At 46.8% G+C, this 57,671-nt stretch carries 46 protein-coding genes, 2 tRNA genes and 3 rRNA genes (2 of these 51 running past the window's edge); 37 read left to right on the top strand and 14 right to left on the bottom strand.

Annotation, left to right across the window (positions count from 1 at the left end):
• The 4 genes in view from rpsK to rplQ are tightly spaced (at most 42 nt apart) and all read left to right on the top strand, a layout consistent with a single transcriptional unit that may run on beyond the window.
• Position 1: a 1-nt sliver of a 30S ribosomal protein S11 gene (rpsK, locus tag AC0VYG_RS22690; RefSeq protein WP_012071913.1), read on the top strand. It extends 392 nt beyond the left edge of the window; a 1-nt sliver of its 393-nt coding sequence is all that appears in the window; its start codon lies beyond the left edge, outside the window; the stop codon is cut by the window's left edge — 1 of its three bases falls inside, at position 1.
• A gap of 16 nt (positions 2 to 17) precedes the next feature.
• Positions 18 to 638: a 30S ribosomal protein S4 gene (gene rpsD / locus AC0VYG_RS22685; RefSeq protein WP_475430124.1), complete on the top strand. Its 621-nt coding sequence runs from the start codon at positions 18 to 20 to the stop codon at positions 636 to 638.
• A gap of 33 nt (positions 639 to 671) precedes the next feature.
• Entirely contained in the window at positions 672 to 1,676 is a 1,005-nt protein-coding gene (locus AC0VYG_RS22680) for a DNA-directed RNA polymerase subunit alpha (RefSeq protein WP_067020084.1), read from the top strand.
• 42 nt (positions 1,677 to 1,718) lie between these two features.
• Positions 1,719 to 2,096 carry a 50S ribosomal protein L17 gene (rplQ, locus tag AC0VYG_RS22675; RefSeq protein WP_067020081.1) on the top strand — a complete coding sequence of 126 codons (378 nt, stop codon included), beginning with the start codon at positions 1,719 to 1,721 and terminating at the stop codon, positions 2,094 to 2,096.
• A gap of 134 nt (positions 2,097 to 2,230) precedes the next feature.
• Here rplQ and uvrA read toward each other — a convergent pair whose 3' ends face one another.
• Positions 2,231 to 5,053, bottom strand: a complete 2,823-nt coding sequence (uvrA, locus tag AC0VYG_RS22670; RefSeq protein ID WP_475430123.1) for an excinuclease ABC subunit UvrA — start codon at positions 5,051 to 5,053, stop codon at positions 2,231 to 2,233.
• 158 nt (positions 5,054 to 5,211) lie between these two features.
• Between uvrA and AC0VYG_RS22665 the strand changes: the two genes are divergently transcribed.
• The 4 genes from AC0VYG_RS22665 (at position 5,212) to pyrB (ending at position 9,798) form a co-directional block, all read left to right on the top strand.
• Positions 5,212 to 6,570, top strand: a complete 1,359-nt coding sequence (locus tag AC0VYG_RS22665; protein WP_475430122.1) for an MFS transporter — start codon at positions 5,212 to 5,214, stop codon at positions 6,568 to 6,570.
• Between the two features lie 31 nt (positions 6,571 to 6,601).
• Positions 6,602 to 7,354 (top strand): single-stranded DNA-binding protein, encoded by a 753-nt coding sequence (gene ssb / locus AC0VYG_RS22660; protein ID WP_067020071.1) that lies wholly within the window; start codon positions 6,602 to 6,604, stop codon positions 7,352 to 7,354.
• A gap of 235 nt (positions 7,355 to 7,589) precedes the next feature.
• Positions 7,590 to 8,381 (top strand): hypothetical protein, encoded by a 792-nt coding sequence (locus AC0VYG_RS22655; RefSeq protein WP_475430121.1) that lies wholly within the window; start codon positions 7,590 to 7,592, stop codon positions 8,379 to 8,381.
• A gap of 364 nt (positions 8,382 to 8,745) precedes the next feature.
• Positions 8,746 to 9,798, top strand: a complete 1,053-nt coding sequence (gene pyrB / locus AC0VYG_RS22650) for an aspartate carbamoyltransferase (protein WP_475430120.1) — start codon at positions 8,746 to 8,748, stop codon at positions 9,796 to 9,798.
• 23 nt (positions 9,799 to 9,821) lie between these two features.
• On the opposite strand, the gene argE is transcribed toward pyrB, so the two are convergent.
• The 5 genes from argE to AC0VYG_RS22625 form a co-directional block, all read right to left on the bottom strand.
• Positions 9,822 to 10,991 (bottom strand): acetylornithine deacetylase, encoded by a 1,170-nt coding sequence (argE, locus tag AC0VYG_RS22645; RefSeq protein ID WP_475430118.1) that lies wholly within the window; start codon positions 10,989 to 10,991, stop codon positions 9,822 to 9,824.
• Complete coding sequence (locus AC0VYG_RS22640) at positions 10,984 to 11,658, bottom strand: DUF1028 domain-containing protein (protein ID WP_475430117.1); 675 nt, start codon at positions 11,656 to 11,658, stop codon at positions 10,984 to 10,986. Before AC0VYG_RS22640 ends, argE begins: the two co-directional genes overlap by 8 nt.
• A gap of 13 nt (positions 11,659 to 11,671) precedes the next feature.
• Entirely contained in the window at positions 11,672 to 12,088 is a 417-nt protein-coding gene (locus tag AC0VYG_RS22635) for a RidA family protein (RefSeq protein ID WP_067342213.1), read from the bottom strand.
• Positions 12,089 to 12,099: 11 nt separating this feature from the next.
• Positions 12,100 to 13,359 carry a flavin-containing monooxygenase gene (locus AC0VYG_RS22630; RefSeq protein ID WP_475430116.1) on the bottom strand — a complete coding sequence of 420 codons (1,260 nt, stop codon included), beginning with the start codon at positions 13,357 to 13,359 and terminating at the stop codon, positions 12,100 to 12,102.
• 170 nt (positions 13,360 to 13,529) lie between these two features.
• Positions 13,530 to 14,444 carry a LysR family transcriptional regulator gene (locus AC0VYG_RS22625; RefSeq protein ID WP_475430115.1) on the bottom strand — a complete coding sequence of 305 codons (915 nt, stop codon included), beginning with the start codon at positions 14,442 to 14,444 and terminating at the stop codon, positions 13,530 to 13,532.
• 396 nt (positions 14,445 to 14,840) lie between these two features.
• On the opposite strand from AC0VYG_RS22625, the gene AC0VYG_RS22620 reads away from it, so the two are divergent.
• The 7 genes from AC0VYG_RS22620 (at position 14,841) to AC0VYG_RS22590 (ending at position 24,284) form a co-directional block, all read left to right on the top strand.
• Complete coding sequence (locus AC0VYG_RS22620) at positions 14,841 to 16,361, top strand: amino acid ABC transporter permease/ATP-binding protein (RefSeq protein ID WP_475430114.1); 1,521 nt, start codon at positions 14,841 to 14,843, stop codon at positions 16,359 to 16,361.
• Between the two features lie 25 nt (positions 16,362 to 16,386).
• Complete coding sequence (locus AC0VYG_RS22615; RefSeq protein WP_475432562.1) at positions 16,387 to 17,256, top strand: phytanoyl-CoA dioxygenase family protein; 870 nt, start codon at positions 16,387 to 16,389, stop codon at positions 17,254 to 17,256.
• A gap of 27 nt (positions 17,257 to 17,283) precedes the next feature.
• Complete coding sequence (locus AC0VYG_RS22610; RefSeq protein ID WP_475430113.1) at positions 17,284 to 18,135, top strand: ABC transporter substrate-binding protein; 852 nt, start codon at positions 17,284 to 17,286, stop codon at positions 18,133 to 18,135.
• 370 nt (positions 18,136 to 18,505) lie between these two features.
• Positions 18,506 to 19,087: a DNA endonuclease SmrA gene (gene smrA / locus AC0VYG_RS22605; RefSeq protein ID WP_475430112.1), complete on the top strand. Its 582-nt coding sequence runs from the start codon at positions 18,506 to 18,508 to the stop codon at positions 19,085 to 19,087.
• 173 nt (positions 19,088 to 19,260) lie between these two features.
• On the top strand, positions 19,261 to 22,182 hold the full coding sequence (locus AC0VYG_RS22600; protein ID WP_475430111.1) for an insulinase family protein: 2,922 nt from the start codon (positions 19,261 to 19,263) through the stop codon (positions 22,180 to 22,182).
• Between the two features lie 233 nt (positions 22,183 to 22,415).
• Complete coding sequence (locus AC0VYG_RS22595) at positions 22,416 to 23,525, top strand: 1-acyl-sn-glycerol-3-phosphate acyltransferase (protein WP_475430110.1); 1,110 nt, start codon at positions 22,416 to 22,418, stop codon at positions 23,523 to 23,525.
• 18 nt (positions 23,526 to 23,543) lie between these two features.
• Complete coding sequence (locus AC0VYG_RS22590; protein ID WP_475430109.1) at positions 23,544 to 24,284, top strand: lysophospholipid acyltransferase family protein; 741 nt, start codon at positions 23,544 to 23,546, stop codon at positions 24,282 to 24,284.
• 115 nt (positions 24,285 to 24,399) lie between these two features.
• Here AC0VYG_RS22590 and fabB read toward each other — a convergent pair whose 3' ends face one another.
• Together fabB and fabA are read right to left on the bottom strand one after the other, a co-directional pair.
• Positions 24,400 to 25,611, bottom strand: coding sequence for a beta-ketoacyl-ACP synthase I (fabB, locus tag AC0VYG_RS22585; protein ID WP_475430108.1), 1,212 nt, complete (start codon positions 25,609 to 25,611; stop codon positions 24,400 to 24,402).
• A 26-nt stretch (positions 25,612 to 25,637) separates the two neighbouring features.
• A complete protein-coding gene (fabA, locus tag AC0VYG_RS22580) occupies positions 25,638 to 26,153 on the bottom strand; it encodes a bifunctional 3-hydroxydecanoyl-ACP dehydratase/trans-2-decenoyl-ACP isomerase (RefSeq protein ID WP_475430107.1) in 516 nt (171 codons plus the stop codon).
• Positions 26,154 to 26,452: 299 nt separating this feature from the next.
• Between fabA and AC0VYG_RS22575 the strand changes: the two genes are divergently transcribed.
• Positions 26,453 to 27,370, top strand: coding sequence for an alpha/beta fold hydrolase (locus AC0VYG_RS22575; protein WP_475430106.1), 918 nt, complete (start codon positions 26,453 to 26,455; stop codon positions 27,368 to 27,370).
• An 86-nt stretch (positions 27,371 to 27,456) separates the two neighbouring features.
• Here AC0VYG_RS22575 and ispB read toward each other — a convergent pair whose 3' ends face one another.
• Positions 27,457 to 28,437 (bottom strand): octaprenyl diphosphate synthase, encoded by a 981-nt coding sequence (gene ispB / locus AC0VYG_RS22570; RefSeq protein ID WP_475430105.1) that lies wholly within the window; start codon positions 28,435 to 28,437, stop codon positions 27,457 to 27,459.
• Positions 28,438 to 28,718: 281 nt separating this feature from the next.
• On the opposite strand from ispB, the gene rplU reads away from it, so the two are divergent.
• The 5 genes from rplU to AC0VYG_RS22545 all read left to right on the top strand — a co-directional run bounded on the left by rplU (position 28,719) and on the right by AC0VYG_RS22545 (position 32,165).
• Positions 28,719 to 29,027 carry a 50S ribosomal protein L21 gene (gene rplU, locus AC0VYG_RS22565; protein WP_067020013.1) on the top strand — a complete coding sequence of 103 codons (309 nt, stop codon included), beginning with the start codon at positions 28,719 to 28,721 and terminating at the stop codon, positions 29,025 to 29,027.
• A gap of 35 nt (positions 29,028 to 29,062) precedes the next feature.
• Positions 29,063 to 29,320 (top strand): 50S ribosomal protein L27, encoded by a 258-nt coding sequence (rpmA, locus tag AC0VYG_RS22560; RefSeq protein ID WP_012071897.1) that lies wholly within the window; start codon positions 29,063 to 29,065, stop codon positions 29,318 to 29,320.
• 107 nt (positions 29,321 to 29,427) lie between these two features.
• The gene (cgtA, locus tag AC0VYG_RS22555) at positions 29,428 to 30,615 is read left to right on the top strand and encodes an Obg family GTPase CgtA (protein ID WP_475430104.1); all 1,188 of its coding nucleotides are present in this window, start codon (positions 29,428 to 29,430) and stop codon (positions 30,613 to 30,615) included.
• 35 nt (positions 30,616 to 30,650) lie between these two features.
• The gene (proB, locus tag AC0VYG_RS22550) at positions 30,651 to 31,775 is read left to right on the top strand and encodes a glutamate 5-kinase (protein ID WP_475430103.1); all 1,125 of its coding nucleotides are present in this window, start codon (positions 30,651 to 30,653) and stop codon (positions 31,773 to 31,775) included.
• A 27-nt stretch (positions 31,776 to 31,802) separates the two neighbouring features.
• Complete coding sequence (locus tag AC0VYG_RS22545; RefSeq protein ID WP_475430102.1) at positions 31,803 to 32,165, top strand: diacylglycerol kinase; 363 nt, start codon at positions 31,803 to 31,805, stop codon at positions 32,163 to 32,165.
• Between the two features lie 73 nt (positions 32,166 to 32,238).
• Here the strand turns inward: AC0VYG_RS22545 and rpsT are convergent, their stop codons facing one another.
• Entirely contained in the window at positions 32,239 to 32,502 is a 264-nt protein-coding gene (rpsT, locus tag AC0VYG_RS22540) for a 30S ribosomal protein S20 (RefSeq protein ID WP_199478026.1), read from the bottom strand.
• A gap of 228 nt (positions 32,503 to 32,730) precedes the next feature.
• On the opposite strand from rpsT, the gene murJ reads away from it, so the two are divergent.
• The 11 genes from murJ (at position 32,731) to rrf (ending at position 45,856) form a co-directional block, all read left to right on the top strand.
• The gene (gene murJ / locus AC0VYG_RS22535) at positions 32,731 to 34,314 is read left to right on the top strand and encodes a murein biosynthesis integral membrane protein MurJ (protein ID WP_475430101.1); all 1,584 of its coding nucleotides are present in this window, start codon (positions 32,731 to 32,733) and stop codon (positions 34,312 to 34,314) included.
• A 131-nt stretch (positions 34,315 to 34,445) separates the two neighbouring features.
• Positions 34,446 to 35,375 carry a bifunctional riboflavin kinase/FAD synthetase gene (gene ribF / locus AC0VYG_RS22530; protein WP_475430100.1) on the top strand — a complete coding sequence of 310 codons (930 nt, stop codon included), beginning with the start codon at positions 34,446 to 34,448 and terminating at the stop codon, positions 35,373 to 35,375.
• 32 nt (positions 35,376 to 35,407) lie between these two features.
• Complete coding sequence (ileS, locus tag AC0VYG_RS22525) at positions 35,408 to 38,230, top strand: isoleucine--tRNA ligase (protein WP_475430099.1); 2,823 nt, start codon at positions 35,408 to 35,410, stop codon at positions 38,228 to 38,230.
• The gene (lspA, locus tag AC0VYG_RS22520) at positions 38,230 to 38,736 is read left to right on the top strand and encodes a signal peptidase II (RefSeq protein WP_475430098.1); all 507 of its coding nucleotides are present in this window, start codon (positions 38,230 to 38,232) and stop codon (positions 38,734 to 38,736) included. Before ileS ends, lspA begins: the two co-directional genes overlap by 1 nt.
• Entirely contained in the window at positions 38,733 to 39,164 is a 432-nt protein-coding gene (locus AC0VYG_RS22515; protein ID WP_475430097.1) for an FKBP-type peptidyl-prolyl cis-trans isomerase, read from the top strand. The genes lspA and AC0VYG_RS22515 overlap by 4 nt, the downstream gene beginning before the upstream one ends.
• Positions 39,161 to 40,111: a 4-hydroxy-3-methylbut-2-enyl diphosphate reductase gene (gene ispH, locus AC0VYG_RS22510; protein WP_475430096.1), complete on the top strand. Its 951-nt coding sequence runs from the start codon at positions 39,161 to 39,163 to the stop codon at positions 40,109 to 40,111. The genes AC0VYG_RS22515 and ispH overlap by 4 nt, the downstream gene beginning before the upstream one ends.
• A 380-nt stretch (positions 40,112 to 40,491) precedes the next feature.
• A 16S ribosomal RNA gene (locus tag AC0VYG_RS22505) occupies positions 40,492 to 42,028 on the top strand.
• A gap of 73 nt (positions 42,029 to 42,101) precedes the next feature.
• Positions 42,102 to 42,178 (top strand) — tRNA-Ile (locus AC0VYG_RS22500).
• 137 nt (positions 42,179 to 42,315) lie between these two features.
• Positions 42,316 to 42,391: transfer RNA gene (locus AC0VYG_RS22495), tRNA-Ala, on the top strand.
• A 311-nt stretch (positions 42,392 to 42,702) separates the two neighbouring features.
• Positions 42,703 to 45,587: ribosomal RNA gene (locus AC0VYG_RS22490) — 23S ribosomal RNA — on the top strand.
• A gap of 154 nt (positions 45,588 to 45,741) precedes the next feature.
• Positions 45,742 to 45,856: ribosomal RNA gene (rrf, locus tag AC0VYG_RS22485) — 5S ribosomal RNA — on the top strand.
• Together the 16S, 23S and 5S rRNA genes with 2 tRNA genes alongside form the textbook arrangement of a ribosomal RNA operon.
• Positions 45,857 to 46,749: 893 nt before the next feature.
• Here the strand turns inward: rrf and AC0VYG_RS22480 are convergent.
• Positions 46,750 to 47,262 (bottom strand): MarR family winged helix-turn-helix transcriptional regulator, encoded by a 513-nt coding sequence (locus tag AC0VYG_RS22480; protein WP_475430095.1) that lies wholly within the window; start codon positions 47,260 to 47,262, stop codon positions 46,750 to 46,752.
• A gap of 267 nt (positions 47,263 to 47,529) precedes the next feature.
• Between AC0VYG_RS22480 and AC0VYG_RS22475 the strand changes: the two genes are divergently transcribed.
• From AC0VYG_RS22475 to AC0VYG_RS22460, 4 genes are all read left to right on the top strand, one after another.
• Positions 47,530 to 48,321 carry a crotonase/enoyl-CoA hydratase family protein gene (locus AC0VYG_RS22475; protein WP_475430093.1) on the top strand — a complete coding sequence of 264 codons (792 nt, stop codon included), beginning with the start codon at positions 47,530 to 47,532 and terminating at the stop codon, positions 48,319 to 48,321.
• Between the two features lie 62 nt (positions 48,322 to 48,383).
• Complete coding sequence (locus tag AC0VYG_RS22470) at positions 48,384 to 50,549, top strand: acetate--CoA ligase family protein (RefSeq protein ID WP_475430092.1); 2,166 nt, start codon at positions 48,384 to 48,386, stop codon at positions 50,547 to 50,549.
• Positions 50,550 to 50,651: 102 nt separating this feature from the next.
• Positions 50,652 to 51,839, top strand: coding sequence for a thiolase domain-containing protein (locus tag AC0VYG_RS22465; RefSeq protein ID WP_475430091.1), 1,188 nt, complete (start codon positions 50,652 to 50,654; stop codon positions 51,837 to 51,839).
• Between the two features lie 2 nt (positions 51,840 to 51,841).
• Positions 51,842 to 52,234: a Zn-ribbon domain-containing OB-fold protein gene (locus tag AC0VYG_RS22460; protein ID WP_475430090.1), complete on the top strand. Its 393-nt coding sequence runs from the start codon at positions 51,842 to 51,844 to the stop codon at positions 52,232 to 52,234.
• A 106-nt stretch (positions 52,235 to 52,340) separates the two neighbouring features.
• Here AC0VYG_RS22460 and AC0VYG_RS22455 read toward each other — a convergent pair whose 3' ends face one another.
• From AC0VYG_RS22455 to AC0VYG_RS22445, 3 genes are all read right to left on the bottom strand, one after another.
• The gene (locus AC0VYG_RS22455) at positions 52,341 to 53,864 is read right to left on the bottom strand and encodes an AAA family ATPase (RefSeq protein ID WP_475430089.1); all 1,524 of its coding nucleotides are present in this window, start codon (positions 53,862 to 53,864) and stop codon (positions 52,341 to 52,343) included.
• Between the two features lie 332 nt (positions 53,865 to 54,196).
• A complete protein-coding gene (gene hrpB, locus AC0VYG_RS22450; protein ID WP_475430088.1) occupies positions 54,197 to 56,728 on the bottom strand; it encodes an ATP-dependent helicase HrpB in 2,532 nt (843 codons plus the stop codon).
• 43 nt (positions 56,729 to 56,771) lie between these two features.
• A complete protein-coding gene (locus AC0VYG_RS22445; protein ID WP_475449882.1) occupies positions 56,772 to 57,074 on the bottom strand; it encodes a 2Fe-2S iron-sulfur cluster-binding protein in 303 nt (100 codons plus the stop codon).
• A gap of 141 nt (positions 57,075 to 57,215) precedes the next feature.
• On the opposite strand from AC0VYG_RS22445, the gene AC0VYG_RS22440 reads away from it, so the two are divergent.
• Positions 57,216 to 57,671: the 5' portion of a response regulator gene (locus AC0VYG_RS22440; protein ID WP_475430086.1), read on the top strand. 282 nt of this gene lie beyond the right edge of the window; only the first 456 of its 738 coding nucleotides appear in the window; it begins with the start codon at positions 57,216 to 57,218; its stop codon lies beyond the right edge, outside the window.

Genomic DNA, 57,671 nt, shown 5'->3' with positions numbered 1-57,671 from the left:
ATTGAGGAGACAGATACATGGCTCGTTATATAGGTCCAACTTGTAAGTTGTCTCGTCGTGAAGGTACCGACTTGCAATTGAAGAGCGGTTCACGCGCTCTTGAGTCTAAATGTAAAGCAGAAACCGTTCCTGGTGTACATGGTGCACGTCGCGGACGCCTTTCTGACTACGGCTTGCAATTACGTGAGAAACAAAAAGTTCGCCGTATGTACGGCATTCTTGAAAAACAATTCCGTAACTACTACAAATCTGCCGCTCGTATTAAAGGTGCAACAGGTGAAAACCTTCTGCAACTTTTGGAATCACGTTTAGATAACGTTGTATACCGCGCAGGTTTTGGTTCTACTCGTGCGGAAGCCCGTCAGCTAGTTGGCCATAAAGGCATTCTAGTTAATGGTGCATCGGTTAACATTCCGTCTTACCAAGTAAAAGCTGGTGACGTTGTGTCTCTCCGTGAAAAAGCGAAAAAGCAATTGCGTGTTCAAAGCGCATTAGAGCTATCTAAAAATCGTGCACCGATCCACTGGATCGAAGTGGATTCCACTAAATTGGAAGCAACTTACAAAGCTGCTCCAGAGCGTGCCGATTTATCAGCTGAAATTAATGAGAACCTAATCGTCGAACTTTACTCTAAGTAAGTCGGTGATTGGGATTAAGAAATAGGTGGATCTATGCAGCGTTCAGTGAGCGAATTGTTAACCCCACGCAACATTGAAGTTCAGGAATTAGGCAAAACGCGCGCTAAAGTAACGCTTCAACCACTTGAACGTGGTTTTGGTCATACTTTAGGTAACGCGTTGCGCCGCATCCTTTTGTCTTCAATGCCTGGTTGTGCAATTGTTGAAGTTGAAATCGACGGCGTATTGCATGAATACAGCGCAATCGAAGGGGTTAAAGAAGATGTCATAGAAATTCTTCTTAACCTGAAAGGAGTTGCGATCGCTCTACACGGGCAAGATGAAGCAACTCTTACTTTAAGTAAAACAGGTCCTGGTGTCGTAACGGCTGGAGATATCCAGTTGGTTGCTGATGCAGAGATCGCTAACCCTGATCATGTTATTGCTAACTTGGATGACACTGCAGTACTTAATATGCAGATCAAAGTAGCACGTGGTCGTGGTTATGAGCCTGCTGATGCCCGTATTGCAAGCGACGATGAGACTCGTCCTATCGGCCGTTTGCAGCTGGATGCTTCGTTCAGTCCTGTTCGCCGTGTGGCCTACAGTGTTGATAGTGCTCGTGTAGAGCAACGTACCGACTTAGATAAGTTAGTATTAGATATCGAATCTAATGGTACGATTGACCCTGAAGAAGCCATTCGTCGTGCTGCGACCATTCTTCAGCAGCAGATTGCTGTCTTCGTCGCTCTTGAAAGCGAAAGCGAAGCGCCTGTTGTGGAAGAAGAGGATGAGATTGATCCAATTTTGCTACGCCCGGTTGATGATCTTGAGTTGACCGTTCGCAGTGCTAACTGTTTAAAAGCAGAGAACATTTATTACATCGGTGATTTGATTCAACGTACTGAGGTTGAGCTTCTTAAGACGCCAAACTTGGGTAAGAAGTCGTTAACTGAAATCAAAGATGTTTTAGCACAGCGTGGTTTGTCTTTGGGAATGCGTCTAGAAAACTGGCCACCAGCTAGCTTAAAAGACGATAGCAAAGTTCTAGCTCGCTAGGTCATTGTTCCCTGACCACCGTAGTTTGGTAAGGAATGTAAAATGCGTCATCGTAAGAGTGGACGTCACTTAAACCGTACTAGCTCTCATCGTAAAGCGATGTTCAAAAATATGGCTGCTTCTTTATTCGAGCACGAAGTTATTAAAACTACGTTGCCGAAAGCCAAAGAACTTCGTCGCGTTGCTGAGCCTTTGATCACATTGGCGAAAGAAGATTCTGTAGCGAATCGTCGCCTTGCCTTTGCTCGTACTCGTAGCAAAGACGCAGTAGGTAAATTGTTCTCTGAACTTGGTCCTCGTTACCAAGCTCGTCCTGGCGGTTATGTTCGCATTTTGAAATGTGGCTTCCGTGCAGGTGACAACGCGCCTATGGCTTATGTTGAATTGGTTGATCGACCAGTTGCTGAAGCCGCTGAGTAATATCAGTTTGTAATAAAAAAACCGGACCTTGTGTCCGGTTTTTTTTATCTGATATTTACAATGAAGCGGGCTGTATTTTAGATATAAAAAAGTCCAAGCACGTGTCTTGGACTTTTGTTAATTACCCAGCCTATTTATTTCAGCATGGGTTTTAAGAAGCGCCCGGTATGGGATGTCTCATTGTGAGCAATGTCCTCTGGCGTCCCTTCTGCAATGATGTAACCGCCGCCACTGCCGCCTTCAGGGCCAAGATCGACAATCCAGTCCGCTGTTTTGATGACATCAAGATTGTGCTCAATAACAACAACGGTATTGCCGTGATCTCGTAGACGATGTAACACTTTCAGTAGTTGCTCGATGTCTGCAAAATGCAAACCAGTGGTTGGCTCGTCCAGAATATAGAGGGTTTTTCCGGTATCCCGTTTAGACAGCTCTTTGGCAAGCTTCACGCGCTGTGCTTCCCCTCCAGAGAGTGTTGTAGCGGCTTGTCCTAAACGAATATAACCAAGCCCCACATCAATCAGCGTCTGTAGTTTTCTCGCAATCGCAGGGACTGGATCGAAGAACTCTCGGGCATCCTCAATGGTCATTTCTAGGCATTCATGAATGTTCTTCCCTTTATAATGTATTTCAAGGGTTTCACGATTATAGCGCTTGCCTTTACAGACATCACAGGGCACATAGACATCGGGTAAGAAGTGCATCTCTACTTTGATGACACCGTCGCCTTGGCAGGCTTCGCAGCGTCCGCCCTTTACGTTAAAGCTAAAGCGGCCAGGCTTATAACCGCGAGAACGAGCTTCTTGTGTGGCGGCAAACAATTCACGCATGGGCGTAAAGATGCCCGTGTAGGTTGCCGGATTAGAGCGAGGTGTACGGCCGATGGGGCTTTGGTCAATGTCGACGCATTTATCGAATAACTCTAATCCTTCGATTTTTTCGTGGGGAGCTGCTTTTAACGTTGTCGCGCCATTTAATGCGGTGGCGGCTAATGGAAAGAGCGTACCGTTGATCAAGGTAGACTTACCTGACCCAGAGACTCCTGTAATACATGTCATCACGCCAAACGGAATGCTTAAGTCGACTTTGTTTAAGTTATTGCCCGTTGCCCCAATCAATTTTAGTGCTTGATTGTTGATTGCTTCATGGCGTTTGGCTGGTATGTCGATCTTGCGTTGCCCATTTAAGAACTGTCCAGTGACAGACTGAGGGCAATTCATAATGTCTTGTGGTGTACCGCTGACGATAATTTCTCCACCATGAACCCCAGCGCCAGGACCAATATCCACCACAAAGTCCGCGACACGAATCGCATCTTCATCGTGCTCCACAACGATGACCGTGTTGCCGAGATCCCGTAATCGCGTCAATGTGGAGATAAGCCGCTCGTTATCACGCTGATGCAAGCCAATAGAAGGCTCATCAAGGATATACATAACACCCACTAATCCGGCGCCAATTTGGCTCGCGAGTCGAATTCGTTGCGCTTCCCCGCCTGATAATGAGTCGGCTTTACGATCTAATGTCAGGTACTCAAGGCCAACATTGACAAGAAACGTCAGACGGTCGCGAATTTCTTTAAGAATCTTCGAGGCGATCTCTCCCCGAGCACCTGTTAAGGTGAGGTTTTCAAAGTAGGTTAGGCATTCTGCAATCGGGAATTTCACAATCTCAGGGAGCGTTTCTTCATTGATAAACACATTGCGCGCTGAGCGATTGAGTCGTGAACCATGACAATCAGGGCATGGCTGTGTCGTAATATACTGGGATAAGTCTTCACGAACGCTATCAGACTCGGTTTCATGGTAGCGACGTTGTAGATTGGGCAGCACCCCTTCAAAGGCATGAGAACGAATCATTTTGTCGCCACGTTCATTGATGTAGACAAAATCGATTTTGTCTTTGCCTGATCCGTTGAGGATCTTATCCTGATACTGTTTGGGGATGTCTTTGAACTTGGCGTCGATGTCAAAACCGTAGTGTTTTGCTAGTGCGTTTAGTTGCTGGTAGTAAAAAATACTGCGACGTCCCCAGCCACGAATAGCCCCTTCCGCAAGGGTCAGTGTGTCATCTTGAATAATGCGTTCAGGATCAAAGACTTGATGTGTCCCCAGTCCATCACACGTTTGACAAGCTCCATTAGGGTTGTTAAACGAAAACAGGCGTGGTTCGAGCTCCGTAAGGCTGTAGCCACAGACTGGACAGGCAAACTTACTGGAAAAAATATGAATGTCTTTTTCATCATCCATATTAATGACTTTGGCAATACCATCGGATAAGGAAAGACAGGTTTCAAACGACTCAGCAAGGCGAAGTTGTAAATCTTTACGAACTTTAAAACGATCAATGACAACTTCTATGGTATGTTTCTTATTTTTTTCTAAAGTGGGGGCATCGTCTAAATCGACCACAATTCCGTCGATGCGAGCACGGATAAAACCTTTAGATAACAAATCGTTAAGTACATGAAGATGCTCGCCTTTGCGATCTTTTACAATCGGCGCAAGCAACATCATTTTAGTTTCCTCGGGAAGAGATATTATCTTATCGACCATTTGTGATATGGTTTGCGCCTCTAATGGCTCTCCATGATCAGGACAGCGTGGCTGGCCTGCCCGAGCAAATAGCAACCGTAAGTAATCATAGATTTCTGTGATCGTACCAACGGTAGAACGGGGGTTGTGAGACGTTGATTTCTGTTCAATGGATATGGCTGGGGAAAGGCCTTCGATATGATCAATATCTGGTTTTTCCATCATGGATAGAAACTGTCTAGCGTAAGTTGACAGTGATTCTACATAGCGACGCTGACCTTCTGCATACAAGGTATCAAAAGCGAGGGAAGATTTGCCTGAGCCAGATAGGCCAGTGATCACCACGAGTTTGTCTCTAGGAATGTCTAGGTCCACATTTTTAAGATTGTGGGTGCGTGCTCCGCGTATGGTGATAGTATCCATGTGTCTCCAATATAGTCTTTGGTCAACAGAAATTAGCTTCGTTGTGAGTAGAATAACTGTCTATTTTTACAGTAGTTGAAATAGAGCTTCAACGTTAATTTTTGTAATATTGACATTTTCCTTTTTCTTAAACCTAAGTTGAGTGGTTGAATCTCCTTATGGATGCACTTGAACGTCGATCTGTCCTTGCCCTAGCGCTTGTTTATCTCTTTAGAATGCTAGGCTTATTTCTTATTATGCCCGTCATCAGTGTGGCCGCAGATGGTCTACAAGGAGCCGATGCCGCCTTGATTGGTACTGCGATTGGTATATATGGGTTCACCCAAGCCATATTGCAAATACCAATGGGCATGTGGTCTGACCGAATTGGTCGTAAGCGTGTCATTGTTATCGGTTTGCTGCTGTTCGCATTGGGGAGTTTGATTTGTGCGAATGCAACCAGCATACATGTACTTATTGTCGGTCGTGCATTACAAGGCGCTGGGGCGATAGCCAGTACCTTAATGGCTTTATTGAGTGATGTTACTAGAGAGAAAAACCGCACCAAATCCATGGCGATGGTTGGTGTGAGTATCGGCGCTTCTTTTATGATTTCTCTGGTACTTGGACCATGGGTATTTGATTTAGTCGGCTTGTCTGGCTTGTTTTACTTGTCGTTCGGTTTTTCTTTCCTTGGCATAGCCTTGATTTTGTTTGTTGTTCCTAACGTTGTCCAGCATACCTTTAAACGCGACACAACGCCCAGTTTAGTGGCGCTTGGACGTGTGATTAAAGACGGTAAGTTGCGCTTCCTTAACATCAGTGTGTTATTGCTGCATGCTAGCTTAACGGCATTGTTCATCACCGTGCCACATTTATTGATTCAGCGCTTTGGTTTGCCGTTGGCCGATCATAGCTGGCTTTACCTTGGAGTAATGGGTTTTGCCTTCGTAGGTATGGTACCATTAGTGATCATCGCTGAAGCAAAAGGCAAAATGAAGGCCGTTGTTTTTAGCGTGGTTTTGATGCTGGGACTGAGTGCTATTTTATTACAATGGGCCCCTCATCTATGGGTGTTTGGTCTACTATTGTGGTGCTACTTTGTTGGTTTTAATACCCTTGAAGCGACCTTACCATCCTTGATTAGTAAGCAAGCTCCTGTTGGTTACCGAGGCACGGCAATGGGCGTGTTTTCAACCCACCAATTTCTCGGCTCTTTTTTAGGGGGAATCGGTGGCGGCTGGATATTGCAGCATTACTCAAACAGTACGTTATTTGATGTTGTCGGTATTGTATTAATGCTATGGACAGTCGTGTGCTTTATGCAGCCAGCTCCACGTCAGCTAAGCAGCATGGCGTTTAGTTTGCCTGACGGTGATGATAACGCGCTAGATGCCTTGGCTGATCAGCTTACTAAAGTGGCAGGCGTAGAAGACATGCAAATTTTTAAAGACGAGCTAACGGCTTATCTTAAAATAGACAAAAAGATACTTGATAAAGAGGCCCTAAAACGTCTCGCACCTCAAGCCAATATCTAAAGAACATATTGAATAACAGTTGGAGAGCCTCATGGCACGTGGAATTAACAAAGTGATCTTGATCGGGAACGCAGGCAACGATGCCGAAGTCCGTTTTATGCCTTCTGGAGCGGCGGTTGCAAACGTCAACATCGCGACAACCGAGAGCTGGAGAGACCGTCAAACGGGCCAAATGCAAGAACGCACCGAATGGCATCGTGTCGCGTTTATGGATCGTGGCAACTATCGTTTGGGTCAAATTGCAGGCGACTTTATCAAAAAAGGCTCTAAAGTCTATGTTGAAGGCTCTTTGCGTACCCGTGAGTGGGAAAAAGATGGCATTAAACGCTACACAACCGAAATCGTTGCGAACGAAATGCAATTGTTAGACGGTCGTGGTGACAATGCCGGTCAGCAAAGTGGTGGTTACGATTCTATGCAAGGTGGCCAAGGTGGTTATTCTAATAACGCACCTCAACAAGGGTATGGTCAAGCGCCACAGCAGCCTGCAGCACCACAACAGTCCGCGCCACAACATGCTCCTCAGGGCGGTGGTTTTAACCAACCACCTCAGCAAGGTGGGTATGGTCAAGCACCACAGCAACCTGCGCATCAGCCAGCGGCGCCACAAGCGCAACCGCAGTCTTTTGGTAGCTGGGGTAATGCACCTCAACAGGCTCCGTCTCAACCAGCACCACAACAGCAACCAGCACCGCAACAGCGTGCGCCACAGCAGCCTGCTCAGCAACCAAAACCTCAACAAGCGCCAAATTTTGACGACTTTGACGACGATATTCCGTTTTAGGATTTACCTGAGACATAAAATGTAAAAATTTGATTGGAGGCCGCTATTTTAGCGGCTTTCTTTTTTAGCGTAGCTTCATTAGATCGCGTGATATACTTTTTTATCGTTTTGTTTTACTTTGTAGAGGGGGCGCTTGGTTTGTAGCAAAGTGCGTAGCTATCCCTGTTCTATCTGTTTGCTGTTTCGCTCCAGTGGTATATAAAACCTAATTGAGTCAGTGATGAGATACGGTTCAATGTTTAAGAAATCGCTTCTGGTACTTGCCCTGCTGCTACCTTTTGCCTGTTATGGGCAAGGTGTTATGGCATCCGCTCCCAATGCACCCATGGTGGGGGATAATCATCAGGTTATTTTCTTCGGGAACTCTTTTACCTTTTTCAATGACAATATAAATAACCGTCTTCGGGATTTGGTGCGTTCTTTAATGCCTCTGGTATCCAAAGATTACCATTTTCGGGCGGCAACTATTTCCAGTGCTCATTTGGGAGGTCTGAAACCGATTTTAGTCAGTGAGAATAAATTGCGTCACTGGGATACGGTAGTGTTGCAGGGGAATTCCACTGGGCCGATTTCCCGTAGGGCTGCTGTGCGCTATCGGTTTGTTCATTCGGCCATTGAAATGGCGAAGATTGCCCATCAAGCAGGGGAAAAGGTGGTGTATTTTATGACCTGGGCTTATCGGGATCGGCCTTGGCAGACAAAAAAATTGGCCCTTGCCTATAATCGCATCGCCAAACACACTGGTGGCTATGTGGCACCAGTTGGCTTGGCTTTTGCCAACGCTCGCCAAGCGTATCCTAAGATTAACCTTTACTATGTGGATGGCAAACATCCGTCACTGGCTGGAACTTACTTGGCCGCTTGTGTTTTTTACAGTGTTTTGTACCACCGCTCGCCGGAGGGTGCCGCACCGCCTGTTGGTGGCTCCATGTCAAAAGGTGAAGCACTAGCTCTGCAAAAAGTGGCCTGGCAAACCGTGCAGGCTTATCAAAAAGGCTCACTTGACCATTTGTTCAGCGCAAAATAATGATGAAGATTGTTGGTTGTCAATGGAAGGATATATGGATACCGTTTTTTCGGCGAAAGGGATGACAAGGCATACCTCTATTGATCGAAGCGTTAACGTATGCCTTCTTTCCGCTTATGATTCAGTTAAAAGAACAAGGCCATTACTCATACATTTTATCTTAATGAAGACTTTAAGATTGTCAGCTTTCACTTTTCCATTACTGACCTAAATTTACTCTAGCAACCAGCTGGGAGGGGATGACGCGATCAGGTTGTGATGATTATGACATGGTGTGAATGCTCGTTTCCCCGTATTATTCCACGCTAATGAGCTTTTGCGTGTGGCTCTAACATTGACTTATAGCGCTGATAAGGAACCTAAGATGTTAACGGGTAAGCATATTCTGAGTTGTGACAGTATTGATAATGACGATCTTCATCGATTGTTCGAGCTGGCGGATCTCCTTCAGCCAGTAGCGAAGGGGTTAAAGTATACTCGTATATTGGAAGGGGCAATGTTGTGCAGTTTGTTCTTTGAGCCAAGTACCCGTACTCGTCTTAGCTTTGATTCGGCTTTTATGCGCCTTGGTGGATCGGTTTCCAGCACAACGGGCTTTTCCTTTTCTTCCATTGCCAAGGGGGAATCCCTTGAAGATACCAGTCGTGTCGTGAGTGGCTATGGGGATATTCTCGTTGTTCGCCATCCTGAGGAGCAGGCAATTTATGACATTGCTGCACAAACCTATGTTCCTGTAATCAATGGCGGTAATGGTGCTGGTGAACACCCCACGCAAGCCTTGCTTGATTTGTATACTTTAGAGCGGGAGTTGCAACGAACAGATCGTTGTTTGCAGAAAAGCGTGATTGTGTTGGCAGGGGATCTGCGGTTTGGCCGTACGATTCATTCTCTGGTGAAACTATTGGTGCGTTTTTCGCCTCGCAAATTGATTTTTCTGTCGCCAGAAAACTTGCGATTGCCGGAGAACCTTAGAGATATGCTCGCAAAGCAAACCATAGACGTGGAGGAAACTCAGAACGTGGGTGAGGCGTTGAGGCAAGCGGATGTGATTTACACAACCCGAGTGCAAAAAGAGCGTTTTCCTGAGAATGAATTAGCGGAAAACTACTCCAGCAACTTTCGCATTGATGCGGCGTTGTTTGAGCGTTTTGCTTCTCCCAATACCTTGATTATGCACCCTTTGCCCCGGGACAGTCGTGAAGGAGCAAACGACCTGTCGGATGACCTGAACTCAGATTCACGTTTAGCCATCTTTCGTCAGACCGATGCCGGTGTGCCGATTCGTATGGCGCTTTTCGCCTCCGTGATGGGCGTGGCTGATCACGTGCAGAATAGCTTACAGGAAGCTAAGTGGTTCACTCCTCGCTACACGGGCGTCCAGGATGCTGCTTTTTATGAGCGAAACCCTGCCAAGTAATAGGGTTATATTTGATGTTTTGTTTAAAGTGTTTGGTCACTCATCCATTCACACAGATTGGTGAGCATGTTTTTACACTGTTCTAATTGATCAATTTGAACAAACTCGTCTGGTTTGTGGCCTTGCTCCATACTGCCTGGGCCACATACCAGAGTGGCAACACCCGCCTCATCAAATAGTCCGCCTTCTGTACCAAATGCGACGGTATCGAATTCAGCGCTGTTACTCCATTGCACTAACCATTGGGCAAAGTCGGATTGTGGGTCTGTCAGTAAAGGAGGGTACGTCGCAAGCGTTTCAAACTGGATCTTGGACTTCCCATGAATGCGTTGCATCTCAGGCTCTAAGCAAGAGGAAGCGTAGTGCTGTAGTGTCTCAAAAGTGGCTCTGGCATTGCTTTCTGGTAGATAACGCATTTCGACATCAAATTGGCAGAACTCCGGCACAATATTGAGTGCGGCTCCCCCTTGAATCAGCCCTGTTTGTAATGTGCTATAAGGTGGATCAAAGCGCTCATCTTGCTCCTCTTTTAACGGAGTAGAAAGTTCAGTTACTTTATTGATGAGCTTAGCTGCATACTCAATGGCATTGACGCCTACAGGGGCATAAGCGGAGTGGCAAGCATGGCCATGTACTTTACAGCGCATGGCGATTTTCCCTTTGTGACCATAAACGGGCTTCATGTTCGTGGGTTCACCAATAATACACATAGCGGGTTTATCGGGAGACGCTCGCAAGTGCTCAATAAGGCTGCGAACCCCTAAGCAGCCGACTTCTTCGTCGTAAGAAAAAGCCAGATGAAGGGGGAGGGTGAGTTGACTTTCTTGGAATAAAGGGATGACATGCAGCACACAGGCAATAAAGCCCTTCATGTCAGCACTGCCTCTGCCAAAGTATTTATTGTCCTGCTCGGTGAGTTGAAAAGGCGGAACAGACCAATTCTGCCCATCAACAGGCACCACATCTGTGTGGCCTGATAACATAACGCCGCCATTTCCTGGGGGACCAAGGCGAGCGTAAAGGTTCGCTTTGGTCCCCTCAGTATTAAAAATCAGCGTCGAGTCAATATTCAACGCGTTAAGATAGCGTTGAATAAATTGAATGAGCTCGATATTCGATTCTCGGCTGGTGGTATCAAAGCGGAGTAATTGACTCAGGACATCCCGAATAGAGTGGGAGGCAGGACTACTCATCCCCCGGTACTCCGTAACTAGGCGCCTGTCTAGGGTCTAGTGCTCGAGTAACATAGGCTTGCATTTGTGGTTCGTAATCTTGCCATAGCTTGCCAAGTTCCCCGACAGGGTCTTCGTTGGCCCAATCGACACGCAAATCAACAATCGGCCATGTATAGTCATCCACCACTTTTACGGCAGCAGAATGTTCTGGTCCAGCCTCGCCACCTTGATTGATACCGGCGGTAAGTGCGTCAATCAAACGGGTTGTTAATTCGCCGGAACTGGCTTCAAAGGCCTGTATCATGGCGTCAATTACGTTCGACTGAGACAGCATATTACCCGCCGCCACGCAGTGGTGACCTTTTACCATATGATGGATGCCTAGGGTTTCGGTGCCGCTAAAACAGGCTGTTTGTCCATGGGTATCAATGACGGCTACTTGACGATAGGCGCTGAACTTATCGTCTGATAGTGATTCTTTTAAGGCTTGATCCGGTGTGAGCCCTGTCTCCATGCGCGCTAGAATTTTTTGCCCTAGTGCAGGCAACGTGATGTTTTGGCTGGAAACGGCCCCCACTCCAGACAACAGCCAGGGGCAGCGAGCTCCTACTGCAATGCTGGAAGAACTGATTGCAATACCCAGTTGTCCGCTCTCTGGGCAGAACGCGGTAATAGATATAGTCATATTCTCTCCTTAGTTACTTCTTCTCTGGTATCACGGCGATGACATCGATTTCCATGAGCCATTGTGGTTGCGCCAAGCCAGCCACTACCAAGCCTGTTGAAATGGGAAAAACGCCTTTTAGCCATTTGCCCACCTCGCGATAAACGGGTTCGCGGTAGCGTGGGTCGGTAATGTAGGTGGTGGTTTTTACTATGTGGGACAAATCACTGCCCGCTTCTTCGAGTAGCTGCTTGACGTTTTTCATGGCTTGCTCCGCTTGTGCTTGCGGATCCCCTAGGCCAATGAGATTACCTTCAAAATCGGTACCGACCTGACCACGAACATAGACCGTATTACCCGCCACAACGGCTTGGCATAAATCATTATCAAGTGATTGATTAGGATAGGTTTCTTTGGTGTTAAACATGCGAATTCGTGTGTGTGTCGGCATGATTCTGGCCTCTAAACGTTATTTGGATAGTACTGGTATTGGCGTTGAATCACGATTTGGTCTGCGATGTATTTTGCATCGTGCCAAACGCCCCAGATAAAGGTGGAACCACGACGTGATAACCAAGGTAAGCCTAAAAAGTACACACCGGCTTCGCTGGAAACACCGCGATGGTGCTTAGGTTGATGGTTCTCATCAAAGGCATTAACCTTCAGCCAGCTGTAATCCGTGGCAAAACCCGTAGCCCAAATAATCGTATTGATGCCCGCCGCTTTCAGGTTAAGCTTGGTGGTAGGGTTGGTCATGCACTCAGGATCCGCTAGGAAGTGCCGAGCGTCTGGTTCCTCAGGTAAGTCCAGACCGTGGCGAGCGACGTATTCATCCGCGCGGTCTAGCAGAGAAAGGTAGTTATCATCACCTGCACGAATATTCTTTGCCAAATCACCATCAAAGTATACGTCGCCATTTTCAAATGCACTGGTGCGACCAACCAGGTTCAGCCCCTGTGATGCTAACTCTCGAAAGTCGATGGTTTTGCCGCCGTCTGCACCGCTTACGGCAATGGTGACATGCTCTTTGCCTGGCTCATTGGCTGCCGCATCCCATAACCCTAGTACGCCAAGCCACCAAACAAAGTCACGGCCTCGATAGCTACGAGGTGGTCGATCATGGGGGCCTACCGAAAGAAAGACTTGTTTGCCGGCACGGTTTAGTTCGTCGGCAATTTGTACGCCGGAAGACCCTGCTCCCACGACCAATACGGCGCCTTCAGGTAACTGCTCGGGGTTATAATATTTTGCAGAATGAATCTGGTAGAGCTCAGGGTCGGTCGGCGCAGTGGATGGAATGATCGGAATTTGAAACGGTCCAGTGGCGCTGACAATACGTTGCGCTTTAAAGGAGCCTTCTGATGTTTCGATGATGAAACCGCCGTTACCTTCATCGCGGACCGCACTAAAGACTTCAACCCCCGTTTTGACAGGGGCATCAAATTTATGGGCATAGGCTTGGAAATAGTCAGCGACATTGTCTTTTGAGACAAAGCTGTCTGGGTGAGCACCAGGGAATGTCATGCCAGGGAAGCGGTCATGCCATGCGGGGCCATTTGCAACGAGGGAGTCCCATCGATGGCTTCGCCATGCTTCGGCAATACGGTTTTTCTCGAGTACGATGTGCGGTACTTCTTGGCGAGTTAAGTGCTCGCTCATGGCAATACCTGCTTGGCCTGCCCCGACAACCAGTGTGTCGATGTCTGTAATAGTCACTGTCATGTGTAAATGCCTTTATTGTCGGATGTTAATTGCCCAAAAGGGATGAACTCAGCTTATGGCAGTGAATAAAGACAGTAAAATATTATAAATATACGATCTAAATAGAAAAAATATCGATGGCATAAAATGGTTTTAATTTGTTCATCGAATTATGTTTGTGTTTGTTCTATTTACTCTTCTTTATTATCAAGATTGACACTGCGGCAATAATCCATAAATAAGCGTGCAGGATGGGTCGGTTCATTGGTTTTCAAATACGCCATGATTAAGGTTGAGCTTTCCATTTCATCTTCAATATCAAGATACGCCAGCTCTTGACCGTCGTAGGTAATATTGGTGCAGGGCTTGGTAACCAGCACAGAAAATCCTTGTCCCTGACCCACCATGCAGCGGACCATTTCTATAGAGGGTGAAGCGTACGCAATCTCTGGATGCAGACCTTTCTCGGTAAACAGGCTTAAAAAATAATTTCGGCTGGGGATGACATCCAATATGACCATCGGTTCGCGACTTAGCTCAGCCAGTGTCACCGAGCGTTTTTGTGCCAGTGGATGCTTGGCAGGCAGAAGTGCATAAGGCTTATGTGGTGCATTTAAGGTTTCTTTGCGAATCGAATTATCCAGTTGCAGGTCATATAAGAAAGCAAGATCGAATTGACCCCGATGTAATCCCACCATGATTTCATGTTGTTCACCATCGTGCAGTTGAATTTCTATATCTGGGTATTGCTGTTTAAAGCCTGCGATCAACTTTGGAATGTAAAGAGGCGCAACCGATTCAAAACTCCCAATGGAGATTTTGCCACTGGCGATGTCGCTTGCCGCCAGTGTATTTTGTTCAAACTCATGGGAGAGTCTGAGTAGTTCTCGCGCCTTATCATAAAATCGTCGCCCGCTGGGCGTTAGCGAAACCCCTTGTGCGTGATGTCTGATCAAAAGCTGCTGCCCGAAGGAGTCCTCAAGGTTTTTGATGGCAATCGAAATAGAGGGTTGGGCGATGTGCAACTTACGGGACGCTTCTGCAATGCTTTCGGTTTCGACAACCGTTGCAAAATAGTAAAGCTGCTTTAAGGTGAAATACCGCATGGAAAAGTACCTATAGAAAAATTATTGTTTGTTTTGATTAGTTTATAGTCTTTATATTGCAAGCGGTATGCCATCCGCTTGTTACCTTTCTATTTTCCAACAGATAGAAAGCCCTCTTGAGAAAGTCATTAAAAAAGTAACGTAGATAAATTAAATTTATGCACCATTTTGGTGTGATTTTTTGTTTTTATTTGGTGCGATACATAAAAGTACTTGTATTTATTTAAGTTAGTAGGTGAAAGGGTGCTTTATTATGAGGCGAGTGGCTTAGATAGTTTTTTTAAAACTAGAAGAGAAAAAAATAATAATTGCTAGGCGTCTAGATCTCCCTACATAGTGATGACACACATTTTGAGAGTTCGCTCTTATTCACTTATGAAGACAGGTCGCCATTCTATGACGTTTGATTGGAATTACTTTTTCAGCTTATTTCGCTTAGCGGATTTTTGGTGGGCAAGCTTGACGGTGATAAAACTCAGCTTGGCCAGCTGGCTATTAAGTATTGTATTCGGCTTTGTTTTAGCACTTGGAAAACAGTCTCGTTTTGTACTTTTAAATGTTCCAGCGAAAATTTATATATGGTTTTTTCGCAGTTTACCGCTCCTTGTTTTGCTCATTTTTGTTTACAACATGCCGCAGATTTTTCCCGCTAGCAGCACGGTTCTGGCGAGTCCTTTTTGGGCAGGATTGATTGCCATGGTGCTGTGTGAAAGTGCCTATATTGCTGAAATTCATCGTGGTGGCTTGCTCTCTATTCCGAAAGGGCAGGAGGAAGCGGCCAGAGCGTTGGGCATTCGCTTTGTCGGGATTCAATGGTTGGTGGTGATTCCACAGGCTATCAGAGTTGCCTTACCCGCTTTAACAAACGAATACATTTCGATTGTGAAGTTGACGTCTCTGGTCTCAGTGATTTCCTTAACCGAAATTTTAATGGTGGGCCAACGTCTCTATACCCAGAACTTTTTGGTGTTGGAAACCATGGCGGCGGTAGCGGCTTATTACGTCATGATTGTGACAGTGTTTGATTTCTTATTAAAACAACTCGAAAACTATTTAGATGTGACAAGGGGAAAAAGTGCTCGTCAGCCATCGGTTGAACTCATGGAAAGCGTTCGTCGTGCCCCTACCCATCCAGTGGTGCCACAGGCGGAGTTTGATGGACCCGCTCTGAAAGCGTCAAGACTGCACAAAAGTTATAACGATGTAGAAGTGTTGGGCTCAGTCAACATGAGCGTGAATAGTGGGGAGGTCGTCTCTATTATTGGTCCTTCTGGCTCTGGTAAGACCACTTTGATCCGCTTGTTGAATGGACTTGAGCAGTTGGACAATGGGGAAATTGATATTAATGGCAGTCCATTCTTGAAGCTATTGCGTCATGGCGCGGATAAGTCGCGGTTTATTGAGCATTCAGAGCACAGAACCAAGATAGGAATGGTGTTTCAAAGCTTTAACTTGTTTCCGCATTTAAAAGTCATCGATAACCTATTACTTGCGCCGCGCTATCACAAAATGGGGAGCCGTACTGACCTGGAACTTCAGGCGTATCAACTACTCGATAAGGTAGGCATGCTGGAGCACGCTTGGAAATATCCGCACCAATTATCCGGCGGTCAACAGCAGCGTGTCGCCATCGCTCGAGCTCTAATGATGCGGCCGCAAATCATGTTATTTGATGAACCCACTTCCGCTTTGGACCCCGAAAAAGTCAACGAAGTGTTGCAAGTCATCGAAGACTTAGCCCGCGAAGGCATCACAATGGTGATTGTTACCCACGAAATGAACTTTGCCTTCAAGGTTTCCGACCGAATTGTCTTTATGGAACAAGGGCGAGTGGTGTGTGATGACGCGCCGCAGGTCTTGAGGGAAGGGAGAAATCCTCGGGTAGAGGCCTTTCTGAAAGATGTCTCTTTGGCTTGATTGCATACTGACGGAGTCGCTCGTGATGGAACAATGGCAAATAGATCAGTACCACGAACAGGGTTTTCTCGTGGTGGATAACGTATTGTCTGAACCGGAAGTGGCCGCCCTTCAAGCAGACTTTGATGCATGGGTTGAAGACAGTCGCCACTATGCAGAGCCTTGGGGAAAAACCTTAGACGGACGTGCGCGGTTTGATATCGAAAGCGACCACCGCTCAGATCATCCCTCATTGCGTCGCGTTGCCTCGCCAACTGAAATTTCAGCGGCATTCAAGCACACGGCTTTGGCGTCTAAAGTGGCACACATTGCGGGGCAATTAGTTGGCCACCGTGGCGCCCGTTTGCATCATAGTAAAATCAATTCTAAGTTGCCGCACACGGCAACTCAGGTGAAATGGCACCAAGATTTTCTCTTTACGCCACACAGTAATGACGACTTGGTAACCAGTCTCTTAATGATAAGTGATGTCACCCCTGACAATGGGCCATTACAAGTTATTCCAAGAAGCCATAAGGGGCCACTTTTCTCACATTGGGATGGTGAGCGTTTTATGGGCTCAGTGAATGCTCAAGTGGAGCAAGAAAATTGCCAGGCCCCCGTCGCCTGTTACGGCAAAGCCGGCTCAGTGTGCTTTATGCACACGCGCTTGTTGCATGCCTCTAGTCCCAATGAAACGGAATTTCCTCGAACTTTATTCATCAGTGTTTATGCCGCAGAAGATGCCTTGCCTTATGGTGACAATCCTTTGCCAAGCATTCATACCGGAACGCTTGTTTGGGGGACCGATAGCGGTGAAATTCGCAGTACCGCGAACCAATTGAAATTGCCACAAAAACCCAAAGGTGCCTCCTTCTTTGTCCAACAAGCAGGAAAAGACCTTATCGGCACTTGATCCATTAAACTAACGAGAGGATTTCTTATGACGTTATATACCTGTGTTAAACGCTCGACTATTCGTTCTGTCGTAACTGGTGTCGTGGGAGCGAGCATCTCTTTTGCTTCCTGCAATGCATTGGCTGATTTCAAAGAGCCTGGAAAGATAATTGCGGGGTCGGATATGACTTTCTACCCCTATGAATACATGAAAGATAACACCCCAAAGGGGTTTGATATTGAGTTTCTAGCCGGTCTTGGCAAAGTGATTGGTCGTCAGGCCGTCGATGTGGATACTCGTTGGGCGAACTTGATCCCGGGGTTACGTGGTGGCCGTTTTGACATTATCAATTCTTCAATGTACATCACAGCCGATCGCTTGAAAGTCATTGATATGATTCCCTACCTAAAAAGTGGGGATGCTATCTTGTCCATTAAAGGAGCGGCCTATCAACCTAAAGTGCCTGAAGATTTTTGTGGGCATAAAGTTGGCTCCATGGCGGGGACGGCGTGGCTGAAACCGCTTAAAAAACTGTCAAAAGACTATTGTGAAGCGAAGGGTTTGAAACCCATTTCAATCAGTGAATACCCAACGGACCCTCAGGCAACCCAAGCTATGTTATCTCATGCCGTTGAGGCACAAATTACCGATGCCGCCGTGGCGCGAGGCGTAGTACAAAAAACGGGTAATCGAGTGGTGATTTCTTCCGATACTCTGATCTACCCCGTGTTAAATGGCTGGGGGGTGAAAAAAGGCAACGAGGAGGTTCGTCAAGCCTTAATCAAAGGTTTGAAGGCGTTCAGTAAAACACCTGAGTACGCTGCTTTGCTGAAGAAGTACCACTTCCAAGCGGCGACTCCAGAAGATATTGCTCAGTTAATGCCGAAACAGCCTTAGCGCCACAATATAAGAGGGCATGATTCCCTCTTATATTGACGACATCATTGATGGATTTGTCTCGCCTTCATCCGCTTAATGTTCATCATTGAGCGGGTCCTTCCTCCGTTTACCATAGATAAAGCGACCTAATCACGTTGTAGAACTATTCACATTTCCGTAAACTCCTACCTTATATTTAGTTAGGCTTATAAGATGTTTTTTGACATCTTTTCCATGGACAGGTACTAAAATAAGCAAATGTTTGAGCGTTATCGTAACAAAGGCTCCTAATCGGGGCCTTTGTTACAACTGGAGGGTGCTCGTTAGTCGTCCGTCCCTATGAGAATTAAGCTATGCTAAAAGCAAGTGGTAAGAAGAGGATAAGACAGTGAAAGACGAAGATGATCCATCTTTGTTTGCTCAAGAAGTAGCGGGGATTAAGCCGCTAGAGAAGGGCGAGGTGTATTTAGGCAAAAAAGGCCCTGCTGTCGATTTTAAGGCTAGAAAACGGGCGGCGGTCATTGCCCAAGAAGCGGATAGTAACCATTTATCCCACGATTATGTGCAGAAAGTGTCGCCTAATGACATGCTTGAGTATAAACGCCCAGGGGTTCAAGATGGTGTGTTTAAGCGCTTAAGACAAGGCAAATACGCTATCGAGTCGCGGTTAGACTTGCACCGTCGTACAGTGGCTCAAGCACGAGAACTGGTTTATCAGTTTGCGGAAGATTGTTTGCGTAACGACATTCGTGTGGCGGTGATTGTTCACGGTAAAGGAGACCGTACCCCCGACCCAGATAATCAAGCGACGATTAAGAGCTATATTAATAAATGGTTGAGGGATTTAGACATGGTCATGGCCTTTCATAGCGCGCAACGCCACCATGGTGGTCTTGGTGCCGTGTATGTCCTGTTTAAAAAAAGCGAAAAAGCCCGCCTAGAAAACTGGGAAAAACACCAAAAACGCTAAACTTATTACCTATATAACGAGGCGCTAGCGTCAGTAAATAGAAAAGCTTTGTGTGAAGTTCGTGCAGTAAAACTGACATCTTTGCTATAATTTCAGCATTTTGCTGTCTTGAGACTTGTCAGGCAGCCCCAAACATTATAAGTCATCGTATTCTAAATCAATCGAGGTAGAGAATGACAAATCGTACCGCGCACCATCCTGCGTTTACTTATTTGCGCAGTGAGTTTATCGAGGCCTTGAACGTGACCGTTCAAGAGTTCGAACATACCGTAACCGGCGCTAAACATTTTCATATCGCATCGGACAACGATGAAAACGTCTTTTTGGTTGGATTAAAAACCGTGCCAACAGATTCTTGCGGTGTGGCGCATATTTTAGAGCATACCGTATTGTGTGGCTCTGAGCGTTTTCCTGTTCGCGATCCATTTTTTATGATGATTCGTCGCTCGTTGAATACCTTCATGAATGCGTTTACCTCATCTGACTGGACTGCGTATCCTTTTGCCAGTAAAAATAAAAAGGACTTTCATAACCTGCTAGGGGTTTATCTGGACGCAGTCTTTTTCTCACGTTTGGATGAATTGGACTTTTCCCAAGAAGGTCATCGTTTAGAGTTCGCGGAGCCAACGAACCCTGAGTCAGAGTTGACCTTTAAAGGGGTTGTGTTTAATGAAATGAAAGGCGCGATGAGCTCTACCACCTCTGTGCTGTGGCAAACACTGACCAAATATCTGTTCCCCAATAATACCTATCATTTCAACTCTGGCGGTGAGCCGAGTGATATTCCTGATTTATCTTACCAAGATTTGTTGGCGTTTTACCGGACCCACTATCACCCATCCAATGCGGTATTTATGACCTTTGGTGATATTCCAGCAGAAACGCTACAAGCGGAATTTGAGGAGAAGGTCTTAAGTCGTTTTGAGCGTTTGGATACGCAAGTGAGTGTGCCGAATGCGAAGCGCTATTTCTCTCCTATTCGAGTGGAAGAAGGCTACGCTGCAGACGAAGTGAAAGAAGATGGTAGCCATGTCGTTGTAGGATGGTTGCTGGGTGAAAGCATCGATCTGACGCAACAATTTGAAGCACAGTTATTGTCCAATGTGTTATTAGACAACAGTGCGTCGCCCTTGCGTCGTGTGTTAGAGAACAGTGACCTTGGTCGCGCGCCGTCGCCTTTTTGTGGTTTAGAGGACAGCAATAAAGAAATGAGCTTCATGTGTGGCTTAGAAGGCGTGAAGCGTGAAAACACGACAAAAGTGGAAGCATTGATTCTGTCAACATTGGAGGACATTGCTCAACAAGGTGTACCACAAGAAACGGTCGATGCCATGTTACACCAACTGGAGTTGAGTCAACGTGAAATTGGTGGTGGCAGCTACCCATATGGCTTGCAATTGATTCTAGCTGGCTTGTCGACAGCCGTGCATTCTGGGGATGTGATCGCGCAATTGGATTTGGATCCGGTGATCGAGGCCATGCGAGAAAAAGTGCGTGACCCGCAATACATTCCAAACTTGATCCAGAATTTATTGTTGTCTAACGCCCACCGAGTCACGCTCACGTTAAGTCCTGATGATGCATTGGAAACACGTCGAAATCAGGCGGAAAAAGACCGTTTGAGCAGGATTAAAGCGGCGTTAAGCGATAAACAGAAAGCGGACATTGTCGCCCGCAGTGAGGCGCTTAAAGCCCGTCAGGCACAGGTGGACGATATGAGCATCTTGCCAAAAGTAGGCCTAGAAGATGTGCCGGCCAGCTTGCCTGTGTATGACAACGAGAAAGTCTCAAGCGATTTGCCCATTACTTTTTATCCTCAGGGAACCAATGGCTTGGTTTATCAGCAATTAGTGATTGATTTACCCGCGCTCGACGAAGAAGAGACAGAACATTTGCCTTTGTTCTCGTCTGTCTTGACGGAGCTGGGCATCGGCGATCAAGATTACCTGGCCGTTCAAGAGCGTCAGTCCCAAGTGTGTGGCGGGCTTGGCGCATCAAATTCGATTCGTGCGACGATTGAAGATCGGCAAGACCTTAATGGCTATTTTATTTTGTCTAGCAAAGCCTTGGTGCCGAATGTCAAAGCCATGAGTGAGTTATTAAAAGACACCATGATGAATGTGCGCTTTGATGAAATTGCTCGAGTCAAAGAGCTGGTGGCGCAGCGTCGTGCCCGTCGCGAGCAGTCTATTACGGGACAAGGCCACTCTTTAGCCATGACAGCCGCCTCGGCAGGCGTGTCAGGTTTGTCGGCAAGACAGGAACAATGGGGCGGTATGTCTGGCATTCGTTCTGCGATTGCCTTAGATGACGCGATAAAAGCCGATAACGCAGCGGTTGAAAATGTGTTGGCTGTCTTCAAGCGTTTGCATGGTAAGTTGCTTACTGCGAAAAAACAGCTATTGTTAGTCGCCGAGCCTCAGCACGAGGCGAGTGTGTTAGACAATGCACAAACGGTATTTGCTGACTTACCGCAGGGGGATAGTCAGGCAGCGTTTGCTTTAGCGCCTGTGGATACTCGTGTGAAAACAGCATGGCTAACAGCCACGCAAGTAAGCTTCTGTAGTAAATCATTCCGTACGGTATCGGGGGACCATCCTGATGTGGCAGCGCTTAATGTGCTAGGCGGCTTTTTACGTAATGGTTTCTTACACCGAGCCATTCGCGAACAGGGTGGCGCTTACGGTGGTGGTGCGAGCTTTGATGGTAGCAGTGGCGCATTCCGTTTTTATTCCTACCGTGACCCGCGTTTGACCGAAACGTTAGCGGATTTTGATGCCTCTATTGAATGGATGCTGAATGAAGAGCACTCGGACGCGGCGCTTGAAGAAGCTATTTTGGGCGTGATCGGATCCATGGATAAGCCAAGCTCTCCTGCGGGTGAAGCGCAAAGTGACTTTTATGTTAAGTTGCATGGCCGTTCCCTTGAGTACCGAGAAGCCTTTCGCGCCAATATTCTAGCGGTGACTATTGATCAGTTAAAAGCGGTGACGAAAGCCTACCTGACTAAAGAGAATGAAAGTGTTGCCGTCGTCACATCGAACGCACGACGTGCAGAGCTTGAAAAACTTGGGTTTGATATTCAGACCCTATAGGACGTGGCTATCGCATTGTCGATGGTTGCTAGAACCATGATAACGAATCTGGCCTCCGGGTCAGGTTCAAAATAAAAAGTTAACCGTCATAGGTATGCAGAAAAGACTCAAAGTACGAGTTGTTGGTCTATAAACTCGGTCTTTTCGTCTGTCTTTTGTGGCCTCTTGGCGTTTGGCTTCGAGTAAATATTTAAATAACAAAAACGTTATCGTTTTTATTAGCGGAAAATTAAATGGATCAGTTTCATGATATACGCCCTTACAACGACGATGAAGTCGTCGGGGTGTTGCAAAACTTGTTACAAACACCGGATTTTATTAATACCATCATAGGCTTTCGTTTTCCTGGCTGGCCAACATTCCTTAGAGGGCCCTTATCACTGTTGGTGAAAATGGCTCTTAAACGACAGTTCTCAGGTATTCGTAATGTTCGTGATTTTCAGACGGGTGTAGCGAATTACATGGCGCGTATGATCAAAAACACGACCACAGATGTTGAGTACCGAGGTATCGATAAACTTAACAAGAACGTGGGATATTTATTTTTGTCGAATCACCGCGACATTGCGATGGACCCGGCATTTGTTAACTATGGTTTATACATGGCGGGTCTGGATACCGTCCGAATAGCCATTGGGGATAATTTACTGCGTCGTCCTTTTGTTTCTGACTTAATGCGTCTGAATAAAAGCTTTATTGTGAAGCGTTCTGCCAATGGTATCCGTGAAATGATGGCGGCTTTTGGACAGTTATCTTCCTATATCACCCATTCGATAACCAAAGAGCACTGTAATATTTGGATTGCGCAGAAAGAAGGTCGTGCGAAAGATGGTGTAGATCAAACAGATCCCGCGATCATTAAAATGTTCTACATGAGCCAGAAGAAAGAAAAAATAGCTTTTCCTGAGGCCATGGCCAATCTTAATGTGGTACCAGTCTCGATTTCCTACGAATACGACCCTTGTGCGTTTGATAAGGCGCGGGAGTTGCATCAAAAATCGACGACGGGTAATTACGAAAAAGCAGAATTTGAAGACATTGATAGCATCAAAAATGGCATTGTGGGGCAGAAAGGTAAAGTGGTTGTCACCTTTGGAGATGTTATCACCACAGAGGGCATTGAGACGCCTGAAGACTTTGTGGCGGAAGTCGATCGTCAAATAGTCACTCATTATGCGATTCAGCCCAGTAATGAATCGGCGTTTGCTATACAGCAAGGATTGCCTGCAACGGACAGTGCGTTTGAAGTGTATATGCAAACTTGTCCAGAGGCGCTGCTTGAGACGGTGTTGGCTATGTATGCTAACCCGCTAAAACAAAAGCAAAAATATGTAAATGTATAATCAGTAAGGTAATGACTAATGAATATCGGGACGTTGTTAAGATCCTGGGTTGGTTCCACCGTGTTTTTTGTTTATTACGCGTTATCAACCATACTATTTGGGTTGATGGCACCATTTGCCACCATTCTTTTACCTAAGGATATGCGTCAACCAGTGCTGAATTTACACAATAAAGGATTGTTGTTTGTTTTTCGGGTTCTGTGTGGGGTAAAGATTGAAATCATAGGACGGGAGCATATCAACAAAAACCGACCTGTTGTGTTGGTAGCGAACCATCAAAGCGAATGGGAGACATATGTTCTACAAGTTCTGATGGCACCGGTGTCCACCGTTTTGAAGAAAGAGTTATTGTCTATGCCTTTTTTTGGTTGGGGGCTTCGTATGGTGCAGCCGATTGCCATTGACCGTTCTAAACGTACCAATGCGCTGAAACAAATTATGAGCCAGGGTAAAGAGCGTTTGGAAGATGGCCGATCAGTATTGATTTTTCCTGAGGGGACACGTACTAAGCCAACGGAAGTGAGAGAGTTCAACAAAGGAGCTGCCATGCTGGCAACGTCTGCGAATGTGCCGATTTTGCCTGTGGTACATAATGCGGGATACGCTTGGCCAAGTAAGAGTTTTTTGAAAAAGCCTGGGGCGATTCGTGTGGTGATTGGCCCCGTGATTGAGTCGGAAGGTAAGAAAACGGGTCAACTGCACGATGAAGTGACCGCTTGGATGCGGGCAGAAATGGCAAAATTGCCAAAAGGTGCATAAGCACGCCGCGATTATTCTTGTGTTATCGCTTTGACAATAAAAAGCCGCAAGTCTTACTTCTTAAATAAGAGTAAGAGTTGCGGCTTTTTTGTATAAGCCTAGCGAGATGCCGTCATTACGGATATTTTTTGAAGACCAAACTGGCGTTTGTGCCACCAAAGCCGAAGCTGTTGGACATAATAAGGTTCAAATCCACATTGTCTTGACGTGTGGTCACAACAGGGATGTGTCCTGCTGCTGGGTCAAGTTCATCAATGTTAGCTGAGGCTGTAATGAATTTGTTTTCCATCATTAACAAGCAATAGATGGCTTCATGAACGCCTGCTGCACCGAGGGAATGACCAGATAAAGATTTGGTTGAGCTGACCGAAGGGATATCCTCACCAAAGGTTTCGTTTACCGCTTGTAGCTCTTTCATGTCACCTGCTGGTGTGCTGGTACCATGAGTATTGATGTAGTCTATCTTGCCATCAATGGTGCTCATAGCCATTTGCATACAACGAACCGCCCCTTCGCCAGACGGCGCAACCATGTCGTAACCATCCGATGTTGCACCGTAGCCAACGACCTCAGCATAAATCTTTGCACCACGCGCTTTCGCATGTTCCAGTTCTTCAAGAACAAGGATGCCACCGCCACCAGCGATAACAAAACCATCACGGTTTGAATCATAGGCACGAGACGCGATTTCAGGGGTGTCATTGTATTTAGACGATAAAGCACCCATGGCATCAAACATACAAGTTTGTTCCCAACTCTCTTCTTCGCCACCGCCTGCAAACACTACATCCTGTTTGCCAAGCTGGATCAGTTCCATGGCATTACCAATACAGTGGGCACTGGTTGAGCAAGCGGAGGTGATTGAGTAGTTTACGCCTTTGATTTTAAAAGGTGTCGCCAAACAAGCTGATACTGTACTTCCCATGGTTTGCGTGACACGGTAAGGGCCAACGCGTTTTACACCTTTTTCACGTAGCGTGTCAGCTGATTCCACTAGGTTTTGTGCCGACGCGCCACCTGATCCTGCAATTAAGCCAGTGCGGACATTAGACACTTGCTCTTCGCTTAAGCCTGAGTCCGCAATCGCTTGCTGCATAGAAACATAAGCATAAGTCGCCGCATCGCCCATGAAACGACGCGCTTTACGATCAATACTATCGCTATCTAAATCGATACGACCGCAAACATGGCTGCGAAAGCCATGTTCTTTGTAATCTTCAGCGAAACGAATACCAGAACGGCCCTCGCGCAAGGAGTTTAAAACGCTCTCTTTGTCATTGCCAAGACAACTGACAATGCCAAGACCTGTTACTACTACACGACGCATATAATGTGCCTCTTTACCCTTGTTCTTTAAAAGTTATCAGTGGTTGTGAACAAACCAACGCGCAAGTCTTTTGCAACGTAAATTTCTCGCCCATCAACGGATACGCTTCCGTCAGCAATACCCATCACTAATTTACGCTCAATCACTCGTTTCAACTGAATATTGAAAGTGACCTTTTTCGCTGTTGGGAGAATTTGTCCTGTGAACTTAACTTCACCACAGCCCAATGCGCGACCACGCCCTTTGTTGCCTTTCCAGCCAAGGAAAAAACCAACAATTTGCCACATTGCATCCAAGCCTAGGCAGCCTGGCATGACCGGGTCACCAGGAAAGTGACATTGGAAAAACCAAAGGTCGGGGTTAATATCTAGCTCAGCAATGATTTCGCCTTTGCCGTGTTCTCCGCCTTCGGCCGAGATACGTGTGATGCGATCCATCATCAACATGTTACCTACGGGCAGTTGGGCATTACCTTCACCAAACATTTCGCCGTAGCCACATTGCAATAGTTCGTCTTTTTCAAACGATGAAGCTCTAGTCATTATAGTCCTATTTCCACCTCCAGCTAATAACGCGTTGGGTTATGCTGAGTCATGTGGTTCAGTTAGCAGTATAAAATCTAGCGGATTATATCGGTTTGAGCGCTTAATATGAATGTTTGAATAGAAAAAAAGCACTAACCTTACTTAAGAAAGGCATATTTTTTAGGTTTGAGCCCTGAATTTTGGTGTTTTTTGCGAATCGATATACAAGAAAAAGCGATGGCTCGATGGGGCAGGGATGTTTTTTCTTACCTCCTAGGCTCATAATGTAGTCAATAAAAACGAATTAGAGTTGATATATGATAGAAATTGGCGGCAAGCTTTGTGCCCCTTGGCAGTATATTGTTGATAATAATAAGAGCGATTATGTGGTGGGCTATCAGTCTGAAGTAAACAATTCGTTAGCCTCGCTGCATTTTCTTCATGGCAACGGTTTTGCGGTGGGTTCCTACCGACATTTTTTAGCGCATTTTGCTAATGACTATAATCTGCTTTTACAAGATGCCGCGGGTCATGGTGAATCCTCACCGGGAGAGCAGTTTGTTGGCTGGAATGAAACCGCTAATCGGTTTGTAAAGTCGTTGCAGTCGCGCTTGCCTCAATTGCCTGCTACCGAGCGAATTGGTATGGGGCATAGCTTTGGCGGTTGTTTGACGGCACTAATGAGTGCTCAAGAGCCGGGCTTATTTGATCGAATTGTTCTACTTGATCCCGCAATGTACCCACCCAAAGTGATCTGGATGCTGCGAGGTGTGCGTATGTCAGGCTTTAGACGACGCTTACCTATGGTTCGACAAGCCACTCGGCGTCGTACCCATTGGGAAAGTCTGGCTAATGTGAAAGCCAGTTTTAAGGGGCGAGGGACCTTTAAAGGGTGGCAAGATCGGTGCCTCGATGACTATATTCGCTATTCTGTTCAAGAAGACGAAGACGGACAATGTCATTTGCGTTGTCCTACTTGGATGGAAGCGGCTGTTTTTTCCTCTTACCCGAAAGGCTTATGGCAGCTAATTCGTACAGTTAGGGTACCGACCTATATTATCCAAGGGGAGTCGTCCTATGATTTTTTCATAGAGGCTCATCATTTGGCGGCTCGCTTGAACCCAAATATTAAGGTGGTGACAGCAAAGGGAGGCCATTGTTTTATGCAGGAAGACCCTGCTGCCGCTGCGCAACAAGTAAAAAGTTGGTTGGACTCTTTTGATTGTTCAGCTTAGAACATGATATTGCATCAGCATAGGTGAGCAAAAGCAAAAAGAGCCACTGGTTAACGTGACACTTTTTGCTTTTAGACAGCGCGAAATCAGTTGCGGCGTTTAACCGACGCGTGGGCCAAATTAATGAGAGCTTCTTTATACTCTGAGTCAACGAGAGGGGCTAATGCTGCAATGGCAAGATCCGCTTGTTCTTGAGCACGCTGTTGCGTGTACTCAATGGCACCACACTCCTGTACGTCCCTAATGATGGTGTCTAATTGCTCCAAACCACCTGTTTCAATGGCGTGTCGGACGCGATTGACGGCATCAGGGTTGCCGTGTTGCATTGTGTAGATCAAGGGAAGAGTCGGTTTCCCTTCTGCCAAGTCGTCACCTACGCTTTTACCCATTTCCTCGGCGGTACTGGTGTAGTCCATAACGTCGTCAATTAATTGGAAGGCTGTGCCCACGTACATGCCATAGTCTTTGAGTGCCGTTTTGATGTCATCGCTGCTGTTTGCGATGACAGCACCGCACAGTGCCGCCCCTTCGAATAGCTTTGCCGTTTTGTATTGGATGACTTTCAAGTAATTTTCTTCAGTTGTATCTGGGTCGCCACAATTAATCAGCTGTTGCACTTCCCCTTCCGCGATAATGTTAGTGGTTTCCGCCATAATCGCCATGCAATCCATGCTTTGGATGCTCACCATTAATTGAAAAGCACGAGTGTACAAAAAGTCGCCAACAAGAACGCTGGGAGCGTTGCCCCATTCTTCATTAGCGGTTTTTTTGCCGCGACGCATATCGGATTCATCCACCACATCATCATGAAGTAGCGTTGATGTGTGGATAAACTCAATAATAGTCGCCATTTTGATGGCTTTATCGAGCTTGTCCTCATCTAAATTTAGGCTTGCTTTAGCGGCAAGCAGTACCATTAGTGGGCGAAGGCGTTTGCCGCCGTTGCTGATAATGTAGTAGCCGATTTGCTCAATGAGAGGAATGTCACTTGTTAGTTGTGACACTATGTATTCGTTTACTCGGCCAAACTCGTTGGCCACAACATCATGTATTTTTGTGGGTTGCATACGATTTCCGAAGCTAAAGATTGCTAAGCTGTAAAGCAAGTTTGACCCATGCTAGGTAAGCCTTGTGTCAGGGTCAACCCAAAAGATGAAAAATACATAAACACTGTGCTTTTTGCTTGTATTAGCTGGTTTGATTTTGTACAATCTCGCGTCCGATTTGCCCACATTTTGCTCCCTATCATATGGTAAGTGGGTTTTTGTCGTGATCGACAAGAATTTGGTGCCACTAGAAGTAGGTCAAATCCAATTCAGTAGCCGGGTAAATCTCATTGGAGAAGAACATGTTTGCAGTAATCAAAACTGGCGGTAAGCAATACCGTGTGCAAGAAGGCCAAACCCTTAAGGTTGAAAAACTTGCAGTAGAAGAAGGTGGCGTGGTTGAATTTAACGACGTACTTCTTGTTAGCAATGGCGACGACGTTAAAGTTGGCGCTCCAGTTGTAGAAGGCGCTAAAGTAACAGCAGAAGTAGTTACTCATGGTCGCGGAGACAAAGTGAAAATTTTGAAATTCCGTCGTCGTAAGCATTCTATGAAGCGTATGGGGCATCGTCAGTGGTTCACAGAAGTGAAAGTCACTGCGATTAACTAATAAGCGCTAACTAAAATACATTTAAGGAGTAAGTCATGGCTCATAAAAAGGCGGGTGGTAGTACTCGTAACGGTCGCGATTCCGAGTCGAAACGATTAGGTGTCAAACGTTTTGGTGGTCAAGTAGTGATCCCAGGTAACATTCTTGTTCGTCAGCGTGGAACTCAATTCCACCCAGGTGTTGGTGTTCAGATCGGTAAAGATCACACCTTGTTCGCTGTTGTTGAAGGTCAAGTAAAGTTTGAAGTGAAAGGTAAACTTAAGCGTCGTACGGTTTCTGTCGTAGCGGCTTAATTACTGCTAAAAACTTAAAAAGAGCTCCGCGACGCGGGGCTTTTTTTTTGGAAAAATCTTATAATCAGGGTCTGTTGATTCTGATAATCCACCGAAGAGGTGAATCTGTGAAATTCGTTGATGAAGCCAGTATCTATGTAAGAGCGGGTAAAGGCGGTAATGGTTGTTTGAGCTTTTGGCGGGAAAAATTTGTTGCCAAAGGCGGTCCCGATGGCGGTGATGGCGGCAATGGCGGCAGTGTGTATTTGGTTGCTGATGAAGCTTTAAATACGCTGATCGATTTTCGCTATACGAAAAAATACATCGCTGAAAGCGGCGAGGGCGGCCAAGGGCGAGACATGACTGGCTCAAAAGGTGCGGACCTTGAGGTTAAGGTGCCAATCGGTACGACGGTGATTGATGAGGATACGGGCGAGACCTTAGGGGATCTCGTACGCGATGGTCAGCGATTAAAGGTGGCTCAAGGTGGTCACCATGGTTTAGGTAACACGCGCTTCAAATCCAGTACCAACCGTGCTCCTCGCCAAACGACGAAAGGGACGGTCGGAGAAGAGCGAACCCTAAAGCTGGAAATGAAAGTGTTGGCAGATGTTGGGTTACTTGGATTGCCTAATGCGGGTAAATCGACTTTTATCCGTGCTGTCTCGTCGGCCAAGCCAAAAGTGGCGGATTACCCCTTTACGACGCTGGTGCCAAACTTGGGTGTGGTGAAAGTGAAAAAACACCAGAGCTTCGTTGTGGCCGATATTCCAGGCATCATTGAAGGTGCATCGGAAGGGGCGGGTCTGGGTATTCGTTTCTTGAAACATTTGGTGCGTAATCGCATTTTGCTTCATGTTGTTGATTTGGCCCCATGGGATGATATTACGCCAGCAGAAGCGGCACTCATTGCGGTGAATGAATTGCAGCAGTTTAGCCCTGCTTTGGCGGAACGTGACCGTTGGTTGGTTCTGAACAAAACCGATATGGTGCCAGAAGACGAATTAGACGAGCGCTGCCAGAGTGTCATCGACGCATTGGGCTGGCAGGGTAAAACGTACCGCGTCTCTGCAATTTCTGGGGAGGGGACAGAAGTGTTATGCCTAGACTTGATGACGGCGCTTGAGGCGCAGCGTGAGTTGTTGGCCGAAGATCCAGAGGCTCGCGAGAAAGAGAAAGCGATGCGTGCCTTGATTGATGAGGAGGGTCGTCAGCGTATTATGGCACTGCGCGAGAAGCGTCGTTTAGAAGGCAAAATGCTGGATGACGATGATTTTGATGATGACGATTATGATGTCGAAGTAGAGTACGTTTAAGCATTGGCTAATTTTGTGGGTGGGTAAGCGGTAGTATGGAAAGGCGAGAAAAAATTGCGAAAGCGCGTCGGCTGGTGGTAAAAATCGGTAGTGCTTTGTTAACGAATGACGGTCAGGGTTTGGATGTTGAGCGCATTGGCTTATGGGTTGAACAAATTGCTCAATTACGCAAGCAGGGCAAAGAAGTGGTGTTGGTGTCGTCTGGCTCGATTGCTGCTGGTATGAAACGCCTTGGTTTTTCTTCTCGACCGACCCAGGTGAACGAGTTACAAGCTGCTGCCGCAGTTGGTCAGATGGAGCTGGTGGGGGTGTATGAGAGTCATTTTGAGAAGCATGGCCTTTGTACGGCGCAAATTTTGCTCACCCATGACGATCTATCTAACCGTCGTCGTTATTTAAACGCTCGATCTTCATTGCGTACTTTATTAAGCCTTGGTGTTGTACCCATAGTTAACGAAAACGATACGGTTGTAACCGACGAAATTCGATTTGGTGACAACGATACTTTAGGTGCCCTAGTCGCGAACTTGGTGGAAGCTGATGCGATGATCATCTTGACGGATCAGCAGGGGTTATTTGATAAAAACCCACGTGACCATAAGGATGCTACCTTGATCCCCCGTGTTTCGGCGACTGATGAGCGTTTAGAGTCGATGGCCAGCGGCGGCGCCGGTTTGCTGGGCAGTGGTGGTATGTTGACGAAAGTGCGTGCGGCGCGTTTAGCTGCGCGTTCTGGGGCGGATACTTTGATTGCTTCAGGTCGTGAGGAGAGTGTTATACTGCGGCTGGCTTCCGGTGAGCATGTGGGAACCTGGTTACAGCCTGAACATGGACGGTTAGCGGCCCGTAAACAGTGGTTGGCTGGGCAGTTAAAAAGTCGTGGGACACTGGTGCTGGATGATGGCGCGGTTAAAGCATTACGCAAAGGTAGTACCAGTTTGTTGGCTGTCGGGGTGAAAGACGCGCAAGGGTCTTTTTCTCGTGGCGATATGGTGCTGTGTTTGGATGAGCAGGGTGCTTTGGTGGCGCGTGGTTTGATCAATTATACCGTGGCAGAAACCTTAAAGTTGCTTGGTCGTCCTTCCTCCGATATTTTGAGCGTGCTGGGTTACGAGAGTGAACCGGAGCTGATTAACCGTGATGATTTAGTCATTATTTAACGCAATGTAATGAACTAGGAGAGTGGCATGGCAAAACCGGGGCAGTCTGGTTTGGCGCGCGTTATTAGTGCGACGCGCTATTCTTACCAGGGGCTAAGAGCGCAGTGGAAACATGAAGCGGCTTTTCGTCAAGAAACCTGCTTATTTTTAGTGGCCTTGCCATTGGCACTCTGGTTGGGCGATGGCGGCATGGAAAAAGCGTTGCTAGTTTTTTCTGCTGGAATGGTGCTGATCGTTGAAACGATTAATTCCAGTGTGGAAGCGGTTGTGGATCGTATTAGTGATGAGCAGCATGAGTTGTCTGGGCGGGCGAAAGATCTGGGCTCAGCGGCAGTCATGCTGTCTTTAGTCTTGGCGGCCGTTGTATGGGGGTTGGTTATTTTCTCGTAGAGCAGTGCGGCAAGTGTCAGTACGACAGAGAAATGCATAAAAAAACCGGCAAAAGCCGGTTTTTTTATGGGGATTAGGCCAGTGCTTTAATTTTAGCACTCAAGCGGCTCTTATGACGAGCTGCTTTGTTTTTGTGATATAGGCCTTTACCAGCTGCTTTGTCTAGCTTAGAAGTGGCTAGAGTATAAGCTGCTTGTGCATCAGCTTGATTACCTGCTTCGATAGCTGCATCTACTTTTTTCAAGTAGGTACGAACCATAGAGCGCAGGCTACCATTATGAGCGCGACGTTTGATCGCCTGGCGCGCACGTTTTTTTGAACCGGCGGAATTTGCCACAGTCTGGCTCCTTTCAATTATATTAGGAAACGGCACAGCACTGTGCTGCGTCGTGAAATTAATGTCAAGTTTGACTTGAGAATCTCGCGGCGGATTTTACCAGTTTTTTGGCGTGTCACAACCCCATTATACAAATAATCACCAAATCTAGTGGCTTATTTTCCTGCCTTGTCTGTCAATCTGGTGGTATTCTTGCTCCAATTGCTTGGTATGGTTAGTAAAATTATAATGTCTGAAGAAAATGTGGTGTCTAAAAAAGAATCAAAAGAAATAGTACAAAAGAGTTCTTTATTACGTTCTGGTGTCTTAGTTTCCCTCTGTACTTTTTTGTCGCGTATTCTAGGGTTGGCTCGTGATTCTGCATTAGCGTACGTATTAGGAGCCAGTGCTGGCGCGGATGCGTTCTATGTGGCCTTTAAAATCCCTAACTTTTTCCGTCGACTTTTTGCAGAAGGCGCCTTTGCACAAGCCTTCGTGCCAGTTCTGAGTGATTATCGGGTTAATACCAGTAAAGAGGAAGTGCGTGCGCTAATTTCTGCTGTATCGGGGTCATTAGCCTTGGTGCTATTGGTCATGACGGCGTTGTTTATGCTCTGCGCGCCTTGGGTTATTTATGTGTTTGCTCCAGGCTTTGCTTCTGATGGCGAGCAGTCGCGCTTGGCATCTCAGTTGCTGACCATTACGTTTCCTTATCTGATGTTTATTTCGTTAACCGCCCTGGCTGGTGGCGTGCTCAATGCGCATGGTGAGTATGCGGTCCCTGCGATCACGCCGATTTTTCTCAACATTACTTTGTTGATTGCCACCTTGGTATTTGCGCGTGACGCGGCTCAGTCTGAAATTTATGTGGCGTGGGGGGTGTTTTTTGCGGGGCTGGTGCAGCTAGCCTTCCAGATGCCGTTCCTAGCTCGGCTTAAGCTCTTACCCATGCCGAGTTTGAATTTTCGCCATCCGGGGGTTAAGCGCATCTTGATACTGATTGGTCCAGCGTTATTTGGTGTGTCGGTTAGTCAAATTAACCTGTTATTAGACACTGTGCTAGCGTCGTTTCTGCAAACAGGCAGTATTACTTGGTTGTATTTGTCGGATCGTTTGTATGAATTGCCACTGGGGGTTTTTGCGATTGCGATTAGTACGGTGATTTTGCCGTCATTGTCGCGGAGTTTTGCTAGCCAAAAAGCAGACAGTTTTTCGACGACTCTAGACTGGGGCTTGCGTATATTATTGCTGATTGCCGTACCTTCCTCTTTAGCGCTCTTTATGCTGGCAGAACCTTTGATTGCGACCATCTTTTATCGCGGTGCGTTGACGGTTCATGATGTGGTGAAATCGTCTGAAAGTTTGCAAGCTTATTCCCTTGGTTTGGTCTTTATGATGCTGATTAAAGTATTGGCTCCAGGTTACTATGCAAGGCAAGATACAAAGACACCAGTGCGTATTGGTATTATTGCTATGGTGTCAAATATGGTACTGAATCTGATTTTTGTCTGGCCGCTAGGGCATGTTGGCTTGGCGCTGGCGACCAGTTTATCGGCAGGTATTAATGCCCTTTTATTATGGCGTGGCCTGCGTAAACGAGGACATCATGTGTTTTCTGATCAGTGGAAGCGCTTGTTACGTATTCTGGTGCTTGCAACATCGGCATTGGGTGTGTGTTTATATGTGTTCCTTCAACAGGGTTGGGTATGGACTCAGATGAGCAGTTTGCAGCGTATTGGTGATACTTTGCTGATCGTTGTTGTTGGGGTATGTGTGTATGTGGGAGTCGCCATCCTGGCGGGCCTGCGTCTATCAATGTTAAAGCACGGGTAAGTTCATTGCTTGTGATATGGCCAGCTGAAAGCGCGTTTGTGTAAGTTCTGGCCTACCGTCATCTAGTGAACTGCTATATAATCTTGGTTATTTTTTTCAGCGCTGGGTGGAATGGTCTTGAACGAGGCACTATGGAGTTAATACGGGGTATTCATAATATCCGAGAAAAGCATCGAGCAGGTGTGCTAACGATTGGGAATTTCGACGGCGTTCATTTGGGGCACCGTGCTATCTTGAACCGAGTAAAAGCGTTGGCGGCTCATTATCATGTACCTGCGGGGATTATGATATTTGAACCTCAGCCGCGAGAGTACTTTGCACCGAAAACCTCGCCTGGGCGTATTAGCCGTTTGCGGGATAAGGTGGAATTACTCAAAGGGCAGGGCATCGATTATGTCCTGTGCTTGCCATTCAATCCTAAACTTCAGCAGCTTGACGCCCATACTTTTTGCCAGAGTATCTTATTGGATGGCTTGTCTGTTCGTCATTTGGTGGTGGGGGATGATTTCCGCTTTGGCTGTGATCGCCAAGGGGACTTTGAATATTTGCGTCAATTTGGCGAAACCCACGATTTTGATGTTGAAAATACGCCATCAGTGCTCAATACATTGGGTGAGCGAGTCAGTAGTACGTTAGTACGCCAAGCGTTAGAGCGAGGCGATATTGACGCGGCCCAAGAAAATATGGGACACCCTGTGATGCTAAGCGGTCGAGTGATCCACGGGCAAAAGCTGGGTCGTACTATTGGGTTCCCCACAGCCAATGTGCATTTGAAAGGCACTATGTCTGCGTTATCAGGTGTTTATGCTGTCACGTTAGAAGCGGAGGGTGTGCGCCATGATGGGGTTGCCAATATAGGTATGCGACCTACGGTGAACGGGAAAACGCCTATTTTAGAAGTGCATTTGTTCAACTTTAATGGTGATCTGTACGATCAATATGTACAGGTTACTTTCTGCCGTTTTATCAGGGCAGAGCGAAAAATGGCCGGCCTAAGTGAGCTGGAACAACAAATTCAATGTGATAAAGAAGAAGCACAACGCTTTTTTGCTAATCAGTGAAAAGATGATCTTTGAGGATGAATCGATAAACCATGAGTGATTATAAACCGACACTGAATTTGCCAAACACGGATTTTCCAATGCGTGGAGATTTGGCAAAACGTGAACCTGCAATGCTAAAGCGTTGGCAGGATATGGATCTATACAACAAAGTACGTAAAGTGAGTAAAGGTCGTAAGTCTTTTATTCTTCACGATGGCCCTCCATACGCGAACGGTAGTATTCATATTGGTCACGCGGTTAACAAAATCCTCAAAGATATTATTGTTAAATCGAAAACCGTCAGCGGCTTTGATGCACCGTACATCCCTGGCTGGGACTGCCATGGTTTGCCAATCGAGCACAAAGTTGAGCAGCTGATTGGCAAAGCGGGCGATAAAGTGTCGTACAAAGATTTCCGTGCGAAATGCCGTGAATACGCCTACTCACAAATTGAAGAACAGAAAAAAGACTTTATCCGTCTTGGCGTGATGGGAGATTGGGACAATCCTTATCTGACCATGAACTTTGTAACCGAAGCGAATATTGTTCGAGCATTAGGTAAAATTGCTGAAAATGGCCACTTAGTAAAAGGCTTTAAGCCCGTTTACTGGAGTGTGGTGGGTGGCTCTGCTTTGGCGGAAGCGGAAGTGGAATACCAAGATAAAACCTCTTTGTCTTTGGACGTGCGTTATGCACCAAAAGATGAAGCCGAGTTGTTGGCAAAATTCTCCGGTGTGGAAGGAGAAGGTAAGGTTTCTGTTGTTATCTGGACGACTACTCCTTGGACTTTGCCTGCTAGCCAAGCGGTCTCGATTCACCCAGAATTTCATTACGCACTGGTTGAAGTGGACATGGGGGCGGGCAAAGAGCGTCTGATCCTAGCGGAAGACATGGTTGAAAGTGTGATGGCGCGTTATGGTGTGTCGGACTTCCGCATTGTAGGACGCGCTGTGGGTGCTGACCTTAATGGCACGTTGTTGGATCATCCGTTTATTGAGCGTGACATCCCGGTTATCTTAGGTGAGCACGTCACGACGGAAGCCGGTACGGGTTGTGTACATACCGCACCGGACCACGGGGTAGATGACTTTAACGTGGGTCGTGAAAATGGCTTAGGCACCATCAACCTTGTTCAAGATAATGGTGTTTACTCAGAAGCGGCAGGCGAATTCGCGGGCATGCACGTTTACAAAGTAGACGATGCTGTGTTGGAAGCACTAAACCGTAATAACGCTTTGGTGTTTCAGTCAAAAATCTTCCACAGTTATCCACACTGCTGGCGTACTAAAACACCGTTGATCTTCCGTGCGACGCCACAATGGTTTATCAGCATGGATGAAAAAGGTCTATTGGATTCTGCCAAAGAAGCTGTGAAAAGCGTGAAGTGGACGCCTTCATGGGGACAAAACCGCATGGAAGGTATGTTGAATAACAGTCCAGATTGGTGTGTGTCCCGTCAGCGTACCTGGGGCGTGCCAATTGCTTTATTTATTAACAAAGAAACACAAGAGCTTCATCCAGAAACGCCGCGCTTGATTGAAGAAGTGGCACAGCGTATTGAGAAAGCTGGCATCGACGCTTGGTTTGATTTGGATGCAGCAGAGCTTCTAGGGGACGATGCAGAGCAATACAGCAAAGTAACGGATACGCTAGACGTTTGGTTCGATTCGGGGGTTACCCATTACTCGGTAATCGATCAGCGTGAAGAGTTGAGCTTCCCTGCGGATTTGTATCTAGAAGGCTCTGATCAACATCGTGGTTGGTTCCAATCTTCTTTGAAAACCTCTATCGCAATTCGTGGTGTGCCACCATACAAAGGCGTACTAACTCACGGTTTCACCGTCGATGGTGATGGTCGCAAGATGTCTAAATCACTCGGTAACGTGGTTTCTCCACAGAAAGTGATGGGGACTTTAGGGGCGGATATCATCCGTCTATGGGTGGCGGCAACCGATTACACGGGCGAAATGACCGTGTCTGATGAAATTCTAAAGCGTGTGGCGGATTCTTATCGTCGTATCCGTAATACGGCGCGCTTTATGCTGGCGAACTTGAATGGCTTTGATCCAGCAAAAGACATGGTGCCTTCAAGCGAGATGATCGCCTTAGATCGTTGGATAGTTGACCGTGCTGCGCAATTGCAAAAAGACTTGGATGTGGCCTACGGCGAGTACCAATTTCATACCGTTAACCAAAAAATCCAGAATTTCTGTTCGGTGGATTTAGGTGGTTTCTACTTGGATGTGATCAAGGATCGTCAATACACCACACAAGAAGACAGCTTAGCGCGCCGTTCGGCACAAACGGCTTTGTATCATGTGATGGAAGCCTTTACTCGTTGGATCTCTCCTATCTTGAGCTACACAGCGGATGAGATTTGGTTAGCGCTTCCAGGTGAGCGCAGCGAGTCTGTGTTCCTAGAAACCTGGTACGAAGGGCTTGAAGAGCTGGCGGGCGACGAAGTGCTTGGCCGTGAGTTTTGGAAACAGGTTCTTGAAGTGAAAGTGGCGACCAACAGGGTGCTTGAAGCAGCACGTAATGAAGGCAAAATGAAAGCCAGCTTAAGTGCGGAAATTACCTTGTATTGTGATGACTCATTGCAAACAACATTGAATCGTTTAGGTGATGAGCTGCGCTTTGTGTTGATTGCGTCTGATGTGAAGGTCCTGCCACTTGATCAAGCGGGTGAGGGTGCGGTTGAAACCGATCTTGCGGGTCTTAAAGTGCATGTAGAGCTCAGCAAGTATGCGAAGTGTGTACGTTGTTGGCATCACCGTGAAGAAGTGGGTAAACGAGAAGCGCACCCTGAATTGTGCGATCGTTGTATCTCTAACTTACCTGATGGGGAAGGTGAACAGCGCCTTTACGCTTAATGACATTTCGATATGTGTGGCAACAAGCCCAGCGCTGGTGGGCGCTGGCAATTGCAGTAGTGATCTTGGATTGGGTCACCAAACAAGCGGTTGTGGCAAATTTGTTTTATGGACAGGAAATCCATTTGTTGCCCGTGCTTGATCTAACATTACGCTACAACACTGGCGCGGCCTTTAGTTTTTTGGCTCAGGCGGGAGGGTGGCAACGTTGGTTGTTCTCCTTGATTGCGATAGCCGTGGTAGTGGGGATTAGCTGGCGTTTAGTTCGAATAGGCCGTAAAAATCCTTGGGAGGCGGCTGCATTAAGTCTGATTATGGGCGGTGCTCTTGGCAATTTACATGATCGCCTTGCTTATGGCCACGTGATCGATTTTATACAAGTTCATTGGCAGCAATCTTGGTATTTTCCTGCCTTTAATGTGGCTGATAGTGCGATCACAATAGGTGTTATCTTGATGCTATTAGAAGGCCTATTTGTTAAGCCGAAGAAAGGTGAAAAAGAATGAGTTTAGTGACGGCAGACAGCCGAGTGACCTTACATTTTGAGTTATCTTTGGAAGATGGTCAGATTGTAGATTCCAATTTTGATCAAACCCCCGCTCAATTTGTGTTTGGGGATGGCAACTTGCTGCCCGCGTTTGAAGAAGTACTAATCGGCATGAAAGCAGGTGATGAAGCGTCATTTGTGATGTCACCGGAAAAAGCGTTTGGTGCGCACAATGAAAACAATATCCAGCGTATTCCACGCTCTCAGTTCTCAATGGACTTAGAGGAGGGCATGGTCGTGTCCTTTGCGGACGCTGCGAACAATGAACTTCCTGGTGTTATCGCAGAAATCGGCGAGTCTGATGTCATGGTTGATTTTAATCACCCACTAGCGGGCCGCTCTTTAACCTATCGGGTGCGTGTTGTTGCGGTAGAGGAGGCATCATGAGTTTTGCTATTCAATTAGCAAACCCGCGCGGTTTCTGTGCAGGGGTAGATCGTGCAATTGAAATCGTCAACCGCTGCTTGGATCTATTCGAAGCGCCAATTTACGTGCGTCATGAGGTGGTGCACAACAAATTTGTTGTCGAATCATTAAAAGCTCGTGGTGCGGTTTTTGTTGATGAATTGGACCAAGTACCGGATGACAATATTGTTATCTTTAGTGCTCATGGGGTGTCTAAAGCGGTGCGTGATGAAGCGTCGCGTCGTGGGCTAAAAGTGTTTGATGCAACCTGTCCTTTGGTAACAAAAGTGCACTTGGAAGTCTTACGTTACTCTCGAGACGGTGTAGAGTGCATCTTGATTGGTCATGATGGACACCCTGAAGTAGAAGGCACCATGGGGCAATACGATAACCGTAATGGTGGGGCAATTTATTTAGTGGAAAGTGCGGAGGATGTGGCTTCTTTGAAGGTAAACAACCCTGAAAAAATTGCATTTGTAACCCAGACTACATTATCGATGGATGATACATCTGTGGTGATCGATGCTCTTCGCCAATATTTCCCTAAAATTAAAGGGCCAAAGAAAGACGATATCTGCTACGCCACGCAAAATCGTCAAGATGCTGTGAAAACGTTAGCGGCAGCGTCGAAGTTAGTGTTAGTGGTTGGTTCTGTGAACAGCTCTAACTCAAATCGGTTGCGAGAGCTGGCAGAACGGATGGGTGCAACGGCTCACCTTATTGATAATGCGGATGAAATCGATGCACGCTGGTTGGTCAACATAGAAAGCGTTGGAGTGACGGCTGGCGCATCTGCACCAGAAGTGCTGGTTAATCAAGTGATTGAGCGTTTAGTGAAAGAGGGTGGCGAAGCGCCTCAAGAGTTAAAAGGCCAAGAAGAGAACGTGTCTTTCTCTATGCCTAAAGAACTAAGAATCGTTGAGTTGTAAATTCAACAATTTCCTTCAGAAAGATTTTTTTAAAATTAATTTGAATAAACCTCAAAAAAGGGTTGCAGAAAATCTGTGAATCCTTAATATACGCCCTCGCTGACACGGACAGCGCTTCACACTAAGTGAAGACGAGGTTCGAAAAACGTTAGCAACGCTCTTTAAAATAGATAATCAGATAATTTGTGTGGGCGCTCGCTGAGACCTTCAGAAGATCGACAGGGTTTTGCTTAGTTTACTGAGTGAGACACTGATCGATCAAAAAAATTGAAGTCTTACGAGAGTCAAACACGTCAATTCGCTTTATGTTGATTTGTTGTCTTAGATGATGAATCGATTAAGTTATTGTTAGTGTAAGAATTTGAGTGAGCAAGCTTTTTAAACTGAAGAGTTTGATCATGGCTCAGATTGAACGCTGGCGGCAGGCTTAACACATGCAAGTCGAGCGGTAACAGGGGAGCTTGCTCCTGCTGACGAGCGGCGGACGGGTGAGTAACGCGTAGGAATCTGCCTAGTAGAGGGGGACAACATGTGGAAACGCATGCTAATACCGCATAATCCTTTAGGGGGAAAGGAGGGGATCTTCGGACCTTCCGCTATTAGATGAGCCTGCGTGAGATTAGCTAGTTGGTGGGGTAAAGGCCTACCAAGGCGACGATCTCTAGCTGGTCTGAGAGGATGACCAGCCACACTGGGACTGAGACACGGCCCAGACTCCTACGGGAGGCAGCAGTGGGGAATATTGGACAATGGGGGGAACCCTGATCCAGCCATGCCGCGTGTGTGAAGAAGGCCTTAGGGTTGTAAAGCACTTTCAGGAGTGAGGAAGGGTGCTTGGTTAATAGCCAAGTATTTTGACGTTAGCTCCAGAAGAAGCACCGGCTAACTCTGTGCCAGCAGCCGCGGTAATACAGAGGGTGCGAGCGTTAATCGGAATTACTGGGCGTAAAGCGCGCGTAGGTGGTTTGTTAAGTCTGATGTGAAACCCCAGGGCTCAACCTTGGAATGGCACCGGATACTGGCAGGCTAGAGTACGGTAGAGGGATGTGGAATTTCCTGTGTAGCGGTGAAATGCGTAGATATAGGAAGGAACATCAGTGGCGAAGGCGACATCCTGGACTGATACTGACACTGAGGTGCGAAAGCGTGGGGAGCAAACAGGATTAGATACCCTGGTAGTCCACGCCGTAAACGATGTCTACTAGCCGTTGGGTTGTAATGACTTAGTGGCGCAGTTAACGCGATAAGTAGACCGCCTGGGGAGTACGGCCGCAAGGTTAAAACTCAAATGAATTGACGGGGGCCCGCACAAGCGGTGGAGCATGTGGTTTAATTCGAAGCAACGCGAAGAACCTTACCTACTCTTGACATCCACAGAAGAACGCAGAGATGTGTTTGTGCCTTCGGGAACTGTGAGACAGGTGCTGCATGGCTGTCGTCAGCTCGTGTTGTGAAATGTTGGGTTAAGTCCCGTAACGAGCGCAACCCTTATCCTTACTTGCTAGCGGGTAATGCCGAGAACTTTAAGGAGACTGCCGGTGACAAACCGGAGGAAGGTGGGGACGACGTCAAGTCATCATGGCCCTTACGAGTAGGGCTACACACGTGCTACAATGGCGTATACAGAGGGCAGCGAACTTGCGAGAGTAAGCGAATCCCAAAAAGTACGTCGTAGTCCGGATTGGAGTCTGCAACTCGACTCCATGAAGTCGGAATCGCTAGTAATCGTGAATCAGAATGTCACGGTGAATACGTTCCCGGGCCTTGTACACACCGCCCGTCACACCATGGGAGTTGATTGCTCCAGAAGTAGATAGTCTAACCTTAGGGGGGACGTTTACCACGGAGTGGTCAATGACTGGGGTGAAGTCGTAACAAGGTAGCCCTAGGGGAACCTGGGGCTGGATCACCTCCTTAAACGATAGAAGGCTTGGTGAGCGTTCACACAAATTATCTGATATCTGTAGTTTAGAGTGTCGTAGTCTGGACCGGGTCTGTAGCTCAGTTGGTTAGAGCGCACCCCTGATAAGGGTGAGGTCGGCCGTTCAAATCGGCCCAGACCCACCAAGTTTTCTTATAACTTTGTTATGATGTCACTCGCATAGTGAGCTATGCGTCGCAACATCATGCCGCGTTCTAAGACAACCTTGGTAAGGTTAATAATAAGTTTTAAGTCTTTTAAAACTGAGATCAGCACACGATATGGGGCTATAGCTCAGCTGGGAGAGCGCCTGCTTTGCACGCAGGAGGTCTGCGGTTCGATCCCGCATAGCTCCACCATATCGGTGATCATACAATACGACAAACAAAGCCTTAAGCAAGATGCTTGGACAGTTAATCGAGAAGGGAAATTATTTTCTAATCGGTATCGACTGAGGATTCCTAGTCTCTGACTTAGTGCTTTGCACTAAACTTGCTCTTTAACAATTCGAATTTTGAAATAGACGATAATCAAGCGTCAAACCGGTGGATTGCACTTTTCTCATCTTATTTCCTTCTGATGAGGGGGTGACGATCTAATATCGTAAATCCAGAGAGGGACAAAAGCTCTTTGGTATGTGATCTGAGTAGGAAACTACTTTGGGTTATATGGTCAAGTGACCAAGCGTGCACGGTGGATGCCTTGGCAGTCAGAGGCGATGAAGGACGTGGTAATCTGCGAAAAGCTCGGGGGAGTTGATAAACAAACTGTGATCCCGAGATGTCCGAATGGGGAAACCCACCCGCTTGCGGGTATCGTATGATGAATACATAGTCATACGAGGCGAACGAGGGGAACTGAAACATCTAAGTACCCTTAGGAAAAGAAATCAATTGAGATTCCCTGAGTAGCGGCGAGCGAAAGGGGATTAGCCCTTAAGTGGCTTTGGTGTTAGTAGAAGATTCTGGAAAGGATCGCTGTAAAGGGTGATAGCCCCGTATACGAAAACGCCTTAGACATGAAAACGAGTAGGACGGAACACGTGTTATTCTGTCTGAAGATGGGGGGACCATCCTCCAAGGCTAAATACTCCTGACTGACCGATAGTGAACCAGTACCGTGAGGGAAAGGCGAAAAGAACCCCTGTGAGGGGAGTGAAATAGATCCTGAAACCGTGTACGTACAAGCAGTGGGAGCGGACTTGTTCCGTGACTGCGTACCTTTTGTATAATGGGTCAACGACTTATTTTCAGTAGCAAGCTTAACCGCATAGGGTAGGCGTAGGGAAACCGAGTCTTAATAGGGCGTTTAGTTGCTGGGAATAGACCCGAAACCGGGCGATCTATCCATGAGCAGGTTGAAGGTTGGGTAACACTAACTGGAGGACCGAACCCACGTACGTTGAAAAGTCCGGGGATGACTTGTGGATAGGAGTGAAAGGCTAATCAAGCTCGGAGATAGCTGGTTCTCCTCGAAAGCTATTTAGGTAGCGCCTCGCGTATTGCCACTGGGGGTAGAGCACTGTTTGGGCTAGGGGGTCATCCCGACTTACCAACCCCATGCAAACTCCGAATACCAGTGAGTGTTAGCGCGGGAGACACACGGCGGGTGCTAACGTCCGTCGTGAAAAGGGAAACAACCCAGACCGTCAGCTAAGGTCCCAAAGTTACAGTTAAGTGGGAAACGATGTGGGAAGGCTTAGACAGCTAGGAGGTTGGCTTAGAAGCAGCCATCCTTTAAAGAAAGCGTAATAGCTCACTAGTCGAGTCGGCCTGCGCGGAAGATATAACGGGGCTCAAACTGTACACCGAAGCTACGGGTTCATCTTAGGATGAGCGGTAGAGGAGCGTTCTGTAAGCCGTTGAAGGTCAAGCTGTAAGGCAGGCTGGAGGTATCAGAAGTGCGAATGTTGACATGAGTAACGATAAGGGGAGTGAAAAACTTCCCCGCCGGAAGACCAAGGTTTCCTGTCCCATGTTAATCAGGGCAGGGTGAGTCGGCCCCTAAGGCGAGGCAGAAATGCGTAGTCGATGGGAAACAGGTTAATATTCCTGTACTTATGTATATTGCGATGGAGAGACGGAGAAGGCTAGGCCAGCACGGCGATGGTTGTCCGTGTTTAAGGTAGTAGGTTGAGGAATTAGGCAAATCCGGTTCCTCTTAAGACCGAGAATTGATGACGAGCCCTCTTTTGGGTGAAGTGGTTGATGCCATGCTTCCAGGAAAAACTTCTAAGCTTCAGATATACATGAACCGTACCCCAAACCGACACAGGTGGTCAGGTAGAGAATACCAAGGCGCTTGAGAGAACTCGGGTGAAGGAACTAGGCAAAATGGTACCGTAACTTCGGGAGAAGGTACGCCGGCCGGTGTGAAGGACTTGCTCCGTAAGCACTAGTCGGTCGAAGATACCAGGCCGCTGCAACTGTTTATTAAAAACACAGCACTCTGCAAACACGAAAGTGGACGTATAGGGTGTGACGCCTGCCCGGTGCTTGAAGGTTAATTGATGGGGTTAGCGTAAGCGAAGCTCTTGATCGAAGCCCAAGTAAACGGCGGCCGTAACTATAACGGTCCTAAGGTAGCGAAATTCCTTGTCGGGTAAGTTCCGACCTGCACGAATGGCGTAATGATGGCGGCACTGTCTCCACCCGAGACTCAGTGAAATTGAAATCGCAGTGAAGATGCTGTGTATCCGCGGCTAGACGGAAAGACCCCGTGAACCTTTACTATAGCTTCACAGTGAACTTTGAACCTACTTGTGTAGGATAGGTGGGAGGCTTTGAAGATAGGACGCCAGTTCTATTGGAGCCAATCTTGAAATACCACCCTGGTATGTTTGAGGTTCTAACTCAGGTCCGTAATCCGGATCGAGGACACTGTGTGGTGGGTAGTTTGACTGGGGCGGTCTCCTCCCAAAGAGTAACGGAGGAGCACGAAGGTGTGCTCAGCATGGTCGGAAATCATGCATAGAGTGTAAAGGCAAAAGCACGCTTAACTGCGAGACAGACACGTCGAGCAGGTACGAAAGTAGGTCTTAGTGATCCGGTGGTTCTGAATGGAAGGGCCATCGCTCAACGGATAAAAGGTACTCCGGGGATAACAGGCTGATACCGCCCAAGAGTTCACATCGACGGCGGTGTTTGGCACCTCGATGTCGGCTCATCACATCCTGGGGCTGAAGCCGGTCCCAAGGGTATGGCTGTTCGCCATTTAAAGTGGTACGCGAGCTGGGTTTAGAACGTCGTGAGACAGTTCGGTCCCTATCTGCCGTGGACGTTTGAGATTTGAGAGGAGCTGCTCCTAGTACGAGAGGACCGGAGTGGACGAACCTCTGGTGTTCCGGTTGTCACGCCAGTGGCATTGCCGGGTAGCTATGTTCGGACGGGATAACCGCTGAAAGCATCTAAGCGGGAAGCCTCCCTTAAGATAAGATCTCACTGGAACATAAGTTCCCTAAAGAGCCGTTCGAGACGAGGACGTTGATAGGTTGGGTGTGTAAGTGCTGTGAGGCATTGAGCTAACCAATACTAATTGCTCGTGAGGCTTGACCATATAACACCAAAGTGGTTTTACATAGTACGATAGACACTGGTTTGACCTTGATTATCGCTATTTCAAAATGAATTGTTAAAAGAGACAAGTAAACGAATTTGCGAGTTATGGAGAGGAAAACACAAAGCCACCATAACAAACGCAAACCAGTTTTCTTGATGATCATAGAGGCATTGAACCACCTGATCCCATCCCGAACTCAGAAGTGAAAAGTGCCATCGCCGATGGTAGTGTGGGAGATCCCATGTGAGAGTAGGTCGTTATCAAGATTTTAATTAAGAGAAACCCTGTCCTGCTAAGCAGGGTGGGGTTTTTTCGTTATGGAGAATCACCATCGCCGATAGTTGTGTGGGGCTCTCTATAACAGACAAGCATGTGAGAGTAGGTCGTTATCAAGATTTTAAATAGAGAGCCCTGATAGCTGCTATGCTGTCAGGGCTTTTTTCGTCTGCAGAAAATCCAAAAAAGTAAAAAGGGGAGTCAACCTCCCTAAAAATTAGACGCAGATCCATTAGGGCATCGTCTCACGCCGCTCCCAGTTATCGTCATTACTAATCTATGGCTTTGCAGATTGCCACCTTGGCATTGCATTCGCTTGCGCCTGTTTCGCAGGCTCAACGCGTCGGCGCGAATCAAACACCAAGGTGACTAAAATCCATGGTTATTGTTATAAATCACAGCCGATGGCTCGATTTGTCGAGATTGGTCATGGGATGGACTCCGTTATCGGTTATGAGATGAAAACGGAGTCCAGTGTCAACAAGGCAAGATGAACAGTTCGTGCATATGCTCAAACCACGCTTATAACAAATCGTTTAAGGTGGATTCACAATTCTGTTTGAATCAGTTTTAGTGTTTACGGCACAATGTCTTAGGTTAGGTGGTCGCGTTGTTCATCACTTAACGAGGCGTTTTATACACTACGTGAATAATCGGTCATAGAACCTCTAAACGTCTTATTAAAAGTAGTTTCAAGCCTCTAAATCTAAGAGGGGCTAAAAGTATTCGAAGTTTTATTATGAAAGTTACTCTTGAGAAACGCTAAATACTCACCACTCAATCCCCCACCTGTTTCGCGGGCTGAATGAGTCCGCGAAACAGGCAGTTTTATCTCTCTGAAAAACCGATAATCAGCCCTCTCTGTTACTTGAATGAGGTCTTATTAGGGCGTTTTACGAGTGGCTTGCTTGTCGCACCGTGACAGGGTGACTTTTTCCAGTAGGCTAATAAGTTGGTCGCGTTCTTCGTCCGTGAGTTTTGAAGCGAGTATTTTTTCATACTCTTTTGACTGTTCGGCTAACCAGCTTAGTTCATCTTGTCCTGAGTCCGTTAGGTAGAGTAGGTTGCTGCGCCGATCACCTTGTTTGCTACGACGCTCTACTAAATTGAGTGATTCCAGCCAATCGACGACTTTGACAATACCGGCTCGGCTGATGCCAAGCTTTTTGGCCAAAGCGGATTGGGTGATTCCTGGGTGGGTGCCAATTATCGATAATGCGGTCATCCGAGCAGGTGAGATGGCATTGTCACCAAGAAATTCAAAGAAAAGTTCGTATGCGTGTACTTGTGCGCGCTTTATTGAGTATCCCAGCGCTTTAGATACTAGGTCCAGAGGATCTATTTTCATCTCATTGCTGTATAGGCCATCTTTCGGCGTTTTTTTGCCTGATCTCATTCCTAGTTTGTCCTTTGTTTTCATTTTAATGCCGAAGCATATACCAAAGCCGAGCCCTGGTGTCTGTCTATTAGACGGGATGTGACGTCGTTGCCCAAGCTTTTTATGACCGCTTGATGTTTGCATAATATCATGACAATATGTTAACTAGGTTAACATTATATTAGGTTTACAATAGGTTTTTCTACTAACACTAATGAATGTATTGGTGTGGGTTAACATCGGTATCAGTTGCACGTGCTGATTCGTATTGAGGAGATAAAAATAATGAAAGAGCTTGATACTAGTAGTGCGCCACTTGTGACGCTCTCTATTGAAGGTGCCATTGCCATGGTGACGTTAAATCGACCTGAAAAGCGTAATGCGCTGAGTATGGTGATGGTTGAGGAATTAATGGATGTATTCTCGTCCTTACCTAAGAGCGTGAGAGCCGTGATTCTTTCCGGTGCTGGAGAGCATTTCAGTGCGGGGTTGGACCTGTCAGAACTGAAGGAGTCTTCCTCTTCTGAAAATATTGAAGGTTCTATGTTGTGGTATGAGGCCTTTGGCAAAATACAGTTTGGTCGAGTCCCTGTGATTGTGGTTATGCAAGGGGCGGTGGTTGGCGGTGGTCTAGAATTAGCCTCGGCCCTTCACGTCCGCATTGCTGAAAGTGATGCCTATTTCGGCTTGCCAGAAGGACAGCGGGGGATTTTCTTAGGCGGTGGAGGCTCGGTTCGGATTGCGAAGCTGATTGGCTTTTCTCGTGTTGCTGAAATGATGCTAACAGGCCACGTTGTTGATGCAACAGAAGCCCATCAAATAGGCCTTGCTCATTACGTTGTGAAGAAAGGTGAAGGGATGCGTAAAGCTAGGGAGTTAGCGGAGAAAGTTGCCAGTAACTTACCCATGTCTAATTTCGCCATTCTTAAAGCATTACCTTTGATTGCGGAACAGCCCATGTCCCATGGCTTGATGACTGAATCTTTAATGGCCGCCATTACGCAAGATGCACCAGAAGCGAAAGATAGAGTAAACGCATTCTTACAAAAACGGGCGAATAAAATCACGCCTGATTAATGATAGCCCCGTTAATTTTACTTCTAGCAAAGACACTTTAATTATAAAAATAAGAGGTTGTTATGAGTACATTTAATCATGAAGGCGATGCCAGTTCGTCTATCGAAAGCCAATTTAACAAGGACATTCGTCCGATTCTTAATCCCAAAACCGTTGCCATTGTTGGCATGTCTAGCAAACCAGGTTCCGCAGGTAGAGTGGTTCTGAACAATTTGTTAGACGGTGGGTTCAATGGAGAAATTTACCTGGTAGGTCGTAGCGGGGGGCAGATTGATGGTCGTCAAGTCCTGACGGATATTGCTCAGTTGCCCGAAGGGGTTGAGTTGGTCATTTTAATGTTGCCGTCGTCCGCTGTACTGGATTCGATTAAAGCATGTGTCTCCCGAGGCGTGCGCAGTGCGGTGTGTTTTGCTTCTGGTTTTGCTGAAATGGGTCAAGAGGGTCGTCATTTGCAGCTTGAGATGGCTGACATCGCAAACTCGGGCAATATGTCTCTGCTGGGTCCTAATACCGTGGGTTATTTCAACTACGTTAATGGTTTCTATGTCATGATGGTTGAGTTGGAGCTACCGACTCGTCTTGATCCTAATAATGGGCCAGCAGTGGCGGTGGTAGCACAAAGTGGTGGTATTGGTGCTCACATCGCGGCATCACTGAAAGCGCGTGGTGTACCTCTTTCTTATATGGTGACCACAGGGAATGAAGCTCAGACTGGCCTGTCTGATATGATCCGTTATTATGCGACGGATGAGTATACAGGGGCTATCGTCGTGTACGCAGAGCAAATCCGTTCTGCTAGTGAATTTATTGATGCCGTGAAGGAAGCCCGCCGTCACGGTAAAGGTGTCGTTCTGTTGCATTCAGGGCGAAGCGAGCGTTCCCAAGAAGCCGCTAAGTCACACACAGGGGCACTTTCTGGTAACCACGCTGCCATGCAGTTGATAACAGAGTATTCTGGTGTAACCATCGCAAATAGCTTGGAAGAAGCGATCGATACCACGCAGCTGCTATTACGCTATCCGATTGCGCCAGACGGCGGACTAGGTTTAGTCACCGCCTCTGGTGCCATTTGTGGTTTAGCCCAGGACTATATTGAACAGCTTAACCTAGAAATGCCGCCATTATCAGCAGACCAGGTCAAGGCACTGACCGCGCATTTACCCGAATTTTTACCTCCTCGTAACCCTCTGGACTTAGGCACGCTGTCGAGTTATCAGCCGGATTTGATTGAAAAGGGGGTGAAGGCATTACTGGCGGATCCATCCATTGGCAGTGTGTTAGTCTCCATGCCTTTGCCAACTAAGGAAGCGTCTCTTGTGTGGTTAGGCTATTACCTTGAAGCGACTAAAGGCAGTAATAAGCCCGCTATCTATGTAATGCAAAACGAAGATGCACCATTGTCACCAGAATTTATTGAAGAAGCGCGTAAACACCGCGCCATTATCATGCGCTCTCCTGAGCGTGCCATGCGTGCCTTAGCCAATGTCACCCGTTTTGGTCGTCAACAGGCGCTGCAACAGCAACAGAATACCTTGGACAAGAAAGAGGCCATTGCTAGCTTAACCCTGAATAAAGGGACGCAACCTGAGTGGGTTGGCAAGAAAATTCTTGAGCAATTGTCTATTCCTACACCAACCGGATCGCTCGCGACGACGCTTGATGAAGCCATCCATATCGCTAATGAAATCGGCTATCCCGTGGTGATTAAGGCTCAGTCTGCCGATCTGACTCATAAAAGTGATGCGGGTGGTGTCTTACTAAACATTAAGGATGAAGGCGCATTACGCCTTGCTTGGAGCAAACTTCATGACAATGTTCATAAAGCACGACCAGATTTGACGTTGGATGGTGTGCTGGTAGAGAAAATGGGTCAAAAAGGTCTTGAGCTGTTGGTAGGAGCAAGTCGTGATCCGCAATGGGGGCCTATCCTTATGGTTGGTTTGGGTGGTGTTTGGGTGGAAGTATTGGGTGATGTGCAATTGATGCCACCTCAATTACCAAAAGACGCCATTATCGCCAAGTTAAATAGTCTAAAAAGCAAGAAACTGCTCAATGGATTCCGTGGTGAGCCTGCGGTTGATCTGGAGGCAGTGGCTGATGTGGTGGCGACAGTGGGACAGCTCATGTGTGAGCGTCCAGAGATCACTGAAATCGACATTAACCCATTAGTGGCGTTTGAGAAAGGTAAGGGCGTCGTTGCTCAAGATGTGCTTATGGTCATTGATTAAGCCTCGATAAGAGTTGCTACGCTGAGCGGTTTACGCTGTTTAGTCAGAACTGAATAGCCGTAAGCAGCACATACTTATACTATTTTTATGAGGAGAAACATCATGGGGCTTAAAGGGCAAGCCTATGTGGTGGGCGCTTACGAACATCCAACACGCCATGCCGTGGATAGATCGCTGGGTCAGCTACATGCTGACGTGGCACTGGGAGCTTTGCAGGATGCGGGTTTGACGGTCGATGATGTGGATGGTTATTTCTGTGCGGGGGATGTGCCTGGTTGGGAGTCTCCTGGCGTTGGTCCATTGTCCGTGGTCGAGTATTTGGGGTTGAAATTACGCCATTTCGATACTTCTGAAACGTGGGGGTCGTCTTATATCAATCATGTGGAGCACGCTGTCCAAGCCATCCAGGCGGGTAAATGCCGCGTTGCTCTGATTACCCAAGCGGGTCGGCCAAGAGCGGAAAAGTTTTCCCCCGTCGAGAGCCATCTCAAACAGGCACAATCAACAGCGGAATCTCCGTTCGAGCTACCATACGGTCCAGTGGTCACCAATATGTATGGGATGTGTGCCGCGCGTCATATGTACGAATATGGCACAACCTCCGAACAGTTGGCTTGGATTAAGGTGGCAGCATCCCACCATGCTCAACATAACCCTAATGCGATGCTACCTAAGGTGGTGACGGTTGAGGAGGTGATTGCCTCGCCGATTGTCTCAACACCACTGCATCGCTTGGACTGCTGTGTGATAAGTGATGGTGGTGGGGCATTGGTGATCGCCCATCCCGACGTCGCTCGTCAGCTTAAGCGTCCGTTGATTCGACCCATTGGATCGGGTTTTACGGTGAAGCACCTTAACGGCGGTTACTTCAATATCCTTGAGTCCGGTGCCGTGCAAACGGGTAAAGAAGCGTTTGCTGAAGCCGGTGTGACACCTCAGGACATTCAGTATGCCTCTTTGTATGATAGCTTTACGATTACTGTCTTGATTCAACTGGAGAACCTTGGTTTTTGTGAGCCAGGCCAGGGGGGGCGTTTTGTCGCCGATGGTGGCTTGATCTCTGGGGTAGGCCGCTTGCCGTTTAATACCGATGGTGGAGGGTTATGTAACAATCATCCGGGAAATCGTGGGGGGATGACAAAACTGATTGAGGCCATGCGTCAGCTGCGCGGTGAAGCTCATCCTGCCGTACAGGTGGACAATTGTACTCTAGCATTAGTGCATGGCACGGGTGGTCAGCTGGGGGCACGCCATGGCAGTGCCACGTTAATTCTAGAAAGAGAGGGCTGATTATGGAACATCGTATTCCTACATCACCACAACCGTGGCCGGAGACTCAGACTTTTTGGCAGGCTGCCAATGAAAACAAGCTAATGATTCAGCGCTGTCTGGATACTGGCAAGGCGTTTTTTTATCCGCGAGAGCACAGCCCATTTTCTGGACGAAATCATTGTGAATGGTTCGAAGCCAGTGGTAAGGGGGTTATTTACTCTTATAGCGTTATGACTCGAGCAACGCCCGCTTATTGCATTGCCTATGTTGAACTGGAAGAAGGACCTATCATACTCACCAATTTAATGGCTGATGATTTGAATCAGATTAAAATCGGACAGTCAGTAACGGTGGTGTTTGTTGCAAGTGAAAATGGTCAGAAGGTACCTGTGTTTACCCCTGTCTCTGGTTAGGAAAGAGGTGAACAGATACTGCAGTGCAGAGAGTTGAATAAGGTGGTCTATTTTTTATTCCCCATAGAGCCAGCGAACATTGTCGCTGGCTCTTTTCTTGGCCAGTTTATTCGTTCGGAGCGCTGTTATGAACGCTGGAAGAGGGAAGACGAGGTGATGTGTCGTAGTCTTCATTTTTGGCATAAATGCGCTGTATATAAAGCCCTGCAATAGCAAGCAGCACCCCTGTCACAGAACTAATGAAAGCCAGAGAGGAATACCATACCAAAGCCACTAAGCCAACAGCCGATTTAGGGACATCAATGGCTTCTTTCTTGTTCGTGATATAAGCCGCAAGACGATAGAACTGGTTTTGGTTTACCAAACGATTCACTTCGTTTTTAATGATGGTTTGTTTTTGTTGGATACCATAAATCTCATTATCGATGGCTTTGACTTCTACTTGAATCTCGTCATATTGATCTAGTAGTTTTGCTTTTTCTTTCGCAGCGCGTGATACGACACTGTTACGGTTTTGGCTCGCTTGCTTAGCAAAATCATTATAGCCATTGCGATAATTAAGTCGCTTCGTTTTCATGTCTTTCGTTTGGGACGCTATTTGCTCTTCAAGATAGGCCATGCGAGCTCGACCTAACTTGATGCGATTCTGATAATCATCCGCGAGTGCTTTTAATTGAGCTTGTAGTTGTTGCTCATTTTGGTTTTGTTTATTGAAGCCTTTATCACCATTAATTCGATCATCAATTTTGTATAAACGATCTTCTTTTTCAGAAATGAGCTTACTGTACTTTTTCTCTACGGAAGGTCGGGTGAAAAAGTTGGCATCATCAAGCGCTTTCTTCTTTTCCGCTTTCAACTGGTCAAGCTCTCTTTGCAGCTTTTTCTTATCGCTTTCAGAACCTTGCACATAATTATTTAATTGACCGTAATAGCGTGCTTTTAACCTGTTTCGTTCTTTATCCCAGGCATCGTATATCTCACTTTCTTTCTTATTGAGATCATTAATGTCTGCTTGATACTGTTGAATTAATTTATTATTAGAACTGAGTTTGGCGATTTCATGATTGATGTATTCACGCTCTTTTTCCAAAGAGCGATAGTAGGCCGCATTCGCTTTTTGGATATTTCTCTGATAATTCGTGTCGACTTTATGCGGGTCGATGATATCAATGTCTTGCTTACGGCGATTTAGAACGTCAATTTTGTTCTGTAACAATAAGGCGGCGTCTTTTCGAGCATCAATCGCAATGTTGAGGCCAGAGAAATTACGCTCAAAACCATTAAGCATGGTTTCAAAGGTAATGGTGGCCAGCATAATAAGCACAAGGAAGAACAGAATGCGCCAAGAAGTATGTTTGGCGTACATTAACGCCGTGGCCATTGGTATTTTGGAGATTTCAACGACGGCAACAAGGACAAAAGGTAAGGCGGCAACAAAAATGTTGCTATAGTCACCGAAGTCTAGCGGCCTGTCTTTTGTATCGAGTTGGGCATACACAGAAAAAGAGACGATAATGGAGATAAGAAAACCGATACTAACCGCAAGAATTTCCACGCCCCACGCGATCTTAACCAGTCTGACACCTATTTTAAATAACTTGTCGTTCGAAAGCTTTGTATTGGATTCCATAAACTATCCGCTATGAATGATGGTTCTTATTGATCAGCTACCCCATCAAAAAATGATAGTTTGGCCTTTCTCAAGAGCGTTGTTGATTGATGACGAAAAACGATGTCCATTATAAGTAAAGAATGTGTCCAATAAATCGTATCAATTTACAATATACTTGTTTTGTGTAAAATTTTGTATCAAAAAACGAATCAAAAACGCACAAAAAGTTGATTATGTAGAATCCCCTTCAGAATTCATAGTAGGAAATGGATCAAGAAGGGTTTGTATAACAGACTGGCCTGTGGGAAACGCACTCAAGTATCAATCCGTCATGTTCATGTGATAAGACACTATTTCTCTAAAGCACGTTTTGTTTTCGCTGTGGCGATGGCGCTCATCGGATCGTCTGGCCAAGGGTGTTTTGGATAGCGTCCGCGCATCTCCTTTTTTACCTCCGGATAGGCTTCTTTCCAGAAGAAGGGCAGATCTTGGGTAACCGCCAGTGGGCGTTGTGCGGGGGAGAGCAGTTCTATTTTGACGCTCATGCCTAAGATGGTTGGGTTGTGTGTGGTGCCAAACATCTCCTGTAGTTTGACTCGCAGTGTTGGCGTAGGTTGTGAATAGTCCACTTTATGATGATTGCCTGAGGCAACGCATAATCGCTCTGGTACTTTATCGTGAAGACGCTTTTGTAATTCCCAGGGTAAGCTATCTAGCAGGATGTGTTTGAGATCCATTTTATCGAGTTGGGCTTGGTTCGTGATGTTGCCAAGATAGGGTCCTAACCAGTTTTCCAGTGAGGCTAGCAAGGCTTCATCCGACATGTCGGGCCAACTTTCTTGCTGACTAGTGAGAAAATGAGCGTCTTGTTGATGTGCAAAGGCCAATCTGGCTTTGAGTGGTAAGCTGTTATCGTCCCAAGGTAGCGCGTCGATGCCCTCACGACGAAGATGAGTACACATGGCGGAGCGGATGGAATCGTCTGATGGCTTACTGGCTTGCCTACGATGGATGCAGAGTTTGCCTAACCAAGTTTGTGACTCGTAAATCAGTCGATTGTCTTTTTTAGACCAGGCTACATGATCTTGATGGGAGAAAAGGCTAGGTCGGTGGCTTTGTAAGTGCTCAATATCAAATGGCTGAGCTAAGAAAATACGATCCTCACTGTGTCCCTGATGACCTCCAAGATCTAACACCACAAGATAATCCGCTTGTGCATTCGTGTCGTTTTTATCCAGCACCGCAATACGACCATTTGAGAGTTTATAGCGTACGCTGTTCGCTTGCTCACCCAGTCGTTTTGCGAGTCGATCAGCAAACGCGCCAGCTAAGAGGTTGGCTAATGCCTGGTCTGGAACCGTGTTTGTATCGATGGAGGGGGAGAGTCCTTGGCTGCGCTGTTGCCATTGCTTGAAAGAGGTTTGATAGATGCTTTTGGGGCGTCGAGTCGGTTGGTTATGTTCTCCTTTGAGCCATAGTAAACGGCCGGAAAAATCGCTGTTTTTATTCGTGAATGGATCACCTTCGGATAAAAGGGCGCAGACCTGGCAGGCGAGTATTGGCTGTCCTTGTTGGCTGCCTTCGATAAGCAGGTGCGCTAGACGAGGGGCCAGACCAAGCTGAGCCATGGCTTCCCCATGAGGCGTTAGGGTGAAATGGTCTGGATCGAGGGCACCTAAGGTGCTAAGTAACTCGACGGATTGTTGCCAATGGCCCAGTGGCGGTGGGGTGATCCAATCCAATTCAAGTCGATCTTGTACGCCCCATTTGGCAACGTCTAAGGTGAGAGAGCTTAAATCGACACATTCTATTTGTGGTGATGCTTGAGGAGCGAGTTGATACTGTTGTTCTTCGCTCCACCAGCGATAACATACGCCTGCTTCTGTTCTCCCTGCTCGTCCCATTCGTTGAGTGGTTTCGGCTTGCGTGGCACGGCGAGTATGTAATCGTGTGGTGGCAGTATTGGCATCGAATTGGGCTTCGCGGCTTAGGCCTGAATCAATCACCACACGAATGCCTTCGATGGTTAAACTGGTCTGTGCAATGGCGGTAGCTAAGACGATTTTTCGATGGGGAGGGGCAATGGGTTGAATCACGACCTCTTGTTCCTTTAGGCTCAACTCGCCATACAAGGGTAAAATCATCGCATGAGGATCTTGTTTTAGGGCTTGGCTAAGTTGGCTTGCCACATGACGAATTTCTTTTTGCCCTGGCAAAAAAACCAATAAGCTGCCGTCTTCTTCCTGATAGGCTTTGAGGGTTTGTTTGATGACCTCGTCAGCTACCTCTAGAGTTTTTAAACGTTTATTGCCATAGCGAATAGTAACGGGAAAGTTGCGTCCTTCGCTGATTAAGGTTTTACAACTGAGGCGCTCTTCTAATATGGCCGTGTCCAACGTGGCAGACATAATGAGCAATTTTAGTGGTGAATCGTCACGAAACAGTTCTCTGGCCTGTAAGCATAAAGCAAGGGCGAGGTCGGAATGGACATTGCGTTCGTGAAATTCATCGAAAATAACGAGTGCAACGGATTCAAGACTAGGATCATCTTGTAACATGCGTGTTAGCACGCCTTCGGTGACCACCAGTACTTGAGTGTCTTGACTTTCTGCACCTTCGTGACGAATACGATAACCGATGCGCTTGCCCAGCGGTTCGTTTAAGGTGTCTGCGAGGCGTTTGGCAGCGGTTTTTGCGGCCAGCCGCCTTGGCTCGAGCATGACGATCTGTCTGCCATCAAGCCAAGCTTCGTTCATCAATTCCAACGGCACGACCGTGGTTTTCCCCGCCCCTGGTGCCGCTTCTAAAATCGCCTCATGGGCCGTGTTAAGTTGTTGTTTAAGGGCTGGCATCAGCTTGTAAATGGGCAGTATAGCGGACATAACAGACTCTTTGATTGACGGTGTCGATGATAACGTCTTGGCTTTATCGACGCACTTTGACTTTTGGGGGTCCTATTCGGATATCGGTTTTGCATTTGGCGATACAAGGTAAAAAATACCCTGCTGCTTGCTCTTTGTCGCTCAGCCCTCTTGGTTGGCGCGAGCCATAGTCTATTTCGCCAGTAATTAAAGGGGTAAGACAAATTCCACAGGTGCCATTTTGGCAAGCGTGTTTAATGGGCACGTTATGGGCGATTAATACCTCTAGAATAGACTCCTCTGCCGCTGGAAAATGTTTCTCAGACGTCCCTTGCTGCAGAGAAATGCGTTTATTATTCATATTCATGGCCAGCAACTGTTAATATGAGGCAGATTTTAGCATGATACATTCTAAGTTGGTTTTTCTCTTCTAATCTTACCTAATCAATTAATTTTGACAGGTAAAACGAAAATGCCTAATTAGAGCCATAGGATTAAACCCATAACGATGATCGAGCCAAACAAAAAAACCTTACTGATTGTTGATGATGACCAGGATATTCGTCAGTTGTTGTGTGATGTGCTATCGCAAAAAGGTTACCAGGTCTTAGAAGCGGACAATGGTGCACAAATGTGGGCACATTTAGAACAAACACAGGTCGATCTTATTTTGATGGATTTGTATCTTCGCGAAGAAGATGGATTGCATTTAGCGCGAGACGTTCGTGCCCTTTTTACGATGCCCATCATGATGTTAACAGGGAAAGGAGACGAAACGGATCGTATCCTGGGGCTGGAATTAGCCGCTGACGATTACATGATGAAGCCGTTTAATTTACGGGAACTGATGGCTCGAATTCATGCTTTGCTGCGACGCGCGATACAACTTGCACCAACGCCAGTGTTAAACACTCTTGAAGACCCGCATGACTGTTTATATTTTGGTGACTGGGTATTAGACCTG

It is taken from the genome of Marinomonas sp. 63XJN7_7_ISO-PGPR-S23-202, assembly GCF_056173505.1.
Note: the sequence above shows the minus strand (reverse complement) of the source record. Positions and strands in the feature narration are given on the sequence as shown.

Excerpts from the sequence above, each read along its gene's own strand:
- rpsD (WP_475430124.1), top strand. The coding sequence starts at position 18 with ATGGCTCGTTATATAGGTCCAACTTGTAAGTTGTCTCGTCGTGAAGGT.
- AC0VYG_RS22680 (WP_067020084.1), top strand. The coding sequence starts at position 672 with ATGCAGCGTTCAGTGAGCGAATTGTTAACCCCACGCAACATTGAAGTT.
- rplQ (WP_067020081.1), top strand. The coding sequence starts at position 1,719 with ATGCGTCATCGTAAGAGTGGACGTCACTTAAACCGTACTAGCTCTCAT.
- uvrA (WP_475430123.1), bottom strand. The coding sequence starts at position 5,053 with ATGGATACTATCACCATACGCGGAGCACGCACCCACAATCTTAAAAAT.
- AC0VYG_RS22665 (WP_475430122.1), top strand. The coding sequence starts at position 5,212 with ATGGATGCACTTGAACGTCGATCTGTCCTTGCCCTAGCGCTTGTTTAT.
- ssb (WP_067020071.1), top strand. The coding sequence starts at position 6,602 with ATGGCACGTGGAATTAACAAAGTGATCTTGATCGGGAACGCAGGCAAC.
- AC0VYG_RS22655 (WP_475430121.1), top strand. The coding sequence starts at position 7,590 with ATGTTTAAGAAATCGCTTCTGGTACTTGCCCTGCTGCTACCTTTTGCC.
- pyrB (WP_475430120.1), top strand. The coding sequence starts at position 8,746 with ATGTTAACGGGTAAGCATATTCTGAGTTGTGACAGTATTGATAATGAC.
- argE (WP_475430118.1), bottom strand. The coding sequence starts at position 10,991 with ATGAGTAGTCCTGCCTCCCACTCTATTCGGGATGTCCTGAGTCAATTA.
- AC0VYG_RS22640 (WP_475430117.1), bottom strand. The coding sequence starts at position 11,658 with ATGACTATATCTATTACCGCGTTCTGCCCAGAGAGCGGACAACTGGGT.
- AC0VYG_RS22635 (WP_067342213.1), bottom strand. The coding sequence starts at position 12,088 with ATGCCGACACACACACGAATTCGCATGTTTAACACCAAAGAAACCTAT.
- AC0VYG_RS22630 (WP_475430116.1), bottom strand. The coding sequence starts at position 13,359 with ATGACAGTGACTATTACAGACATCGACACACTGGTTGTCGGGGCAGGC.
- AC0VYG_RS22625 (WP_475430115.1), bottom strand. The coding sequence starts at position 14,444 with ATGCGGTATTTCACCTTAAAGCAGCTTTACTATTTTGCAACGGTTGTC.
- AC0VYG_RS22620 (WP_475430114.1), top strand. The coding sequence starts at position 14,841 with ATGACGTTTGATTGGAATTACTTTTTCAGCTTATTTCGCTTAGCGGAT.
- AC0VYG_RS22615 (WP_475432562.1), top strand. The coding sequence starts at position 16,387 with ATGGAACAATGGCAAATAGATCAGTACCACGAACAGGGTTTTCTCGTG.
- AC0VYG_RS22610 (WP_475430113.1), top strand. The coding sequence starts at position 17,284 with ATGACGTTATATACCTGTGTTAAACGCTCGACTATTCGTTCTGTCGTA.
- AC0VYG_RS22600 (WP_475430111.1), top strand. The coding sequence starts at position 19,261 with ATGACAAATCGTACCGCGCACCATCCTGCGTTTACTTATTTGCGCAGT.
- AC0VYG_RS22595 (WP_475430110.1), top strand. The coding sequence starts at position 22,416 with ATGGATCAGTTTCATGATATACGCCCTTACAACGACGATGAAGTCGTC.
- AC0VYG_RS22590 (WP_475430109.1), top strand. The coding sequence starts at position 23,544 with ATGAATATCGGGACGTTGTTAAGATCCTGGGTTGGTTCCACCGTGTTT.
- fabB (WP_475430108.1), bottom strand. The coding sequence starts at position 25,611 with ATGCGTCGTGTAGTAGTAACAGGTCTTGGCATTGTCAGTTGTCTTGGC.
- fabA (WP_475430107.1), bottom strand. The coding sequence starts at position 26,153 with ATGACTAGAGCTTCATCGTTTGAAAAAGACGAACTATTGCAATGTGGC.
- AC0VYG_RS22575 (WP_475430106.1), top strand. The coding sequence starts at position 26,453 with ATGATAGAAATTGGCGGCAAGCTTTGTGCCCCTTGGCAGTATATTGTT.
- ispB (WP_475430105.1), bottom strand. The coding sequence starts at position 28,437 with ATGCAACCCACAAAAATACATGATGTTGTGGCCAACGAGTTTGGCCGA.
- rplU (WP_067020013.1), top strand. The coding sequence starts at position 28,719 with ATGTTTGCAGTAATCAAAACTGGCGGTAAGCAATACCGTGTGCAAGAA.
- rpmA (WP_012071897.1), top strand. The coding sequence starts at position 29,063 with ATGGCTCATAAAAAGGCGGGTGGTAGTACTCGTAACGGTCGCGATTCC.
- proB (WP_475430103.1), top strand. The coding sequence starts at position 30,651 with ATGGAAAGGCGAGAAAAAATTGCGAAAGCGCGTCGGCTGGTGGTAAAA.
- AC0VYG_RS22545 (WP_475430102.1), top strand. The coding sequence starts at position 31,803 with ATGGCAAAACCGGGGCAGTCTGGTTTGGCGCGCGTTATTAGTGCGACG.
- murJ (WP_475430101.1), top strand. The coding sequence starts at position 32,731 with ATGTCTGAAGAAAATGTGGTGTCTAAAAAAGAATCAAAAGAAATAGTA.
- ribF (WP_475430100.1), top strand. The coding sequence starts at position 34,446 with ATGGAGTTAATACGGGGTATTCATAATATCCGAGAAAAGCATCGAGCA.
- ileS (WP_475430099.1), top strand. The coding sequence starts at position 35,408 with ATGAGTGATTATAAACCGACACTGAATTTGCCAAACACGGATTTTCCA.
- lspA (WP_475430098.1), top strand. The coding sequence starts at position 38,230 with ATGACATTTCGATATGTGTGGCAACAAGCCCAGCGCTGGTGGGCGCTG.
- AC0VYG_RS22515 (WP_475430097.1), top strand. The coding sequence starts at position 38,733 with ATGAGTTTAGTGACGGCAGACAGCCGAGTGACCTTACATTTTGAGTTA.
- ispH (WP_475430096.1), top strand. The coding sequence starts at position 39,161 with ATGAGTTTTGCTATTCAATTAGCAAACCCGCGCGGTTTCTGTGCAGGG.
- AC0VYG_RS22480 (WP_475430095.1), bottom strand. The coding sequence starts at position 47,262 with ATGAGATCAGGCAAAAAAACGCCGAAAGATGGCCTATACAGCAATGAG.
- AC0VYG_RS22475 (WP_475430093.1), top strand. The coding sequence starts at position 47,530 with ATGAAAGAGCTTGATACTAGTAGTGCGCCACTTGTGACGCTCTCTATT.
- AC0VYG_RS22470 (WP_475430092.1), top strand. The coding sequence starts at position 48,384 with ATGAGTACATTTAATCATGAAGGCGATGCCAGTTCGTCTATCGAAAGC.
- AC0VYG_RS22465 (WP_475430091.1), top strand. The coding sequence starts at position 50,652 with ATGGGGCTTAAAGGGCAAGCCTATGTGGTGGGCGCTTACGAACATCCA.
- AC0VYG_RS22460 (WP_475430090.1), top strand. The coding sequence starts at position 51,842 with ATGGAACATCGTATTCCTACATCACCACAACCGTGGCCGGAGACTCAG.
- AC0VYG_RS22455 (WP_475430089.1), bottom strand. The coding sequence starts at position 53,864 with ATGGAATCCAATACAAAGCTTTCGAACGACAAGTTATTTAAAATAGGT.
- hrpB (WP_475430088.1), bottom strand. The coding sequence starts at position 56,728 with ATGTCCGCTATACTGCCCATTTACAAGCTGATGCCAGCCCTTAAACAA.
- AC0VYG_RS22445 (WP_475449882.1), bottom strand. The coding sequence starts at position 57,074 with ATGAATATGAATAATAAACGCATTTCTCTGCAGCAAGGGACGTCTGAG.